Source organism: Streptomyces panaciradicis, from assembly GCF_023516615.1.
In the GTDB taxonomy this organism is placed as follows: domain Bacteria; phylum Actinomycetota; class Actinomycetes; order Streptomycetales; family Streptomycetaceae; genus Streptomyces; species Streptomyces panaciradicis.
The window spans coordinates 1-56638 of sequence record NZ_JAMGBF010000087.1 but is presented as its reverse complement, the minus strand read 5'-3'; the positions used below and the strand labels follow the sequence as shown (position 1 = coordinate 56638).

Sequence of the window (56638 nt, the reverse complement as noted above, 5' to 3'; positions counted from 1 at the left end):
TACGCCGCAGCACCTGACGGACCGGGCGCGGGCCCGGCGCGGTCAGCGCGCTGCCGCCGTCCGTCGTGGTCCGCTCCACCAGGTACGGCTGCCGCAGCTCCCCGTCGTTCGCCACGGCCGCCGCGACCATCGCCATCTGCAGCGGCGTGGCCCGCGTGTTGTACTGGCCGATCGAGGACAGCGCCAGCTGCGCCCGGTCCACCGTCGTGTCGAAGGTGCTCGGCGCCACCGAGAACGGCACGCGCAAGGCCGGGTCGTTGAAGCCGAACGCCCGCGCCGTGGCCGCCATGCCGGCCACCCCGACGTCCACCCCGAGCTTCGCGAACACCGTGTTGCACGACCACTCGAACGCGTCCCGCAGCGGCGCGTCCTCGCAGCCGTCGCCCTCGTTCGCCAGCAGCGTCCGGGTCCCCGGCAGCCGGTAGGGGTCGGGCGAGTCCGTCGGCCGGTCGACGTCCCGGACGACCCCCGCGTCCAGCGCCGCCGCCGCGGTGACCACCTTGAACGTCGAGCCCGGCGGATACGTCTGCCGCACCGCCCGGTTCAGCATCGGCTTGTCCGGATCGGCGTTCAGCCGCGCCCAGGACCGCTCGGTGGCCGCGGAGTTCCCCGACAGCACGCCCGGGTCGTACGACGGCGACGACACCAGCGCCAGCACCTTCCCGGTGACCGGGTCGAGGGCCGCCACCGCGCCCTTGCGCCCGTCCAGACCCGCGTAAGCCGCTTCCTGCGCCGCCCTGTTGAGCGTGGTGACGACGTGCCCGCCCGGGGTGTGGGCGCGCGTGAGGTCGTTCCACAGCGGCAGGGGGGTGAGGACCGGGTCGGCGCCGGAGAGGATCGCGTCGTGCGTGTGCTCCAGCAGCGTGGTGCCGTAGAGCTGCGAGGCGAAGCCGGTGACGGGCGCGTACAACGGCCCGTCCGTGTAGGTCCGTTCGTAGCGGAGCTGCTCGCGGGAGTCCCGGGAGCCGGTGACGGACCGTCCGTCGACCAGGATGTCGCCACGCGGCCGGTCGTAACGGGCGATCGTGACGCGACGGTTGGCCGGATCGCGGTCGTAGGGGCCGGCCAGGACGATCTGGATGCGGGCGGCGTTGACGAGCAGCGCGACCAGCAGGAGGGCGCAGAAGACGGCCGCGTGCCGGATGTGGCGGGTCATGGGGCGCTCTCGCCGTCGTACTGCCGGCGGGCGCGGTCGCTGATCCGGATCAGCAGGGCGACGATCGCCCAGTTGGTGACGACCGAGGAGCCGCCCTGTGCCAGGAAGGGCATCGCCATGCCGGTGAGCGGGATGAGGCCGGTGACCCCGCCCGCGATCACGAAGACCTGCAGCGCGACGATCGACGCCAGCCCGACCGCCAGGAGGCGGCCGAACGGGTCACGCAGGGCGAGCCCGGCCCGGTAGCCGCGCTCCACCAGCAGGCCGTAGAGCAGGAAGACGGCGCACAGGCCCGCCAGGCCCAGCTCCTCGCCCGCGGTGGCCAGGATGAAGTCCGACTTGGCCGCGAAGCCGATGAGGACCGAGTGGCCGAGGCCCAGGCCCGTGCCGAGGACGCCGCCCGCCGCGAAGGCGAACAGGGACTGGGCGAGCTGGTTCGGTCCCAGTCCCGCCTCGATCGTCCCGAGCGGGTGCAGCCAGTCCTCCACGCGGCCGTGCACGTGCGGCTCCAGCCAGCCGACGGCCACGGCGCCCAGGGACGCCAGCAGCAGGCCGACGGCGATCCAGCCGGTGCGGCCGGTGGCGACGTACAGCAGCACGACGAACAGGCCGAAGAAGAGCAGGGAGGTGCCCAGGTCGCGCTCCAGGACCAGGACGCCGACGCTCAGCAGCCAGATCGCGAGGATCGGGCCGAGGACGCGGCCGGTGGGCAGCTGCACGAACCACACGCGCCGGCCCGTGTACGCGAGCGCGCTGCGGTTCGCGGCCAGGTACGCGGCGAAGAAGACCGCCAGCAGCACCTTCGCGAACTCGCCCGGCTGGATGGAGAATCCGGCGATCCGGATCCAGATGCGGGCGCCGTTGACGGCCGGGAAGAGGATCGGCAGCGCCAGCAGGACGAGGGCGGCGGCGACGCACACGTAGGAGTAGCGCTGCAGCCACCGGTGGTCGCGCAGCATCAGCACGACCACGATGAACAGGGCCACCCCCAGCGTGGACCACACCAGTTGGGTGGGGGCGGCGCGGTCGCCGGGCGTCTCCAGGTCGAGGCGGTAGATCAGGACCAGGCCGAGACCGTTGAGCAGCACGCCGATCGGCAGCAGCAGCGGGTCGGCGTACGGGGCCCGCAGCCGCACCGCCCAGTGGGCGACCAGCGCGAGCACGCCGAGCCCGGCGCCGTAACCGGCGGCGCCGGGCGGGACGGTGCCGTTGCGGGCGAGGCCGACGTCGCAGTAGCCGTACACGCAGAGCAGGACGGCGAGGACGATCAGGGACAGCTCGATGCCGCGGCGCCGGGGGAGGCGGACGGCGCGAGCGGGGGCGTCCGCCTCGGCCACGGCGGTTCCGGCAGGGGTCATGTCCGGAACCTACCCAAATAGTGCATCTTGTGACCTCAGGGTCTCAGCACCAGCGTGGCGTGGCCCCGATGGTGTCGATGTAACGGGCCGCTCCCCAGGCCCAGGTGCCGTCCGTGAGGAGGTACCAGAGGCGGTTGCCCTGGATGTTCTGGCCGGTGGTCTTGCAGAAGATCGAGACATGCTCACCGCGGTGGGCCACGCGGATCACCTGGCTGCCTCGGTTGGGCGCGCTGCGCAGGAACAGTTCGCTCGCGGTGACGACGCCCCGGTACAGCCGCTCGTCGTGCCGGCCGTCCTGGTCGCCGCCGCCGTTCCAGTTCCCGGTGTCGCTCGATGTCTGGTCGCCGCCTCCTCCTCCGCTCCAGCCGTCGTCACGGGCGGCCGTCTGGTCGCCGCCCGTGCCGCCCCCGTCGTCGGCGAGCGCCGGGGTGGCGGCGGAGGCGAGGAGGGCAGCGGCGGCGGCGGTTATGGCGAGGCGGGTGAGGGCGCCGCGGGGAGAGCGCAAAGACATGGATACCTCCACGAAAGGGGCGAACCTGACTATCCGCCACGTTAGGAGGAGTGCCGCGGGGACGCCCGTCACATTGGGCCGTCGGGGACGGCCGGGTCGTGAGGGAGCGTCAGGACCGCCACCGCTCCGCCGTCCGCCGCGTTGGAGAACTCCAGCCGCGCCCCGAGCACCTCCGCCTGCCCCACGGCGATGGTCAGCCCCAGCCCGTGCCCCGTGGCCCCGCCCTCGGTCCGGAACCGCTGCGGGCCGTGCTCCACGAGGTACTCCGGGAACCCCTCCCCGTGGTCCCGCACGGTCACCACGGGCCCGTCCACCGTCACCGACACCGGACCCCGCCCGTGCCGGTGCGCGTTGGCGACCAGGTTGCCCAGCACCCGCTCCAGCCGCCGCCGGTCGGTCTCCACCCGCACGTCCCGGACGACGGCGATCTCGGTGTCCGTACCCGAGGCCCGCACCACCCGGACCGCCAGCGCCCCCAGCTCCTCGGTGTCCACCTCGAGCTTCTCCCGGCCCGCGTCCAGCCGGGAGATCTCCAGCAGGTCCTCGGTCAGCGTCCGCAGCGCCGCCACCCGGTCCCGGACCAGTTCCGTGGGCCGCCCGGGCGGCAGCAGCTCGGCCGCCGCGTGCAGCCCGGTCAGCGGGGTGCGCAGCTCGTGCGCCACGTCCGCGGTGAACCGCTGCTCGCTCAGCAGCTTCCCCTGCAGCGAGGCCGCCATGGAGTCCAGCGCGGCGGCCACCGCGCCCACCTCGTCCTGCGGCCGCGTCCCGTCCTTCGTCCGCGGATCACCGACCCGCGCGTCCAGGTCACCGGCGCTGATCCGGCGCGCCACCGTCGCCGTCGCGTGCAGCCGCCGCGTCACCCGCGTCACCGCGAAGGCCCCCACCAGCAGCGTCACCCCGATCGCCAGCCCCGAGGACCACAGGATCGCCCGGTCGAGCCCCGCGATCGTGCGCGACTGCTGCGAGTAGTCGACCTCGACGGCCAGCGCCCGGTTCCGGTCGGCGGGACCGGCCGCCCACATCGTGGGATGCCCCAGGTGCCGGGAGACCATCGTGCCGCGCTTGCCGTCCACCGCCAGCTCGCGCAGCTTCGGCGGCAGCCCCGGCGGATCGACGCCCGCGCCCGGCAGCAGCGTGTCCCCGGCCTGGTAGGCCCGCGTCGCGTCCGTCAGGCGCGACAGCGCCAGGTCGCGGGCCTGGCCGACGGTCTGATTCGTCACCGAGACGTGTACGAGGACGCCCAGCAGCGCGGCCAGCGCACAGCACATCACCGCGATGAACACCGCGGCCTTCACGGCGAGCGTGCCGGACCACTGGGGCAGCGCGAGCCTGCTCACGGGGTCACCGAGGGGGTCGGCCGTCCGGTGTGCCCGCGGTCGTGCTCTCTCCTGCCGATGTGCAGCATCTCGTCGTGGGTGAGCAGCATCACCTTCTGCTCGGGGTCCCAGGTCCACTGGAAGCGGTACTCGTAGTCCGCGAGGTCGGACGGCGCGTGGATGATCACCGACCGCCCGGCCAGCTCGACCCCGCTGACGGCGTCGTTGTTGGACATCACCTGCACCACCCGGCCGGCCTCGACGGTGTACACGCGTACGGCCGTCTGGTTGCCGGGCAGCAGCCGGAAGCCCAGCGTCAGCTCCGGCTTCCCGTCCCCCGTCAGATCCCGGTAGTAGGCCTTGAGCAGCGGGCACCCGCTGCCGGCGGGCTTCCTGCCGCAGTCGGCCATCCGGCGGGCCGTCACGCGGTACGGCGCCTTCGACCCGGCGTAGTCGCCCGGATGCTGGGCGATCTCCCGCCGTACGAGATCCACCGGCGGCACCTCACGGATGTCGCCGCCGGGCGCGGTGAGGTGCATCGCCTCGGCCTCGCCGTTGTCGTAGTCCCAGGCCGGACTGGACGCGGGGGCGAGGTTCGGCCACAGCTTCGCCGGGCTGGTCGCGGTCGGCGTCGACCCGGCCCCCTCCAGCCCGCCCGCGTCACCGCAGCCGGCCGCCGTCGCCGCCAGCAGCGTGACGGCGACCGCGGCGAGGACGGTGCGGAGGGGGCGGGGCACGGGACTCCTGTGACTGATCCGGCGGCTGATCCTGTGGCTGAGAACGATCGGTGGCCCAGTACACCCTATGGCGCCGGAGAAACGATTACCTCGCTACTCGGCCAGCTCCTCCAGCAGCCGGGCCGTCGGCAGCCCGGCCCGCAGATAGTCGACGAACAGCTCGTTGTGCAGCGCCCACGGCGAGCGCCGGGCCCGGATCAGCCGGATCGCCTCCTCCGTCGTGTGCCCGCGCCGCACCAGCGCGTGCGCGACCACCAGACCCGAGCGGTTGTACCCGTGGTAACAGCGGACGAGGACCGTGCGGCCCTCCTCCAGCGCCTCGCTCGCGGCCCGCGCCAGGCGGATCACCCCCGCGAGCTGCGTCCCGTCCAGCGGCCCGTCCGGAATGGGCCACACATGGTGCTCGACGCCCTGACCGGGACCGTATCCGGGCAGTCGCAACAGGGTCTGCACGAGATCGAACTCATCCCGTACGACGGCGGTCTCCAGTAGTCCGGTCCGGCTCCGGAACTCGTGCCCGCCCATCCACAGGCCGGGCACGATCTCGTTCCAGGGGCTTTCCGGAGCCGGTACGTCGGGTTGTTTTCTGCGGGTACGCAATCACGCCTCCCCAACTCCCCTCCAGCGGGGCCCAACTGTTCTCAAAGGTAGCCGGGTTCTTGCCGATGGAGCACCCCGCCTGTTCCCATGGTCGAGGGGTGATGGTGCATGAACGGACTGCGCGTCATACCGACCTGGCGACATGGTCAGGAACGGCTCTACGTGAGCCGTACGGACGGCCGGAACATCGCCTGGTACGACCGTGAGGCGGCCAGGATCAACCTGCTCAGCGAGGAGGAGAGGGACGAGGTACTGGAAGTGCTCGGCCCCTTCCTCACCGGACCGGTGGCGGTGGGCCCGCCCCCGGTGCCCACACCGGCCGAGCTGGCCAGGCTCTCCCTCCACCCGGACGACGACCTGGCCCCCAACCGGCCCGGCGAGGCCCTGATCGTCTCCCTGGACCGCGATCCCGGCCCGCCCCACCGCCTGCGACCGGACCCACGGCGCCGGGCCCTGGCGGCGGAACAGACGGTCGGCGACGCCCTGGACCGCCTCGACGGCGCGGGCTGGCACGCCCTGCACTCCGTCCCGCTCCCGGGCGGCGACCGCATCCACCACCTGGCGATCGGCCCCGGCGGCCTGCTCGCCCTGCACACCCTGCCCGCCCGCAAACAGCGGGTGACGATCGCCGACCCCATGGTCACCCTGGGCCGGCGCGACCCCCAGCCCCTGCTGCGCCGCGTCCGCGCCGACGCCGACCGCGCGTCCTACGCCCTGACCGCCGAGGTCCGTCCGGTCCTGGTGCTGGTCGCCCCGGCGGACGTCGCGGTCCCCGCCCCGCCCCGCGAGGTCCGCGTCCTGCGCGACACGGAGATCGAGGGCCTGTCCCGCACGGGCGGCGTCCTGAAGCCGGCCGACGTGGAGGCGCTGCACGCGATGGCCAGGGACCGGGGGACGTGGGGGAGGGTGTGAGGGGCCGGTGGTGCCGGTGGTGCCGGTGGTGCCGGTGGTGCCGGTGGTGCCGCTCAGGGAAGTGAGCCGGCGTTGGCCCGGTCGAGGAGCGGTGCCAGCAGGTCGCCGTAGTCCTGGACGCGAGGGGCGATGTCCGGCGCGAGGAAGGTGAGCTGCCCCGGCGCCTCGCACATCTCGATCTCGGTCCACGTCACCGGCGCGGAGACGGTGGGCTCGGGGCGGGCGCGCAGGGTGTAGGGCGTGGCGGTGGTCTTGCGTGCCGCGTTCTGGCTCCAGTCGACGAAGACCTTGCCCGGCCGCAGGCTGCGGGTCATCCGGTGCAGGGCGAGCCGGGGCATGGCCCGCTCGGCCTCGACGGCCAGCTGCTTGGCGTAGTCGCTGACCTGCTCGGAGGGCGTCGGCCGTACGGCGGCCAGCAGGTGCAGCCCCTTGGAGCCGGAGGTCTTGACGCAGGTGTCGATCCCGTCGGCGGCCAGCCGCTCGCGCAGCCACAGGGCCACCTCGCAGCAGTCGACCACGGTGGCGGGCGCGCCGGGATCGAGGTCGAAGACGATCCGGTCGGCGACGCCGGGCTCCTGGACGAGCCACTGGTGCGTATGGAACTCGGTGACGAGATTGGCGGCCCACATCAGGGACGCAAGATCCTGCACGAGCACCATGCGTGCCGGGCCCTCGGACCGCGGCACCTCAGCGGTGGTGACCCAGTCGGGCGTACCGGGCGGAACGTTCTTGGCGAAGAAGACCTGCCCGTCCGGCCCGTCGGGGTAGCGGAGGAAGGAGACGGGCCGATCCCGCAGGTGGGGGAGCAGCACCTCGGCGTTGCCCGCGTAGTAGTGCAGCACCTCGGCCTTGGTGAACCCGGACCGCGGATACAGCACCTTCTCCAGGTTGCTGAGGGCGAGCCGTCTCCCCTCCACCTCCGTGATGGGCGTCATACGATGAGAATCTCACGCAAAATATGACAGAAGACCAAAAAACGACCGAAAGGGTGCCGCAGGTGAGATCCATTTGGAACGGCGCCATCTCCTTCGGCCTGGTCAGCATCCCGATCAAGCTGGTCAACGCCACGGAGCACCACTCGATCTCCTTCCGCCAGATCCACACCGAGGACGGCGGCCGCATCCGCTACCGCAAGTTCTGCGAGGCGGAGGACAAGGAGGTCAGCGGGGCGGAGATCGGCAAGGGGTACGAGGACGCGGACGGCTCGATCATCCCGATCACGGACGAGGACCTGGCCCACCTGCCGCTCCCGACGGCGAAGACGATCGAGATCGTGGCGTTCGTGCCGGCGGACCGGATCGACCCGTTGCAGATGGACGCGGCGTACTACCTGGCGGCGGGCGGCGCCCCGGCCGCCAAGCCGTACACGCTCCTGCGTGAGGCGCTCAAGCGCAGCAACAAGGTGGCGATCGCCAAGTTCGCGCTGCGCGGCAAGGAACGGCTGGGCATGCTCCGGGTGGTCGGTGACGCCATCGCGATGCACGGCCTGCTCTGGCCGGACGAGGTACGGGCCCCCGAAGGCGTCGCCCCCGACACCAAGGTCACGGTCAACGACAAGGAGCTCGACCTCGCGGACGCCCTGATGGACACGCTGGGCGAGATCGACCTGACCGAACTGCACGACGAGTACCGCGAGGCACTGGAGGAGGTGGTCGCCGCGAAGGCGGCCGGCGAGGCCCCACCGGAGACCCCGGAACCGGCGCGGGGCGGCAAGGTGCTGGACCTGATGGCGGCCCTGGAGAAGAGCGTGAAGGCGGCGAGGGAGTCCCGGGGCGAGGGCGCGGAGGAGGAAGGGGCGGAAGGAGCGGCGGAGGGAGCGGCGGAGAAGGCGGAGGTCACGCGCCTTTCGGCCCGCAAGAGCTCCCGCTCGACCCCCAAGCAGACCGACGGGAAGAAGTCGACGTCGACGGCGAAGAAGACGGCGGCGCCGGCGAAGAAGGCCACGGCCTCCACCCGGAAGTCGACGTCCAAGTCGACGTCGACGGCGAAGAAGACGGCGGCGCCGGCGAAGAAGGCCACGGCCTCCACCCGGAAGTCGACGTCCAAGTCGACGTCGACGGCGAAGAAGACGGCGGCGCCGGCGAAGAAGGCCACGGCCTCCACCCGGAAGTCGACGTCCAAGTCGACGTCGACGGCGAAGAAGACGGCATCCGCCAAGAAGACGGCGAGTTCCTCGACGACGAAGAAGACGGCGACCAAGAAGACGGCGCCGCGCAAGCGGTCGGCGTGAGCGAGAAACCTGGCCCGACGCGAAGGCATGCTCCCGCCCGACGACCACGCACGCGGGTGCAACCAGACACTCTGCTCCGCCGGAACTGCCGGCAGTCCCGCGGCTCCGGTCAGGGTGGCGGGCTCGAGAAGGCCGGCCACGACGGCCTGGATGATGACGTAGTTGGCGATCCGCTCGCTCCCCACGCCCGCGGGCCCGACGAGGGCGTAGGAGTTGCTCTTGCGGAACTCCGCCTCACCCACGGCCCGGTCGTACTCGTTGAACAAGTCGTAGTTGGCGATCAGAAGTTTGATCCGAAGCTGCCAGGTCTCGCCCAGAACATCACGCGCAACGAGGTTAACCAGACCACGTTCACCCTGCTCACGGGCACGCGGCCTGAGCATCATCTGGATGTTCCGGAGCTTCGCCGTCTTCCGTGCCTCGTGCACATTCACGGTGGCGAGGCGGACACCATCGCGCCGACGAGGTACGTGGCGAAGGCAGCCGACGCCAGTAGAGCGGCGGGCCCCATCAGCCCGCCGAGGCGATAGAACATGCCCACACGCCACGAGCCTGCTCCCGCGTAGGAACCCGATCCTCCACGATCAGCCAGAGGGTCAGGAACCATATGCACCCCGCGGCAAGGGGCGCCCGGACATCAGCTGTTCTTCCCGACCCCTCACTTCACTGGATAGCCGATTTCCGCAATGTCCCCGGCGAGGTCCGCCAGGGCGATGCCCGAGTTCAATGAGCGGACCACTTCCTCAGTCAGAGGACGCGAAGAGAAGACGTGCCGAACGGCCTCCAGGTCGACCGGAACCTCGTAGTAGTCCTCGGCCCACTCCCGAAACGCCTCCGGTGAGCGGTCCACCAACAGTTGGAAGAGATAGTCGGCACCGTCAGGGTCGTCCGTCTGCGCGTCGGGAAAGACGATCGTCCCCGTTCTCCAACTACTGTCTCCAGCCTCCCGCCACAGGCACGCGGTGACGCGCGGCATGCCGTCATCGGAGAACGCGGGCTCCTCAACGCACGACCGAAAGACGTCGGGCACCTCATCGAGCACTCCAGGCCACGGCCCGTCATCTACATAGGGACTCATGGGTGATTCATGATCGAACCCACGAACATAGGCGCCGGCAGCCGAGAAAACGATGGAGTACTCATCGCCGCCCCCGTTCCGCATGGAGGCCATCGACTCCCCCTCGGACCAGTGGTCGTCGAAGGAGTGGTAACGGTCGGCCCATTCAGGACTCAGACAAGCTTCCAGCATGGCCAGGGACCGGCAGTGCTCACGAAGGACGACTATCTCAGGCAACTGCCGAGCAACATCTTGAACGGTCACCCCGTCATCCAACCGCACATCTCTGACACCCCAGCTTCCTGCCTGACCGGGCGACTGCGCCGGCAACTCCGAGAACCACTGAGAGGACCTCTTGAGGTCCTTTCCACTGCCTCATCCGCAGACCCCGACTTACGGCCGTCCCGAGGGCGCATACGCCTGCACATACGCGAAGACCCCGGCCTCAGCGTTTCCGCTGGTGACGGGGTCTTTGGGCACCTCATACAGGGTGCCCCCGGCAGGATTCGAACCTGCGCACACGGCTCCGGAGGCCGTTGCTCTATCCCCTGAGCTACGGGGGCGTATCGGCGCCTGCTTGGCGGCGACGGGTAGAACCCTACCAGCTCCCTCGGGGTGTTCATGAACAGGTTTACTGAGGTCCGGCCGGGCGTCGGTCCTACGAGTTACGGGTTTCCAGTTCAGGGTGTGGGCTTGGGGCCCCGGGCGGCCGGTGTCGGTGTCGACGGTGCGTGAACGCGGCCCGCGCAGGCGTGTGGCGATGCCCTGGAAGGTTTCTCTCGGGGCGGGTTCGGCCGTCCGCCGTCCCGTTCCCCCGCGCGGGGCGGAAGTGTGGAAAACCCGGACGCGGTGGCCTGTCTCGACCTACTCTCGAGTTGTGCCAGGCACTTCGGGCCGGGTTCTTGTTGTGGACGACAACAAGGTCATCCGGCAGTTGATCAGGGTCAATCTCGAGCTGGAGGGGCTCGAGGTCGTGACCGCGGCCGATGGTGCCGAGTGTCTGGATGTCGTTCATCAGGTGCGGCCGGATGTCGTGACCCTCGACGTGGTCATGCCTCGCCTGGACGGGCTGCGCACCGCCGCCCGGCTGCGTTCCGACCCGCGTACCTGTGACCTTCCCCTCGCCATCGTCAGCGCCTGCACCTCCTACGAGGTCGAGACCGGCCTCGACGTCGGTGTCGACGCGTTCCTCGCCAAGCCCTTCGAGCCCGCCGAACTCGTCCGCCTCGTGCAGCAGTTGATCGAGCAGGGGCGAACCGGAGGTGGCGCGGGGGGAGACGACTCCTCCCTCCGATCCCGGGAGGACCTGGGAGATCAGGGCTCCTTGGGGGCGCTCGGGAGCGTCCTCGGCGAGGCCGAGCGTGGCGAGCGTGCAGGGCGGGCCGCCGGCGCCTGAAGAGGGCCCGGGCCGCCGTACACCCCAGCAGGTGCGTGTTCGCCTCGCGGACCCGACCCGCGCAGCCCCCTCCGTCCCACATCCCGGAACCCTCCCCAAACCGGCTCGCCTACCCACCCCCCTCCTCCCCTACGCTGGTCCCGTGACCCCCGTCGAGCTCTCCCGTACCGTGCTGCGCGCGGTGCGTCGTGCTGTCGACGAGGGGGAGCTCAGCGTCCCCGTGCCGGCCCGGGCCCTCGTCACGCCCCCCGGTCCCGGCGGCTGCGGTGACTACGCCACCAACATCGCCCTCCAGCTCGCCCGCCCCGCCGGCCAGCCGCCCCTCCGTGTCGCCGAGATCCTCCGGCAGCATCTGGCCGGCACCGCCGGCGTCGCCGACGTCACCGTCACCGAGCCCGGCTTCCTCAACATCAGCCTGAGCGACGCCGCACCGGCCGCCGTCGCCCTCGCCCGCCAGATCCTCGACGAGGGCATGGAGTACGGCCACGGGGACGCCCTCGCCGCACGGATCGTCGAGTTGCGCATCCCGTACGACGTCCGTGCCGAGGTCGTCGCCGACGCGCTCACCCGGCTCGTCGCCGCCCAGGGCGGCCGTGCCGAGGTCGACCACCGCGAACCCGTCAATCTCCGGCCCGTCCCGGCGCCCGAGGACCCCGCGCCGCTCGGTCCCGACGCCGCCCGCTGGGCGCTGCTGTACCCCGCCGCCCACGACCGGCCCCGGATCACCGCCGATCATCTGGTCCAGCGTGAGAGCAACCCTCTCTTCCGCGTCCGTTACGCCCACGCCCGCACCCGGGCCCTCGGCCGTAACGCCGCCTCCCTGGGCTTCGCCGCCGAGCCCGGAGACCCGGCCCTCGGGGACCGTGCCCTCGGCACCCGCCCCCACCCGGCCACCGAGCCCGGCGACCGCGCCCTCGGCACCCACCCCCACCCCGCCGCCGCACACCTCAGCCCCCTCCTCACCGCCCTCGCCGACCACCCCCGTGTCCTGGCCCGGGCGGCGGCCGACCGGGCGCCCGACCGTCTCGCCCGGCACCTCGTCACCGTCGCCGATGCCCTGCTGCCCTTTCTTCCCGCCGTGCTGCCGCTCGGCGAGGAGAAACCCTCGGCCGCCCACCGTGCCCGGCTCGCCCTTGCCGAAGCCGCCGGGACGGTGCTGGCCGGCGGCCTGTCCCTGCTCGGCATCGACGCCCCCGACCACCTCTAGAGGCAGCCGGAGGAGTCGCCTGGAGTCGTACGCCGCCACACCGCCGGACCGCCACACCCCCAGACCGTTGGACAGCTCGACAGCCGTCGGACCGACCTGACTCACCCGACCTGCCCGACGCGCCCGACCGGCCCGCACGGTTCACCGCCTCCGCCCCGCGACCCCCACCCGCCCCCAGAGCCACCCCAGAAAGCCACTGAGATGAGCCGTTCCGCACACCCCGCCGGGCCCCGTCACGCCGATGTCCTTCCCGAGGGGCACTACTCCGCGCCGCCCACCGACCTCAACGCCCTCGACCCGAAGGTGTGGGCCCAGACGGTCGGCCGGGGCGAGGACGGTGTCGTGACCGTCGGCGGTATCGACGTCAAGCGGATCGCCGAGGAGTTCGGCACCCCCGCCTACGTCCTCGACGAGACCGACTTCCGGGCCCGGGCGCGCGCCTGGCGCACCGCCTTCGGGCAGGACGCCGACGTCTTCTACGCGGGCAAGGCGTTCCTGTCCCGGGCCGTCGTGCGGTGGCTGCACGAGGAGGGGCTGAACCTCGACGTCTGCTCCGGCGGGGAGCTGGCCACCGCCCTCTCCGCCGGGATGCCCGCCGAGCGGATTGCCTTCCACGGCAACAACAAGTCCGCGGACGAGATCCACCGGGCCGTCGAGGCCGGTGTCGGGCGGATCGTGCTCGACTCCTTCCAGGAGATCGTGCGGGTCGCCCACATCGCGCAGTCGCTGGGCAAGCGGCAGCGCGTGCAGATCCGTATCACCGTCGGCGTCGAGGCGCACACGCACGAGTTCATCGCGACCGCGCACGAGGACCAGAAGTTCGGCATCCCGCTGGCCGGCGGGCAGGCCGCGGAGGCGGTGCGGCGGGCGCTGCAGCTGGACGGGCTGGAGCTCATCGGGATCCACAGCCACATCGGCTCGCAGATCTTCGACATGTCCGGGTTCGAGGTCGCCGCGCACCGGGTGGTCGGGCTGCTCAGGGACATCCGGGACGAGCACGGCATCGAGCTGCCGGAGATCGACCTCGGCGGCGGGCTCGGGATCGCGTACACCAGTGACGACGACCCCCGTGAGCCGCACGAGATCGCCAAGGCCCTCACCGAGATCGTGACGCGCGAGTGCGAGGGCGCCAGGCTGCGCACGCCCCGCATCTCGGTCGAGCCCGGGCGCGCCATCGTCGGCCCGACCGCGTTCACGCTCTACGAGGTCGGGACGATCAAGCCCCTCGACAACCTCCGCACCTACGTCTCTGTCGACGGCGGCATGTCCGACAACATCCGCACCGCGCTCTACGACGCCGAGTACAGCGTGGCCCTCGTCTCCCGCACCTCCGGCGCCGAGCCCATGCTCGCCCGTGTCGTCGGCAAGCACTGCGAGAGCGGGGACATCGTGGTCAAGGACGCGTTCCTGCCGGGCGACCTGGCACCGGGCGACCTGATCGCCGTACCGGCGACGGGTGCTTACTGCCGGTCGATGGCCAGCAACTACAACCACGTGCTGCGGCCGCCCGTGGTCGCCGTGAGCGACGGCGAGGCGCGGGTCATCGTCCGCCGCGAGACGGAGGAGGACCTCCTGCGGCTCGACGTCGGGTGAGCCGTACCCCGGGCGGCGGGGTGGAAGATCTGCGGTTCTCCACCCTCCGACAAATGAAATAGATGTCTCACGATCCGGACAATCGACAGAAAGTCCCGTCCGGTGAGTGAGACTGGACCCACCGTAGACGGTATGAGGAAACGAGGTCGGATGATGCGTACGCGTCCGCTGAAGGTGGCGCTGCTGGGCTGTGGGGTCGTCGGCTCAGAGGTGGCGCGCATCATGACGACGCACGCCGACGACCTCGCCGCGAGGATCGGCGCCCCCGTCGAACTCGCGGGCGTCGCCGTCCGGCGCCCGAGCAAGGTGCGCGAGGGCATCGACCCGGGCCTGGTCACCACCGACGCCACCGCCCTGGTCAAACGCGGCGACATCGACGTGGTGGTCGAGGTGATCGGCGGGATCGAGCCCGCGCGGTCCCTCATCGCCACCGCCTTCGAGCACGGCGCGTCCGTCGTCTCCGCCAACAAGGCGCTGCTCGCCCAGGACGGGGCCGCCCTGCACGCGGCCGCCGAGGAGCACGGCCGGGACCTGTACTACGAGGCCGCCGTGGCCGGCGCCATCCCGCTGATCCGGCCCCTGCGCGAGTCCCTCGCCGGCGACAAGGTCAACCGGGTGCTCGGGATCGTCAACGGCACGACCAACTTCATCCTCGACAAGATGGACTCCACGGGCGCCGGCTACCAGGAGGCCCTCGACGAGGCCACCGCCCTGGGATACGCCGAGGCCGACCCCACCGCCGACGTCGAGGGCTTCGACGCCGCCGCCAAGGCCGCCATCCTCGCCGGCATCGCCTTCCACTCCCGCGTGCGCCTCGACGACGTCTACCGCGAGGGCATGACCGAGGTCACCGCCGCCGACTTCCGTTCGGCGAAGGAGATGGGCTGCACCATCAAGCTGCTCGCCATCTGCGAGCGGGCCGGGGACGGCGGCTCGATCACCGCGCGCGTGCACCCCGCGATGATCCCGCTGACCCATCCGCTCGCCTCCGTGCGCGGCGCGTACAACGCCGTGTTCGTCGAGTCCGACGCGAGCGGACAGCTGATGTTCTACGGCCCCGGGGCGGGCGGTTCGCCGACCGCCTCCGCCGTTCTCGGCGACCTCGTCGCCGTCTGCCGCAACCGGCTCAGCGGGGCGACGGGGCCCGGCGAGTCGGCGTACGCCGCGCTGCCGGTGTCGGGGATGGGTGAGGTCGTCACCCGCTATCACATCAGCCTCGACGTCGCGGACAAACCGGGTGTTCTCGCCCAGGTGGCCACCGTGTTCGCCGAGCACGGCGTGTCCATCGATACCGTTCGGCAGCAGGGCAAGGACGGCGAGGCCTCTCTCGTCGTCGTCACCCACCGCGCGTCCGACGCCTCCCTGTCCGGGACCGTCGAGTCGCTGCGCAAGCTCGACACCGTGCGGGGTGTCGCCAGCATCATGCGGGTTGAAGGAGAGTAACCAGCAATGACCCACCAGTGGCGCGGAATCATCGAGGAGTACCGGGACCGGCTGCCCGTCTCCGACAGCACGCCGGTCGTGACGCTCCGCGAGGGCGGCACGCCCCTCGTGCCCGCGCAGGTGCTCTCCGAGCGCACGGGCTGCGAGGTCCACCTGAAGGTGGAGGGCGCGAACCCCACCGGGTCCTTCAAGGACCGCGGCATGACCATGGCCATCAGCAAGGCCAAGGAGGAGGGCGCGAAGGCCGTCATCTGCGCCTCCACCGGCAACACCTCCGCCTCCGCCGCCGCCTACGCCGTGCGCGCGGGCATGGTGTCGGCCGTCCTCGTGCCGCAGGGCAAGATCGCGCTGGGCAAGATGGGCCAGGCGCTCGTGCACGGCGCCAAGATCCTCCAGGTCGACGGCAACTTCGACGACTGCCTCACCCTGGCCCGCGCGCTGAGCGACAACTACCCGGTCGCGCTGGTCAATTCGGTCAATCCGGTGCGTATCGAGGGGCAGAAGACGGCCGCCTTCGAGATCGTGGACATGCTGGGCGACGCCCCCGACATCCACGTCCTGCCGGTGGGCAACGCGGGCAACATCACGGCCTACTGGAAGGGCTACAAGGAGTACGCCGCCGACGGCGTCTCCACCGCCACCCCCCGCATGTGGGGCTTCCAGGCCTCCGGTTCCGCCCCCATCGTGCGCGGCGAGATCGTCAAGGACCCCTCGACGATCGCCACGGCCATCCGCATCGGCAACCCGGCCTCCTGGCAGTACGCGCTGGCGGCCCGGGACGAATCCGGCGGCCTCATCGACGAGGTGACGGACCGTGAGATCCTGCGCGCCTACCGGCTGTTGGCCGCGCAGGAGGGCGTCTTCGTGGAGCCCGCCTCGGCCGCGTCCGTGGCCGGTCTGCTGAAGGCCGCCGAACAGGGCAAGGTCGACCCGGGGCAGACCATCGTCTGCACGGTCACCGGAAACGGCCTGAAGGACCCGGACTGGGCCGTCGCCGGCGCCCCGCAGCCGGTCACCGTCCCGGTCGACGCGGCGACGGCGGCCGAGCGCCTCGGGCTGGCGTAACACCACGCCGGGGAGCATCCCGGCGGGGGTGCACAGGGGGCTTACGACACGCATCGTGCGCCTCCTGTGCGCCCTATGTCGCCACAGAACCTTCCTTCGATAGGCTGTACCGAACCCGCCCGCTGCATATGCCCCGCATCCAGCCGGGTGCCGCGCCGTCTCCGCGGCCCGGAAGCGGTTCCCCAGGACCTCCAGGGTCCTCACGCACGTAGCGAAAGTCCTCGAAGGTTTTCGACAATCACGCAGCTCAAGGAGAGTCGTCGAGCGATGGCCGGTCCAGCCTTCCGCGCCGCCGCCGTAAGGGTGCGCGTTCCCGCCACCAGCGCCAACCTCGGCCCGGGCTTCGACGCCCTCGGCCTGTCGCTGGGGCTCTACGACGACGTGGTCGTCCGGGTCGCCGACTCCGGGCTGCACATCGACATCGCCGGCGAGGGCAGCGAGACGCTGCCGCGCGACGAGAGCCACCTTCTCGTACGGTCCCTGCGCACCGCCTTCGACCTGCTCGGCGGGCAGCCGCGGGGCCTGGAGATCGTGTGCGCCAACCGCATCCCGCACGGCCGCGGCCTGGGCTCCTCCTCGGCCGCCATCTGCGCCGGCATCGTCGCCGCGCGCGCCGTGACGATAGGCGGCGAGGCCCGCCTGGACGACACGGCGCTGCTGGAGCTGGCGACCGAGATCGAGGGCCACCCCGACAACGTGGCCCCGTGTCTGCTCGGCGGATTCACCATCGCCTGGATGGAGGCCGGAGCCGCCCGCGCGATCCGGCTGGATCCCGCCGATTCCATCGTTCCGGTGGTTTTCGTGCCCGGTAAGCCGGTCCTCACCGAGACCGCGCGCGGACTGCTCCCGCGTACCGTGCCGCACGTCGACGCCGCCGCCAACGCGGGCCGGGCGGCCCTGCTCGTCGAGGCCCTGACCAGGAGCCCCGAGCTGCTGCTGCCCGCCACCGAGGACCGTCTCCACCAGGAGTACCGCGCGCCGGCCATGCCGGAGAGCGCCGCGCTGGTGGAGCGGCTGCGGGCCGACGGGGTGCCCGCGGTCATCTCAGGAGCGGGACCCACCGTGCTGGCGCTGGTCGACGCCGACAGCGCCGACAAGGTGGCCCATCTGGCAGGCGAGGGCTGGGCCGCGAACCGGCTCGACCTCGACGCGCAGGGAGCGAGCGTGTTGCCGCTTGCGACCTGACACGCGGTTGCCGGATTTCGAGAGGGGGAATGTTTGTTGGATCCGGTAGTGTTAATCTCAAGTCTGCACCCGACCCCACCATGGCGAGGTGCTTCGTGTCCCCGTCCGGGACAGACATTCTTCCGGGAGCCTCCCAAGCCGCACGGTGTTCCGTACGACGTACGCGGGCAGTACCTCGTACACGAGCACTGAGCGACTCGCCGGGCACGCTCCGGAATCGGTGCTACCGAGCCACGTGACACTGACACCAGGTGCCACGGCCAGGCTCCGGGCAGCGCCATCCCAGATATTCCCTCCGCCTGCATTGGCGGACCACCGCCCCGGCACGGTCCACACAGCAAGGACCACTGCCGGACAGCACAACCGGTCGCCGAGCCAGAAGGCCGACGTCCGCTCCAGGGAAGGACCCTTCGTGAGCGACACCACCGATCTGATGGGCGCACGTGTCGAGGAGACCGCTGCCGCGCCCGCCACGGACGCCTCCGCGCCTGCCACCGGTGCCGGCTCCCGGCGGCGCCGCGGTACCGGCCTCGACGGCATGGTGCTGGCCGAGCTGCAGCAGGTCGCCTCGGGCCTCGGTATCAGGGGCACGGCGCGGATGCGCAAGAGCCAGCTGATCGAGGTCATCAAGGAGGCGCAGGCCGGTGGCGGTGGAGCGGCCCCCAAGGCCGACGCCGCCGCCGAGACCAAGCCGAAGCGCCGGGCCACCTCCAAGGCCCGTACCGGCGATGACGGCGCTGCCGCCGCCGAGAAGAAGGCGACCGAGGCCCCCGCCGAGAAGGCCGTGGCCCAGCAGCAGATCGAGATCCCCGGCCAGCCCGCCGCCGGTGACGACGCCCCCACCGAGCGCCGCCGTCGCCGCGCCACCGCCGAGGCCGGTGCCCCGACGGGTTCCGGCGCCGAGACGATCGTCGCCGAGGCCAAGGGCGAGGCCAAGACCGACAACTCCGCCCCGCAGGCGCAGAACGACGCCCGGGGCGACGCCGGTGACGGCGAGGGCCGGGGCCGCCGCGACCGCCGCGACCGCGGCCGTGACCGCGGCGAGCGTCAGGAGCGCGGGGACCGCCAGGACCGCGGCGAGCGTCAGGAGCGCGGAGACCGTCAGGACCGCGGGGACCGCCGCAAGGGCGACGACCAGCAGGGCCAGGGCGGCCAGCGCGGCCAGCAGCAGAGCCAGCAGGGCGGCGGCCGTCAGGACAACCGCCAGCAGCAGGACGACGACGACTTCGACGGCGGCCGCCGGGGCCGTCGCGGGCGCTACCGCGACCGTCGTGGCCGTCGTGGCCGCGACGAGATGGCCACCGAGCCGCAGATCGCCGAGGACGACGTCCTGATCCCGGTCGCGGGCATCCTCGACATCCTCGACAACTACGCCTTCATCCGTACCTCGGGCTACCTCCCCGGGCCGAACGACGTGTACGTCTCCCTCGCCCAGGTCCGCAAGAACGGCCTGCGCAAGGGCGACCACATCACCGGCGCGGTCCGCCAGCCCAAGGAAGGCGAGCGGCGCGAGAAGTTCAACGCGCTGGTGCGGCTGGACTCCGTCAACGGCATGGCGCCCGAACACGGCCGCGGCCGCCCGGAGTTCAACAAGCTCACCCCGCTCTACCCGCAGGACCGCCTCCGGCTGGAGACGGACCCGGGCGTGCTCACCACCCGCATCATCGACCTCGTGTCGCCGATCGGTAAGGGCCAGCGCGGTCTGATCGTGGCCCCGCCGAAGACCGGCAAGACCATGATCATGCAGGCGATCGCCAACGCGATCACGCACAACAACCCCGAGTGCCACCTGATGGTCGTCCTCGTCGACGAGCGTCCGGAAGAGGTCACCGACATGCAGCGGTCGGTCAAGGGCGAGGTCATCTCCTCGACCTTCGACCGTCCGGCCGAGGACCACACCACGGTCGCCGAGCTCGCCATCGAGCGCGCCAAGCGCCTGGTGGAGCTGGGTCACGACGTCGTCGTCCTGCTCGACTCGATCACCCGTCTGGGCCGTGCGTACAACCTCGCCGCCCCGGCCTCCGGCCGCATCCTGTCCGGTGGTGTCGACTCGACCGCCCTGTACCCGCCGAAGCGCTTCTTCGGTGCGGCCCGCAACATCGAGGACGGCGGCTCGCTGACCATCCTCGCCACCGCCCTGGTGGACACCGGGTCCCGCATGGACGAGGTGATCTTCGAGGAGTTCAAGGGCACCGGCAACATGGAGCTCAAGCTCGACCGGAAGCTCGCCGACAAGCGCATCTTCCCGGCTGTCGACGTGGACGCGTCCGGCACCCGTAAGGAAGAGATCCTGCTCGGCAACGAGGAGCTGTCCGTCGTCTGGAAGCTGCGCCGGGTGCTGCACGCGCTCGACCAGCAGCAGGCGATCGAGCTGCTCCTGGACAAGATGAAGCAGACGAAGTCGAACATCGAGTTCCTGATGCAGATCCAGAAGACGACGCCGACCCCCGGCAACGGCGACTGATCTCATCCGCCTCGAAAGGCGCCCTCCGTCACCTGTGTGACGGAGGGCGCCTTTTTGGCGCTGATAGGAACGGGCGTGCTATCCCGCCCCTCCCATCACCTGTGCCCCCGGGGGGAAACACCCTTGTCCACATCCCTGTCCGGCAGCGGTCGTCACAGACGCCGGATGCGTCTCGTGCTGCCCCTCGCCGCCGCCGGTGTCGCCGCCGCCGTCGGCGCCGCCGTGCTGACCTCCTCGGCCAGCGCCGCGACCTCCGTGCCGACGCCGACCGGCAAGCCCGACACCGTCTCGGTCTCGACGGCCGCGCTCACCGAGCGGATCGCGGGCGCCCTCGCGACCGACGGCACCGCCGGGGAGGCCGCTCCCAGCAAGTCGTCGTACAGCGCGAGCACCACCACCTCCGGCTCCACGGTCAGCCCGTACGTCATCGGCGGCACCGACACCGCCATCACCACGGCGCCCTGGATGGCGCAGCTGTGGTACTACGACGACAACGGCACGTCCTCCGACACCAGCGACGACATCGGCTTCTTCTGCGGCGGCACGGTCGTGTCGCCGACGAAGATCCTCACCGCCGCGCACTGCGTCAAGGACGAGAACGGCAAGAGCTACAACTGGAAGGCCTACGGCGCCGTCCTGACCGGCACCAGCCAGCTGCCGACCACCGACAGCTACGGCAACACCGACCTGCACGGCGGCACCGTCTCGCTGCCCCTGCGGCAGTGGAACCACCCGTCGTACAGCCCGACGACGATCAACAACGACATCGCCGTCCTCACCCTGGCCTCCCCGGTCAAGGCGACGCCGATCCGCATGACGACGTCCGGTGACACCGCCTCGTACGCCGGCGGCACCAGCGCCACCGTCTACGGCTGGGGGCGCACCAGCTCCACCAGCCAGGACATCTCCGACACGCTGAAGTCGGCGACGCTGACCATCCACGCCGACTCGACCTGCTCGAACGTCTACGGCTCCGACTACGTCGCCGGGCACATGATCTGCGCCGGCGTGCAGAGCGGCAGCGACACGGGCACGAAGGCAGCCTGCAACGGCGACTCCGGCGGACCGCTCGTCGTGAACAACCGGATCGTCGGCGTCGTCTCCTGGGGCGTGACGGACTGCGTCGCGAAGGGCTACTACAGCGTCTTCTCGAAGGTCAGCACCTACATCGGCGCCGCCTACGCGAACGTCGACGACACCAACCTGAGCTACACGGACGGCAAGGCCGACCTGTTCGTGCGCAACTCCTCGACGAAGGAGGCGTACGAGAAGGACTCCACCGGCTCGGCGTTCGCCGCCCGGCAGTCGCTGGGGTCGTACAGCGGAGTGAACCTGGTCCTGCAGACCGACCTGAACCGCGACGGCTACCAGGACCTCGTGCTGCGCCAGAGCTCCACCGGCGACATGTACTGGCTGCACTACGTGCCGTCGAGCGACTCCTGGTCCAAGACGAAGATCTTCAGCGGCTGGACCACCCGGACCCGGATCATCGCCCCCGGCGACGTGACCGGCGACTACCTGCCCGACCTGCTCTCGGTCGACTCCGGCGGCACCCTGTGGATCTACCCCGGCAAGGGCAACGGCACCTTCGCCTCCCGCGTCCAGGTCGGCACCGGCTGGAACCAGTACAACATGGTGCGCGGCAAGGGCGACTTCACCGGCGACGGCAAGGCCGACCTGCTCGCCCGCAACAAGTCCACCGGCGACCTGTACCTGTACAAGGGCACCGGCAAGTCCGGCACGGGCGCCTTCTCGTCCCGGATCAAGGTGCGCAGCGCCTGGACGGGCTACAACGCCTTCGACGCGATCGGCGACGTGAACGGCGACGGCAAGGCGGACTTCCTGGCCCGTACGTCCGGCGGCACCCTTTACCTGTACAAGGGCACCGGTAAGGCGACGAGCGAGATCTTTGCCACAAGAGTGTCGGTCGGTACCGGTTTCCAGCAGTACGACATCTTCGGCTGACCTCGCAGGTGAGCCGGGGTTCCCCGGTGCGCATGCTCACGCTCTGTGTCCAATCCTCTCCGGATTGGGCACAGAGCGTTGTGCAACCCTTTCCCGAGTTTCGCCGTCTGACCCGACGGGGCGACGATGGAGCGGTAACCAGCCGCGCCTCTTGAGGCCTGTCCCCGGAAGCAGGGGGTATCCGACCGGACGAGATTCGAGGAGCACATGTCTGCCGAGAGCACGCCGGAGCCCGGCATACCGGGCGGAACCGGCACCGAGGGCCGGCGCGACCGCGCCAAGGGCCGCCGCCGCGCGCCGCGCAGCGAACACCGCAAGGCCCTGATCCTGATGGCCTGGACCGCCGCGGGCATCGTCGTGCTGGGCGGCACCGGCGCCGGCTACCTGTACTTCAAGCTCAACGGCAACATCAAGAGCATCGACATCAACGGCGCCCTCGGCACCGACCGGCCGGCGAAGGCCGACAACGGCTCCGAGAACATCCTGGTCCTCGGCTCCGACAGCCGCTCCGGCAGCAACAAGAAGCTCGGCGGCGGCGCCGACGACGGCAGCGCCCGCTCGGACACGGCGATGATCGTGCACGTCTACAAGGGCCACAAGAAGGCGAGCGTGGTCTCCATGCCGCGCGACACCCTCATCGACCGGCCCGAGTGCACCGACTCCAAGGGCGACAAGCACGACGCCGCCTCCGGCGTGATGTTCAACAGCGCCTACTCCACCGGCGGCGCGACCTGCGCGGTGAAGACGGTCGAGTCGCTCACCGGCCTGCGCATGGACCACTACCTCGAGGTCGACTTCAGCGGCTTCCAGAAGCTCATCGACGAACTCGGCGGTGTCCCGGTCACCACGACCAAGAACATCGACGACAAGCAGAGCCACCTCGACCTCAAGGCCGGCACGCACCGGCTCGACGGCAAGCAGGCCCTCGGCCTGGTCCGCACCCGGCACGGCGTCGGCGACGGCTCCGACCTCGGCCGCATCCAGCTCCAGCAGGCCTTCGTCAAGGCCCTGGTCGACCAGGTCAAGCACGTCGGCATCTTCACCAGCCCGAAGAAGCTCTACGACCTCGCCGACACCGCCACCAGCACCGTCACCACCGACTCCGACCTCGGCTCCGTGAACTCGCTCATGTCGTTCGCACGCGGCCTGAAGGGCATCGGCTCCGGCGACCTGCGCATGGTGACCATGCCGGTCCGCTACGACCCGGCCGACCCCAACCGCGTCATCGTCGAGAAGGCCAAGGCCCGGCAGGTCTGGGACGCCCTGAAGAACGACCGGTCCATCCCCGCGAGCGCCGTCAAGGACACCGCCGCGGGCAACGCCAAGGGCGTCGTGGAATAGATCGCCCGGGCCCCCGGTTTGGGGGGATGGCCCCAGTCCTGGCAGACTGGTACGTCGGCTCCGGTTCACGCGTGTCGCATCCCGCGGCGGCGACCCGGCGCCCTCCCGAAACTAGGAGACACCTTGAAGCGCGACATCCACCCCGAGTACGTCGAGACGCAGGTCAGCTGCACCTGTGGCGCGTCGTTCACCACCCGCAGCACGATCTCCAGCGGCACCATCCGCGCCGAGGTCTGCTCCGAGTGCCACCCGTTCTACACGGGCAAGCAGAAGATCCTCGACACCGGTGGCCGTGTGGCCCGCTTCGAGGCCCGCTTCGGCAAGGCTGCGGCCGGCTCCAAGAAGTAGCGAGCTCCAATCCGCCGGTCCACGGCCGCGCCCCCTCACAGGCGCGCCGGGACCGGCGTTTTTGGTCGCCCGCCTTCCCTTCCGCATCGCAGTACAGGAGCCCAAGATGTTCGAGGCCGTCGAGGAACTCGTCGGTGAGCACGCCGACCTGGAGAAGAAGCTCGCCGACCCGTCGGTCCACTCCGACCAGGCCAACGCGCGCAAGCTCAACAAGCGCTACGCCGAGCTGACTCCGATCGTCGCCACGTACCGCTCCTGGAAGCAGACCGGCGACGACATCGAGACGGCGAAGGAATTCGCCGCCGCCGACCCGGACTTCGCGGCCGAGGTCAAGGAGCTGGAGAAGCAGCGCGAGGAACTCACCGAGAAGCTGCGCCTGCTGCTCGTCCCGCGCGACCCCAGCGACGACAAGGACGTCATCCTGGAGATCAAGGCGGGCGCCGGCGGCGACGAGTCGGCCCTCTTCGCCGGCGACCTGCTGCGCATGTACCTGCGCTACGCCGAGCGCGTCGGCTGGAAGACCGAGATCATCGACGCCACCGAGTCCGAGCTGGGCGGCTACAAGGACGTCCAGGTCGCCGTGAAGACCAAGGGCGGCCAGGGCGCCACCGAACCGGGCCAGGGCGTCTGGGCGCGACTGAAGTACGAGGGCGGCGTGCACCGTGTGCAGCGCGTGCCGGCGACCGAGTCCCAGGGCCGCATCCACACCTCCGCGGCCGGTGTCCTCGTCACCCCCGAGGCCGAGGAGGTCGACGTCGAGATCAACCCCAACGACCTGCGCATCGACGTCTACCGCTCCTCCGGGCCGGGCGGCCAGTCGGTCAACACCACCGACTCCGCCGTGCGCATCACGCACCTGCCCACCGGAGTCGTCGCCTCCTGCCAGAACGAGAAGAGCCAGCTGCAGAACAAGGAGCAGGCGATGCGTATCCTGCGCTCCAGGCTGCTCGCCGCGGCGCAGGAGGAGGCCGAGAAGGAGGCCGCCGACGCCCGCCGCAGCCAGGTCCGCACCGTCGACCGATCCGAGAAGATCCGCACGTACAACTTCCCGGAGAACCGCATCTCGGACCACCGCGTCGGCTTCAAGGCCTACAACCTGGACCAGGTCCTGGACGGCGACCTCGACGCGGTGATCCAGGCCTGCGTCGACGCCGACTCGGCGGCGAAGCTGGCGGCCGCGTAACAGGCACGTACGCACGACCCAGTACGACACGGAGGACTTGCGTGAACCTGCTGCTCGCAGAGGTGGCACAGGCCACCCAGCGGCTGGCCGACGCCGGCGTGCCCTCGCCGCGCAACGACGCGGAGGAGCTCGCCGCGTTCGTGCACGGCGTGAAGCGGGGCGAGCTGCACTCCGTGAAGGACGCGGACTTCGACGCCCGCTACTGGGAGGTCATCGCCCGGCGCGAGCAGCGCGAGCCGCTGCAGCACATCACCGGGCGCGCCTACTTCCGCTACCTCGAACTCCACGTCGGGCCGGGCGTGTTCGTGCCGCGGCCGGAGACCGAGTCCGTCGTCGGGTGGGCCATAGACGCCGTGCGCGCCATGGACGTGGTCGAGCCGACCATCGTCGACCTGTGCACCGGCTCCGGCGCCATCGCGCTCGCCCTGGCCCAGGAGGTCCCGCGCTCCAAGGTGCACGCCGTGGAGCTGTCGGAGGACGCCCTGGTGTGGACCCGCAAGAACGTCGAGGGCTCACGGGTCGACCTGCGGCAGGGCAACGCCCTGGACGCCTTCCCCGACCTCGACGGCCAGGTCGACCTCGTCATCTCCAACCCGCCCTACATCCCGCTCACCGAGTGGGAGTACGTCGCCCCCGAGGCGCGGGACTACGATCCCGAACTCGCCCTGTTCTCCGGGGAGGACGGCCTCACCCTGATCCGCGGTCTGGAGCGGACCGCGCACCGGCTGCTGCGGCCGGGCGGCGTCGTCGTCATCGAGCACGCCGACACCCAGGGCGGCCAGGTGCCGTGGATCTTCACCGAGGAACGCGGCTGGGCGGACGCGGCCGACCACCCCGACCTCAACAACCGCCCCCGGTTCGCCACGGCCCGCAAGGCGCTGCCGTGAGCACCGCACGGATCCTTTGCCCGAAGCACGTGTACGAGGAGGCCCGCTAGAGATGGCACGGCGATACGACACCAACGACGCGACCGACCGCATCACCGGTCTGCGCGAGGCCGCGTCCGCCGTCCGCCGTGGCGAGCTGGTCGTCCTGCCGACCGACACGGTGTACGGCATCGGCGCGGACGCGTTCTCCTCGGAGGCCGTCACCGACCTGCTGGCGGCCAAGGGCCGGGGCCGCGCCATGCCCACGCCCGTCCTCATCGGCTCCCCGAACACCCTGCACGGCCTGGTCACGGACTTCTCCGAGATGGCCTGGGAGCTGGTCGACGCCTTCTGGCCCGGCGCGCTGACGCTGATCGCCAAGCACCAGCCGTCCCTGCAGTGGGACCTGGGGGACACCCGGGGCACGGTGGCCGTCCGCATGCCGCTGCACCCCGTCGCCATCGAGCTGCTGACCGAGGTCGGCCCCATGGCGGTCTCCTCCGCCAACATCAGCGGCCACCCGGCGCCGGAGGACTGCGACGCCGCCCAGGAGATGCTCGGCGACTCCGTCTCCGTCTACCTCGACGGCGGCCCCACCCCCGGCAACGTGCCGTCCTCCATCGTCGACGTCAGCGGACCGGTGCCGGTGCTGCTGCGGGAGGGCGCGCTGTCGCCAGAGGAGCTGCGCAAGGTCGTACCGGACCTCGAGGTGGCCAATTGACGGCCCCTGACGCGGGGCGTGGCATAGGCAACGGGGAAGGCATGGCGGAGATCACGACGACGTTCGTGGGGCTTCCGCGCGACTGCTTCCGCATCCTCCACGTCAGCACCGGCAACGTCTGCCGCTCGCCCATCACCGAGCGGCTGACCCGGCATTACGTGAAACAGCGACTCGGCGTCCTGGGCGCCGCGCTGATCGTGGAGAGCGCGGGCACCTGGGGCCACGAGGGCGCGCCCATGGAGGCCAACGCGGAGGCCGTGCTGGCCGACTTCGGCGCCGACGCCTCCGGGTTCACCGGGCGGGAGCTGCTGGACGAGCACGTCATCATGGCCGACCTCGTCCTGACGGCCACCCGCGACCACCGCGCCCAGGTCATCTCCATGGGCCACTCGGCGGGCCTGCGCACCTTCACGCTGAAGGAGTTCACCCGGCTGGTCCGCGCGATCGACCCGGCGACCCTGCCCCCGCTGGAGGAGGGCATAGTCGTCCGCGCGCGGGCCCTGGTGCGCGCGGCGGCGGCTCTACGCGGGTGGCTGCTGGCGCCCACCCTGGAAGCGGACGAGGTGTACGACCCGTACGGGGCGCCGCTGAGCTTCTTCCGGTCCATCGGCGACGAGATACACCAGGCGCTCGATCCGGTGGTGACGGCGCTGACCGGAGTGCCCGCGCGCAGGTGACCGCGGTGGCGGACGGACCGTCAAGGGGCTCACCGGGTCACCGGAAGAGACCTCACGACCGGGCGCCCCACCAGTACCGGGCCTACATTGGTCCTACGTCACCGTCGACGTACGGAGCCCACCATGCCGGTCACCCATGCCCCCGCACCCGCCGACGTCCTGCGGCGGCAGGACCCCGAGCTGGCCGACATCCTGCTCGGGGAGCTCGACCGGCAGTCGACGACCCTGCAGCTGATCGCCGCCGAGAACTTCACCTCGCCGGCCGTGCTGGCCGCCCTCGGATCGGTGCTGGCCAACAAGTACGCGGAGGGCTATCCGGGCGCCCGGCACCACGGCGGCTGCGAGATCGTCGACGTCGCCGAGCGGCTGGCCGTCGAGCGCGCCAAGGCCCTGTTCGGCGCCGAGCACGCCAACGTCCAGTCGCACTCGGGGTCCTCAGCCGTCCTCGCCGCCTACGCCGCCCTGCTGCGGCCCGGCGACACCGTCCTCGCCCTCGGCCTGCCCTACGGCGGCCACCTCACCCACGGCTCGCCCGCGAACTTCTCCGGCCGCTGGTTCGACTTCGTCGGCTACGGGGTGGACGCGGAGACCGGGCTCATCGACTACGACCAGGTCAGAACCCTGGCCCGCAGCCACCGGCCGAAGGCGATCGTGTGCGGCTCCATCGCCTACCCCCGGCACATCGACTACGCCCTCTTCCGTGAGGTCGCCGACGAGGTGGGCGCCTATCTGATCGCCGACGCCGCGCATCCCATCGGGCTCGTCGCCGGGGGAGCGGCGCCCAGCCCGGTGCCGTACGCGGACATCGTCTGCGCGACCACCCACAAGGTGCTGCGCGGGCCGCGCGGCGGCATGCTGCTGTGCGGTGGCGAGCTGGCCGAGCGGGTCGACCGGGCGGTCTTCCCGTTCACCCAGGGCGGGGCGCAGATGCACACCATCGCCGCGAAGGCCGTCGCGTTCGGGGAGGCGGCAACACCGGCGTTCGCCGCGTACGCCCATCAGGTGGTCGCCAACGCGAAGGTCCTCGCGGCCGGGCTGGCCGCGGAGGGGCTGGTCGTGACGACGGGCGGCACGGACACGCACCTCATCACCGCCGACCCCGCGCCCCTCGGCGTCGACGGGCGCACCGCGCGCGGGCGGCTCGCGGCGGCCGGGATGGTGCTGGACTGCTGCGCCCTGCCGCACGCGGACGCGCGCGGGCTGCGGCTCGGCACGGCCGCGGTGACCACCCAGGGGATGGGGGAGAAGGAGATGTCTCACATCGCCGCATTGTTCGCACAGGTGCTGCGCGGTGAGGTGGAGACTCAGAAGGCGCGTGATCAAGTCCGTGAGCTGGCCGGTAGATTTCAGCCGTATCCCGGCTGAGCGGGGGTAGGCGCACCTGCGTCGACGTGCGTGCACCGGCACGCACAGCCACGCGTGCAACCATCGTCGCTACCCGGAAGTCCCCACTGGTATGCGTCCGTCGCTAGGGTGTGGGGCTGAGATGGCCAGCGAGACCTGTGGGGAAGCCCGTGCGTGAATACCTGCTGACGCTCTGCATCACGGCCGCGGTGACGTATCTGCTGACAGGGCCGGTACGGAAGTTCGCGATCGTGGCCGGAGCCATGCCGGAGATCAGGGCCCGTGACGTGCACCGGGAGCCCACTCCGCGCCTCGGCGGTATCGCGATGTTCTTCGGTCTGTGCGCCGGACTGCTGGTCGCGGACCATCTGACCAACCTCAACGAGGTGTTCACCAAGTCCAACGAGCCGCGGGCGCTGCTGTCCGGGGCCGCGCTGATCTGGCTGATCGGCGTGCTGGACGACAAGTTCGAGATCGACGCCCTGATCAAGCTCGGCGGCCAGATGATCGCGGCCGGCGTGATGGTCATGCAGGGTCTGACGATCCTGTGGCTGCCCATCCCCAAGGTCGGCACGGTGGCGCTGACCCAGTGGCAGGGCACGCTGCTGACGGTGGCGCTCGTCGTGATCACCATCAACGCGGTGAACTTCGTGGACGGCCTCGACGGCCTGGCCTCCGGCATGGTGTGCATCGCGGCCGCCGCGTTCTTCATGTACTCGTACCGCATCTGGTACTCGTACGGCATCGAGTCGGCCGCCCCCGCGACGCTGTTCGCGGCCGTGCTGATGGGCATGTGCCTGGGCTTCCTGCCGCACAACATGCACCCGGCGCGGATCTTCATGGGCGACTCGGGCTCGATGCTGATCGGGCTGGTGCTGGCCGCGGGCGCGATCTCCATCACCGGGCAGGTCGACCCGGACAGCCTGTTCGGCGGGTCCGAGCGGCAGGCGGTGCACCAGATGGTGCCGGTCTACATCCCGCTGCTGCTGCCGCTGACGATCATCGCGATCCCGGCCGCCGACCTGGTGCTGGCCATCGTGCGCCGCACCTGGCGCGGTCAGTCGCCGTTCGCCGCGGACCGCGGCCACCTGCACCACCGGCTGCTGGAGATCGGTCACTCGCACAGCCGGGCCGTGCTGATCATGTACTTCTGGTCGGCGCTGATCGCGTTCGGCGCGCTCGCCTACTCGGTCAACTCCGCGTCGATGTGGATCGTGCTCGGCATCGTGATCCTCAGCGCGATCGGCCTCGTCCTGCTCCTGCTGCCGCGCTTCACGCCGCGTGCCCCGCGCTGGGCCGAGGCCTTCGTGCCGCCGCGCTACCGGCGCCGTCGCGCGGCCTCAGCGGCCTTGGCGCAGGCGGCAGTTGAGGCTTCGGAGGAGGAGCCGTGCGATGCGGAGGAGCGCACCCCGGTCGTGGCCGGTGTGGCGGGAGTCAACGGAGCGACCGCTCTCAGCGCCCGTTCGCGCTTCCTGGACAGGCGAAAGGCCGGAACGTCCCGCTGACGTTCACAAGGTAAGAATCTGACTAGAGCATTGCCAAGTCGTGGGGTTGCAAAGCGACCCAATACCAGACAACTTGGCCCTGTTTTTGCACAGACGGGCACTGTCACTCTCATGTGTGACAGCGAGCACACCTTCTTGGTAAAGACCGCATCAAATAGTTTGTGATACGGTTCACGAGAACCCAGGACAGAGCCGAAGGACCGCAGTGCGACGGTCCATTGGCCGTGAGTTCCCCTCTCACCCCGGGACTACGCTCGTCCATGACGACACCCTGCCCCCCCTGCGAAAGCGGAGTTGCCGCCATGCCGTCCAACGACGTCCGGAACCTACTGCCGATCGCTGTGCCCACAGCGGCCGCCGGCGTGGTCGCCGTCGCCGTCAGCGCTGCGGTCGCCGGCGGCAAGGGCGCGATCGGGGCGGCTGTCGGTGTCGTACTGGCGATGCTGTTCATGGGCCTCGGTCTCTACGTCCTTCAGTGGACGGCAAAAACGCTCCCGCAGTTGTTCCAGGCCATGGGGCTGATGCTCTACGTCGCCCAACTCCTGCTGCTCATGATCTTCGTGGCCGTCTTCAAGGGCACGTCTCTCTTCAACGGCAAGGCGTTCGCGCTCTCCCTGGTGATCGCGACCGTCGTGTGGATGGCCACGCAGGCCCGTGCACACATGAAGTCCAAGATCTTCTACGTCGATCCGGACTCCGAGAAGAGCGACAGGCCCGAGAAGACAGGGTCGTCGTCGTGAGAGGTAGGGGCGGGATAAGGGCGTGCGAGATCTCCTGCTATCGTCCGGTGCCAACTGCGGCATCGCGGGCGCGGGCATCTGAGCTGACGCCTGTTCGATCGCGAGGCTCGAAGCCCCCCAGCCGCTCTCACATCCGTAACACCAGTCCGGTGCCGACCCGCGGCCGTGCGCCGCGCCGACACAACGAGGTTGCCGAACCCATGCGTCACGCCGAAGGAGCCCGCGGTGAGTGCTGACCCGACCCAGCTCGCCTTTGAGTGGGATTGCCGCATCCTGTCCGACAACGGCTGTGGCTTCCCGGCTCCGGGCCTGCACTCGTTCCTCTTCAAGCCGATCGTCACCGTCGGCGGGTTCGAGTTCAACAAGGTGATGCTGCTCGCGCTCATCACCACCCTGATCGTCACCGTCTTCTTCTCGGCCGCCTTCGGCAAGGCCAAGGTCGTCCCGGGCAAGCTGCAGATGGTCGGCGAGGCGGGCTACGACTTCGTCCGCCGGGGCATCGTCTACGAGACGCTGGGCAAGCGCGAGGGCGAGAAGTACGTCCCGCTCATGGTCTCGCTGTTCTTCTTCATCTGGATCATGAACGTCTGGTCCGTGATCCCGCTGGCGCAGTTCCCGGTGTCGTCGATCATCGCCTTCCCGGCGGTGCTCGCCGCGATCGTCTACATCACCTGGCTGTCGCTGACCTTCAAGAAGCACGGTTTCGTCGGCGGCTTCAAGAACCTCACCGGCTACGACAAGTCGCTCGGCGCGGTCCTCCCGCTCGTCGTGATCATCGAGTTCTTCTCGAACGTGCTGGTCCGCCCGTTCACGCACGCGGTCCGACTCTTCGCCAACATGTTCGCCGGCCACCTGCTCCTCGCGATGTTCACCGTCGCCAGCTGGTACCTGCTGAACAGCTACATGATCCCGGCGGCGGGCGTCTCGTTCGTCATGACGGTGATCATGATCCTCTTCGAGCTCTTCGTCCAGGCCGTTCAGGCGTACGTCTTCGTCCTCCTGGCCTGCTCCTACGTTCAGGGCGCTCTCGCCGAGCACCACTGAGCACCGTCCGCCCCACCCCCACCAGTCGTCCGGTGGCCAACCCCCACCGGTCCGTAAAAGAGAAGGAAGAAACGGCATGTCCGCTGCCATCGACCTCGCCGCCGGCGTCTCGGGTTCCCTCGGTTCCATCGGTTACGGCCTCGCGGCCATCGGCCCCGGCATCGGTATCGGCATCATCTTCGGTAACGGCACCCAGGCCCTCGCCCGTCAGCCCGAGGCGGCCGGTCTGATCCGCGCCAACCAGATCCTGGGCTTCGCGTTCTGTGAGGCGCTCGCCCTCATCGGCATCGTTATGCCGTTCGTGTTCGGTCAGTAAGACCTACTGACCCGACACGTATCGACGAAAGGCACTGATGTGATCGCCAACCTGGTTCAGCTGGCGGCCGAGGAGAAGCAGAACCCCCTCGTCCCGCCCGGCCCCGAACTGCTCGTCGGCACCATCGCCTTCGCCATCGTGTTCTTCTTCTTCTGGAAGAAGCTGCTCCCGAACATCAACAAGGTTCTGGAGGAGCGCCGCGAGGCGATCGAGGGTGGCATCGAGAAGGCCGAGGCCGCTCAGGTCGAGGCCCAGAGCGTTCTCGAGCAGTACAAGGCCCAGCTCGCCGAGGCCCGGCACGAGGCCGCGCGTCTGCGCCAGGAGGCGCAGGAGCAGGGTGCCGCGCTCATCGCCGAGATGCGCGCCGAGGGCCAGCGGCAGCGCGAGGAGATCGTCGCCGCGGGTCACGCGCAGATCGAGGCCGACCGCAAGGCCGCCGCGTCCGCGCTGCGGCAGGACGTCGGTCACCTCGCGACCGAGCTGGCCGGCAAGCTCGTCGGCGAGTCCCTCGAGGACCACGCCCGGCAGAGCCGTGTCATCGACCGCTTCCTCGACGAGCTCGAGGAGAAGGCCGAGGCCACCCGATGAACGGAGCGAGCCGCGAGGCACTGGCCGCCGCACGCGAGCGTCTCGACGCGCTGACGGACTCCACGTCCGCCGACGCGGCGAAGCTCGCCGACGAGCTGGCCGCCGTCACCGCGCTGCTCGACCGCGAGGTCAGCTTGCGTCGGGTCCTGACCGACCCGGCGCAGGCCGGTGAGGCCAAGGCCGCGCTCGCCGAGCGTCTGCTCGGCGGCCAGGTCGGCGGCCAGGCCGTGGACCTGGTGTCCGGCATGGTGCGTTCCCGCTGGTCGCAGTCGCGCGACCTGGTGGACGCGCTGGAGGAGCTGGCGAACACCGCCGACCTCACCGCCGCGCAGAAGCGGGGCGCGCTCGACGACGTCGAGGACGAGCTGTTCCGGTTCGGCCGGATCGTCTCCTCCAGCACCGAGCTGCGTGCCGCGCTGACCGACCGCGCCGCCACCGGCTCGGCCAAGGTCGAGCTGCTGCACCGGCTGCTGGACCGCCGGACCGTCCCGACGACCGAGCGTCTGGTGACGCGCCTTGTGACCGCGCCGCGGGGACGTAGCCTGGAGTCGGGACTGGAGTCCCTGTCCAAGCTCGCCGCCGAGCGCCGGGAGCGCCTGGTCGCCGTCGTCACCTCGGCGGTGCCGCTGAGCGACGGGCAGAAGCAGCGCCTGGGCGCCGCCCTGGCCAAGCTCTACGGCCGCCAGATGCACCTGAACATCGACGTGGACCCCGAGGTCCTCGGCGGGATCCGGGTGCAGGTCGGCGACGAGGTCATCAACGGCTCGATCGCGGACCGCATCGAGGACGCCGGCCGCCGACTGGCGAGCTAGCAGCAACTCAATACGACGTAGTAAGACGGCCCGAGTTGGGCCGTGCAGAGGATTCCTGGGGGTCGCCCCCAGACCCCCAAGTTGAAACTTCGGGCCCAACAAGGAGAGCAGGGAACCCAGATGGCGGAGCTCACGATCCGGCCGGAGGAGATCCGGGACGCGCTGGAGAACTTCGTCCAGTCGTACAAGCCGGACGCGGCCTCGCGCGAGGAGGTCGGTACGGTCACCCTTGCCGGCGACGGCATCGCGAAGGTCGAGGGCCTGCCCTCGGCCATGGCCAACGAACTGCTGAAGTTCGAGGACGGCACCCTCGGTCTCGCCCTCAACCTCGAGGAGCGCGAGATCGGCTGCGTCGTCCTCGGTGAGTTCAGCGGCATCGAGGAGGGTCAGCCGGTCACCCGTACCGGCGAGGTGCTCTCCGTGGCCGTCGGCGAGGGCTACCTCGGCCGCGTCGTCGACCCGCTCGGCAACCCGATCGACGGCCTCGGCGAGATCGAGACCAGCGGTCGTCGTGCCCTCGAGCTGCAGGCCCCCACGGTCATGCAGCGCAAGTCGGTGCACGAGCCGATGGAGACCGGCTACAAGGCCGTCGACGCGATGACCCCGGTCGGCCGCGGCCAGCGCCAGCTGATCATCGGTGACCGCCAGACCGGCAAGACCGCCCTGGCCGTCGACACGATCATCAACCAGCGTGACAACTGGCGCACCGGCGACCCGAAGAAGCAGGTCCGCTGCATCTACGTCGCCATCGGCCAGAAGGGCTCCACCATCGCGTCGGTCCGCCGCGCGCTGGAGGAGAACGGCGCGCTGGAGTACACGACCATCGTCGCCGCCCCCGCGTCCGACCCGGCCGGCTTCAAGTACCTGGCGCCGTACACCGGTTCGGCCATCGGTCAGCAGTGGATGTACGAGGGCAAGCACGTCCTCATCATCTTCGACGACCTGTCGAAGCAGGCCGACGCCTACCGCGCCGTGTCGCTGCTGCTGCGCCGCCCGCCGGGCCGCGAGGCCTACCCGGGTGACGTCTTCTACCTGCACTCCCGTCTGCTGGAGCGCTGCGCGAAGCTCTCCGACGACATGGGCGCCGGCTCGATGACCGGTCTGCCGATCGTCGAGACCAAGGCCAACGACGTCTCGGCGTTCATCCCGACCAACGTCATCTCCATCACCGACGGCCAGTGCTTCCTGGAGTCGGACCTGTTCAACGCCGGTCAGCGCCCCGCGCTGAACGTCGGTATCTCCGTCTCCCGAGTCGGTGGTTCCGCGCAGCACAAGGCGATGAAGCAGGTCTCCGGCCGTCTGCGCGTCGACCTCGCCCAGTTCCGTGAGCTGGAGGCCTTCGCCGCCTTCGGTTCCGACCTGGACGCCGCGTCGAAGGCTCAGCTGGAGCGCGGCCAGCGCATGGTCGAGCTGCTGAAGCAGGCCCAGTACCAGCCGATGTCGACCGAGGACCAGGTCGTCTCGGTGTGGGCCGGCACCACCGGCAAGATGGACGACGTCCCGGTGGCCGACATCCGCCGCTTCGAGCGCGAGCTCCTCGAGTACCTGCACCGCAAGGAGCAGGGCCTCATGACCTCCATCAAGGAGGGCGGCAAGATGTCGGACGACACCCTCACCGCCGTCGCCGACGCGATCGCCGAGTTCAAGAAGCAGTTCGAGACCTCGGACGGAAAGCTTCTCGGCGAGGACGCTCCGGCCGCCGCCAAGTGACGTAAGGAAGGGACCTGACTCATGGGAGCCCAGCTCCGGGTCTACAAGCGTCGCATCCGATCCGTCACCGCGACCAAGAAGATCACCAAGGCGATGGAGATGATCGCCGCCTCGCGCGTCGTCAAGGCGCAGCGCAAGGTGGCGGCCTCCACGCCGTACGCGCGGGAACTGACGCGCGCGGTCACGGCGGTCGGTACCGGCTCGAACACCAAGCACCCGCTGACCACGCAGGCCGAGACGGTCACGCGGTCCGCGGTGCTGCTCCTGACGAGCGACCGCGGCCTCGCCGGTGCCTTCAACTCCAACGCCATCAAGAAGGCGGAGCAGCTCACCGAGCGGCTGGAGCGCGAGGGCCAGGAGGTCGTGACCTACATCGTCGGCCGCCGTGGTGTCGCCCACTACAACTTCCGTGAGCGCACGGTCGCGGAGTCGTGGACGGGCTTCACCGACGAGCCCACGTACGCGGACGCCAAGAAGGTCGCGGCTCCGCTGATCGAGGCCATCGAGAAGGAGACGGCCGAGGGCGGCGTGGACGAGCTCCACATCGTCTTCACCGAGTTCGTCTCGATGATGACGCAGACGGCCCTCGACGACCGTCTGCTGCCGCTCAGCCTCGAAGAGGTCGCCAAGGAGGCCGCGCCCAAGGGCGAGATCCTCCCTCTGTACGACTTCGAGCCCTCGGCGGAGGACGTCCTCGACGCCCTGCTGCCGCGCTACGTGGAGAGCCGTATCTACAACGCGCTCCTCCAGTCGGCCGCTTCCAAGCACGCCGCCACCCGGCGCGCGATGAAGTCGGCGACCGACAACGCGGGTGAGCTCATCGAGACGCTCTCCCGGCTTGCCAACGCGGCCCGCCAGGCCGAAATCACCCAGGAAATCAGCGAGATCGTCGGTGGCGCCAGCGCCCTGGCCGACGCGACCGCGGGGAGTGACCGCTAATGACCACCACTGTTGAGACCGCGACGGCCACGGGCCGCGTCGCCCGGGTCATCGGCCCGGTCGTCGACGTGGAGTTCCCCGTCGACGCGATGCCGGAGATCTACAACGCGCTGCACGTCGAGGTGGCCGACCCGGCCAACGCCGGCGAGAAGAAGATCCTGACCCTGGAGGTCGCCCAGCACCTGGGTGACGGCCTGGTCCGCACGATCTCCATGCAGCCCACCGACGGTCTGGTCCGCCAGGCCGCGGTGACCGACACGGGCACGGGCATCACCGTCCCGGTCGGCGACTTCACCAAGGGCAAGGTGTTCAACACCCTCGGTGAGGTGCTGAACGTCGACGAGTCCTACGACGGCGAGCGCTGGTCCATCCACCGCAAGGCGCCGAACTTCGACGAGCTCGAGTCGAAGACCGAGATGTTCGAGACCGGCGTCAAGGTCATCGACCTGCTGACCCCGTACGTCAAGGGCGGCAAGATCGGTCTGTTCGGCGGTGCCGGCGTCGGCAAGACGGTGCTCATCCAGGAGATGATCTACCGCGTCGCCAACAACCACGACGGTGTCTCCGTGTTCGCCGGTGTCGGTGAGCGCACCCGTGAGGGCAACGACCTCATCGAGGAGATGTCGGACTCGGGCGTCATCGACAAGACCGCGCTGGTCTTCGGTCAGATGGACGAGCCCCCGGGCACCCGTCTGCGCGTGGCCCTCGCGGGTCTGACCATGGCGGAGTACTTCCGCGATGTGCAGAAGCAGGACGTGCTGTTCTTCATCGACAACATCTTCCGCTTCACCCAGGCCGGTTCCGAGGTGTCGACCCTGCTCGGCCGTATGCCCTCCGCGGTGGGTTACCAGCCGAACCTGGCCGACGAGATGGGTCTCCTCCAGGAGCGCATCACCTCGACCCGTGGTCACTCGATCACCTCGATGCAGGCGATCTACGTCCCCGCGGACGACCTGACCGACCCGGCCCCGGCCACCACCTTCGCCCACCTCGACGCGACGACGGTTCTCTCCCGTCCGATCTCCGAGAAGGGCATCTACCCGGCCGTGGACCCGCTGGACTCCACGTCCCGCATCCTGGACCCCCGCTACATCGCGCAGGACCACTACGACGCCGCCATGCGCGTCAAGACGATCCTGCAGAAGTACAAGGACCTCCAGGACATCATCGCGATCCTCGGTATCGACGAGCTCGGCGAGGAGGACAAGCTCGTCGTCCACCGTGCCCGTCGCGTGGAGCGCTTCCTGTCCCAGAACACCCACGTCGCCAAGCAGTTCACCGGCGTCGACGGGTCGGACGTCCCGCTGGACGAGTCGATCGCGGCCTTCAACGCGATCTGCGACGGCGAGTACGACCACTTCCCGGAGCAGGCGTTCTTCATGTGCGGTGGCCTCGAGGACCTCAAGGCCAACGCCAAGGAGCTCGGCGTCTCCTGAACTCCCTGAGTTCGACTGAGGGGGCGGGTGCGTCCCGCCCCCTCTTTCACGCCTACTAGACTTGTAACCAACACCCGGCCGAACCGCCGGGTGGTGACCCGAGGAGCCACCTTGGCTGCTGAGCTGCACGTCGCGCTGGTCGCGGCCGACCGAGAGGTCTGGTCCGGCGAGGCCACCCTGGTCGTCGCGCGCACCACGTCCGGCGACATCGGCGTCATGCCCGGTCACCAGCCGCTGCTCGGTGTGCTGGAGTCGGGCCCGGTGACCATCCGTACGAGTGATGGTGGGACGGTCGTCGCCGCGGTGCACGGCGGTTTCATCTCGTTCGCCGACGACAAGCTGTCGCTGCTGGCCGAGATCGCCGAGCTGTCGGACGAGATCGACGTCCAGCGCGTGGAACGCGAGCTGGAGCGGGCGAAGGCGGAGGGCGACGCCGCCGCCGAGCGCCGCGCGGATGTACGACTGCGTGCGGCGGCCACGCGCTGAGGCCGCGCGGAGTCGCATGACGTCACTCAGCCGCGGTCGGCACCGGAGCAATCCGGCGCCGACCGCGGCTGAGGCAGATATGGATGTTTTTTCCGTTCCGTTACCTGTATTCGGTACCTAGGAGACGAGGAGGTCGGTGTCGATGGTCCTCGCTCTGACTGTGTGCGGAATCGTCGTGGCACTCGTGGTGCTGGCGCTGTTCGTCTTCGGTCTCCGCCGCAGACTCATCCAGCGCTCCGGGGGCACCTTCGATTGTTCCCTGCGCTGGGACGTCCCCGAGAAGGCCGACACCAGCGGAAAAGGCTGGAGCTACGGCGTCGCCCGCTACAACGGCGACCGCATCGAGTGGTACCGCGTCTTCTCCTACGCCTACCGGCCGCGCCGCGTCCTGGAGCGCGCCGCGATCGAGGTGGCCGGCCGCCGCCTCCCCGAGGGAGAGGAGGAGCTGGCCCTCCTCTCCGACGCCGTCGTCCTGACCTGCCTGCACCGCGGCACGCGCCTCGAACTCGCCATGAGCGAGGACGCGTTGACCGGTTTCCTCGCGTGGCTGGAGGCGGCGCCTCCCGGTCAGCGTGTCAACGTGGCCTGACACACCGGGTTCGGTACGTCCGCCTGCGAGGTGACCACGGACCGCGTCTCGTGGCCGAACGTCACCGTTATGTTGACCGGCGAGGCGGCCAGCAGAGCCGCGGCCGCGGCCCCGGCGAACCCCCCGTAGGACACCGCCCGGGAGGCGGTGGGCCGTGCGTTTCCATGCGACTTGCGGGACCTGCGTTTCATTCTTCCCCCATGAATACGTTCTTCCGCTTATTGCCTGAGATAAAGGATGTGCCCGGTCAGGGGTCCCTCGCACCTGCCGACCTTCCCGCCCAAGGGGCCGGATGACCCCACGCCGCGCACGCCTGGGGCGCGCGGCATGTGCCGCGCGCCCCAGGTGGTGGATTCAGGCCGTCAGCTCATTCCGCTGCTGATGGCGCTCACCAGCTCTCCGTTGCTCGTGTCGCCGCTGAACTCCCAGAAGAACGCGCCGCCGAGTCCCTGGGACTTGGCCCAGCTCATCTTTCCGGCGATGGTCGACGGGGTGTCGTAGGACCACCAGTTGCTGCCGCAGTGCGCGTAGGCCGTGCCCGCGACCGTGCCGGTTGCCGGGCAGGACGTCTTGAGGACCTTGTAGTCCTCGATGCCCTGCTCGTAGGTGCCGGCCGCCGGGCCCGTGGCGGTGCCGCCGGGTGCGTCCTGGGTCACGCCCGTCCAGCCGCGGCCGTAGAAGCCGATGCCGATGAGCAGCTTCTTCGCGGGGACGCCGATCGCCTTGAACTTGGCCATCGCGTCGGCCGTGGTGAAGCCGGCCTTCGGGATGCCGGAGTACGAGGTGAGCGGGGAGTGCGGGGCGGTGGGGCCCTTCGCGTCCCAGGCGCCGAAGAAGTCGTACGTCATCACGTTGTACCAGTCGACGTACTGCGCGGCGCCCGCGTAGTCGGCGGCCTCGATCTTGCCGCCGGCCGAGCCGTCGGCCGTGGTGGCCGCCGTGACCAGGTTGTTCGAGCCGAACTTGGCGCGCAGCGCGGCCATCACGTTCTTGAAGGCCGCCGCCCCGCTGGTGTCGCAGCTCAGGCCGCAGGCGTTCGGGTACTCCCAGTCGATGTCGATGCCGTCGAAGACGTCGGCCCAGCGCGGGTCCTCGACCAGGTTGTAGCAGGACTGCGCGAATGCCGCCGGGTTGGCCGCGGCCTGGGCGAAGCCACCGGACCAGGTCCAGCCGCCGAAGGACCACAGCACCTTGATGTTCGGGTACTTGGCCTTCAGCTCGCGCAGCTGGTTGAAGTTGCCGCGCAGCGGCTGGTCCCAGGTGTCGGCGACGCCGCTGACCGACTGGTCGGCGGTGAACGCCTTGTCGTAGTCGGCGTAGGAGTCGCCGATCGCGCACTGGCCGTTGGTGACGTTGCCGAAGGCGTAGTTGATGTGCGTGATCTTCGCCGCCGAGCCGGACGTCACCAGGTTCTTGACGTTGTAGTTGCGGCCGTAGATGCCCCACTCGGTGAAGTAGCCGAGCTTGACCTTGTCGCCGGTGGTCGGCGGCGGGTCGGTGGTGCCGCCGGTGGTGTGCACCGCGACCGCGCCGCTGACGGGACCGGTCTGGTCGGCGGTGTCACGGGCCTGGACGGTGTAGGAGTAGTCGGTGCCGGCGGTGAGGCCGCTGTCCGTCCAGCTCGTGCCGGTGACGGTCGAGACGACCTTGCCGTCGCGCAGGACGTCGTAGTTCTTGACGCCCTTGTCGTCGGTGGCGGCGCTCCAGGACAGCTTCACCGAGGTGTCGGTGACGGAGGAGGCGGTGGGCGTGCCCGGCGCGGACGGAGCCGCGTCGCCGGGGACCGTGGTGCCGTCGCAACTGTCGCCGTTCAGCTTGCAGTTGGACGGCGAGCCGGAGCCCGCGCCGTTGAAGCCGAAGGAGACCGAGGCGCCGGGGGCCAGGGTGCCGTTGTACGACTTGTTCTTGGCGGTCCAGTGGGTGCCGGAGTTCGTGACGTCCGCGTCCCACGCGGAGGTGACGGACGTGCCGGAGGGGAAGTCCCACTCGACGGTCCAGGAACTGATGCTGCTGGAGCCGGTGTTCTTGATGGTCCACTGACCGCCGAAGCCGGTTCCCCAGTCCTGGGTCTTGGTGTACGTGGCGGTCGCGTTCGTCGCGGCCTGGGCGGGGCTCGCGAGGCCGACCAGTCCGGCCAGGGGGAGCAACAGGGTCGCGAACCCTGCCGCGGCTCTGTGTCTGAAGCGCATGCTGCGCCTCCCTCTTCGTCAAGGGGGTGGGGGCGCGACTGAGCCTTCACGCCCACGGTGTCGCGAGAATAGAAAGGTCTGGACCACGGGTCAATAGGTCTGGACCACTTGACTTCGGGGCCCGCTCAGACACCCAACTCCTGCGCGAGCACCGCCGCTTGCACCCGGCTGCGCAGCTCCAGCTTGCCCAGCAGGCGGCTGACGTGCGTCTTCACCGTCGCCTCGGCCATGTCGAGCCGCTCGGCGATACCCGCGTTGGACAGACCCTCGCCCAGACAGGACAGCACCTCCCGCTCGCGCCGGGTGAGGGCGTCGAGGACCGCCGGGTCCCTCGGCTCCCGTACCGGCCCGGCGGCGAACTCGGCGATCAGGCGGCGGGTGACGGCCGGCGCGATCAGGCCCTCGCCGCGGGCGACCGTGCGCACCGCCTCCAGCAGGTCCTGCGCGTCGGTGTTCTTCAGCAGGAACCCGGCCGCCCCCGCGCGCAGCGCCCCGAACACGTACTCGTCCAGATCGAAGGTGGTCAGCACCAGCACGTCGGCGAGCCGCTCCCCGGTGATGCGCCGGGTCGCCGACACCCCGTCCAGCAACGGCATCTGAACATCCATCAGCACCACGTCCGGCCGCACCTGGCGGGCCAGCGCCACCGCCTGCTCCCCGTCCGCCGCCTCGCCGGCCACCTCGATGTCGGGGGCGCTGCGCAGGATCAGGACGAGCCCGGCGCGCACGGCGGCCTGGTCCTCGGCGACCAGCACTCGGATCACGGTCGGTCTCCTTCGGCGTCTCGGTGTGCCCCGGCGGCGCGGTCCGCCGTGGCGGGGCGGTGCGCTTCGGCGCCCCGGTCCGGCTCGGTGAGCGGCAGCGTGGCGCGCACGGTCCACAGCGTGCCCTCGACTCCCGCCGTGAACGTGCCGCCGAGCAGCGCGGCCCGTTCCCGCATGCCGACCAGCCCGGCCCCGGAACCGGGCGCGCGCGGCCCGTCCCGGTCGCCGTACGGGCTGCTCACCCGCACGTCGAGCACCCCGTCCCGCCGGGCCAGCCGCACGGTCACGCGACCGGGGCAGGCGTGCTTGAGGGCGTTGGTCAAGGACTCCTGGACGATGCGGTACGCGGCCAGTTCCACGGGCGCGGGGACCGGACCGTGCCCGGCGTCGAGGGTGACGTCCAGGCCGTTGGCGCGGGCGCCGTCGACCAGCGCGGGCAGGCCGTCCAGGGTCGGGACCGCGCTGGGCGCGCCCGGCCCGTCGCGCAGGATGCCGATCAGCCGGCGCATCTCGGCAAGCCCCTCGACGCTGTTCTCCCGGATGACGGCGAGGGCCTCCCGGGAGGTCCCGGGATCGTCGATGGACAGCGCGGCCGTCGAGTGGATGGCGATGGCGGACAGGTGGTTGGCCACCATGTCGTGCAACTCCCGCGCCATCCGCGCCCGTTCCGCGATGACCGCCTGACTGCGGTCCATCTCGGCGAGCAGCGCGGTCTGTTCGGCGCGCAGCCGGGCCGCCTCGGCCGCGTCCCGGTGGTCGCGCACGATCCAGCCGGTCGAGGCCGGCGCGTACGCCACGACCCCGACGACCACACCGATCAGCAGCGCCTGCGGGACCCGCCACACCGCGAACGGCACCAGCGTCGCGGCCACCGTGAGCAGCCCGGTGATCCACTGGATGCGGCGGGCCGAGGCGAGCGGTCCGTACAGCACGGCCGCGTAGAGGACGTCGGTGAACATCAGGACCGTGGCCAGGTTCCCCTGGGTCACGACGTCCGCGCAGACCGCGGCCGTCCCGGTCAGCAGGGCTGCGCGGGGTGCCGTGCGGCGCAGCAGCTCGCAGCCGGCCATGACGACGAGCGGCGGCAGGATCGGCCAGGGCCCGTCGAACAGGGCGATCGGGTCGTCGGCGGGCCGGGTGACCAGACCGACGGCCACCAGGAGCAGACCGCCGAGCAGCCCGCCGACGGCGACGAACACGTCGAAGCGGTGCGGGCGGGGGAGCGGCATGACTCCATCCAACACGGTGGCGGCGACCCGCGCCTGATGCCGCGGGAGGGTCCTGGACTGCATCTTTCGATGTACGGCGGGTTCGTCACCGCCGACGACGAGAACGGCCGGGGGCGCCGCCAGCCTGGAGGGGTGACCGAGAGGAGCGTGCCGTGGTCGTCGCGTTGATCATCGCCTGCGAGGTGGCCTTCTGGGTGCTGCTGGCCCTGGGCCTCGCCGTCCGCTATCTGCTGGGGTGGCGCCGCACCGGCGTGGTGATCCTGCTGTGCGAGCCCGTGCTGGAGCTGGTCCTGTTCGCGGTGACGGCGGTCGACCTCGAAAACGGCGCCGAACCGGGGTGGGAACACGGCCTGGCCGCCCTCTACCTCGGCTGGACCGTCGCCTACGGCCACCTGACGATCCGCCTGCTCGACGGCCACGCCGCCCACCGTCTCGCGGGCGGCCCGCGCCCGCCGAAGCCCCCGCGGTACGGCCTGGCCCGCGCCCGCCACGAGGGCGGCCTGTGGCTGCGCACCCTGCTGGCGGCCGCGGTCGCCTGCGCCCTGCTGCAGGCCGCGATCTGGTACGTCGGCGACGGGGACACCTCGTCCCTGCGGTCCTGCCAGCTGCTGGCGCTGCGGGCCCTGGGCGTCCACGGGCTGATCGCCCTCACCTACCTGGTCCGGCCCAAGAAGCGCCCGGCGACCGCTGCCGCCCGCCCCACCGAGGACCGTACGCTGACCGGGCGGTGAGCGAGGAGGGGTGCATGAGCGAGGCGGAACGTTCCGGGGCCGTCCTGGTCGTGGACGACGACGCGGCCATCCGCCGGTCGCTGGAGCGCGGCCTGCGGCTGAGCGGCTTCGCGGTGCGCACGGCCGGCAGCGGGCCCGACGCGCTGGCCGCCGTCCGGGACGCCCCGCCGGACGTGCTCGTCCTGGACGTGTCGATGCCCGGCATGAGCGGCATCGAGGTCTGCGAGCGGCTCCGCGGCGACGGCCAGGACCTGCCCGTCCTCATGCTCTCCGCGCTGGACGAGACCGCCGACCGCATCGCCGGTCTCCAGGCGGGCGGCGACGACTACCTGGTCAAGCCGTTCGCCTTGCAGGAACTGGTGCTGCGGCTGCGGGCCCTGCTGCGCCGCCGCCCGCCCGCCGGCGAGGTGCTGCGGGTGGCGGGCCTGGTCATCGACCCCGCCGCCCGCACCGCCGAGCGCGACGGCCGCCCGCTGGAACTGACCCGGCGGGAGTTCGAACTGCTTCAGGTGCTCGCCCGCAACGCCGGGATCGTGCTCACCCGCGACCAGTTGCTCGACCGGGTGTGGGGCTACGACTTCGACGTGCGCACCGACGCCGTCGACACGTTCGTCAGCTATCTGCGGCGCAAGCTGGAGGCGGACGGCCGGCCCCGGCTCGTGCACACCGTGCGCGGCGTGGGCTTCGTCCTGAGGCGGGAGCCGTGAGGCTCTCCACCCGGATCGGGCTCGCCGTCGGCGTCACCGTGCCGCTGCTCGTCCTGGCCTCCGGCTGGCTGCTGCTCCGGCTCGTCGGCCACGACCTGCACAGCGCCGAGGACGACCACCTCCGCACCCGGGCCGCCGCCCTGACCGCCGACGCCCGCGCCCTGCTGCGGGCCAGCGCCGCCGACCGCCCCAAGGCCGCCGACACCCGTGAACGCCGCCTCTTCAGCGCGGCCCTCGACGTCGGCGTCCGCGTCGTCGGCCCGGACGCAGGCTTCAGCGGCGGCCCCCAGCCGGACGCCTCCGTCCCGCTGCCCGCGCACGCGGTCACCCCGGTCACCGTCCGCGACGGCGGCACCAGCTGGCGTGCCCTGTCGAGGACGATCACCACCGCGCGCGGCTCCGGCACCCTCTGGGTCTTCTCGCCCAACGCCGCCGACCAGGCCCAACTCCGGCTGGTCAGGCGCCGGGTGGCGGTGACCACGCTGACCGCCGTGCCGCTGTCCGGCCTGCTCGCCTTCGCCGTGGCCACCGGCGCCACCGGCCCGCTGCGCCGGCTCGGCCGCCGTACCGCGGGACTCGACCCGCGCACCAGCAGCACCCGGCTGCCCGACGAGCCCAGCGGGGTCACCGAGGTCGACGAACTGGCGGCCACCCTGCGCACGGTCCTCGCCCGCTACGACGAGCAGGCCGCCCGCACCGCCGAGGCCCTGGACACCGCCCGCTCCTTCTCCTCCGCCGCCGCCCACGAACTGCGCACCCCGCTGATGAGCATGGGCACCAACCTCGACATCCTCGCCGCCCACCCCGACCTCCCCGACCCGGACCGCACGGAGGTCCTGGCCGACCTGCGCGCCGAGCACGCCCGGCTGCTGAACCTGCTGGTGATGCTGCGCGAACTGGGCCGCGGCGACCTGGTGGAGGCGGAGGCCCTGGGCAGCGTGGACGTGTCGGAGACGGCGGACGCGGCGGTCGCGGAGGCCCGGCGGCGCGCGCCGGACGCCCGGATCACGCTGCGGGCCGAGCCCGGTGCGACGGTGCCCGGCTGGGAGCCCGGTCTGCGGCTGCTCCTGGACAACCTGCTGGCCAACGCCCTCACGCACGGCAGGGACGGCGACGGCCGGGCCACGGTGACAGTCGGGGTGCGGCGCACGGGCGGGCAGGTCGTCGTCACCGTCGACGACGCCGGGCCCGGGGTGCCCGCCGACGCCCGCGCCCGGATCTTCGCGCGCTTCGCACGCGGGCCCGCGAGCAACGGCTCCGGCCTCGGCCTGACCCTGGTGGCCCAGCAGGCGGCCCTGCACCGGGGGAGCGTCACCGTCACCGACGGCCCGTCCGGGACGGGTGCCCGCTTCGAGGTGCGGCTGCCGTCGACCGGCGGCCCGCTGCCCGCGCGCCGCGACTGGCTGATCGACACAGCCGGGACGAACCGGTCACAGAGTTTCCCCAAAGACGCTTCCTAGCCTCCCTCGCGAGCGGACGGACGCAGGGGGCCGTCCGCGGGAAACGGAGGAAGAGATGAACGTACGACGACCCCGGCGCGCCCTCCTGGTGGGCGCGGCCGTGGCGGCGGTCCTGGCCGGCACCACCGGAGCGGCCGTCGCCGAGAGCGGCCCGTCACCGGCTGCGGCCCCGACGGGCGACGGCGCGCAGGCGCTGTGCAAGCGGGCGCCGAAGATCGACCACCGTATCGACCGCGCCCTCGCCCGGCTGAACGCGGGCGCGGACAAGCGCGGCTCCATCGCCCGCCTGCAGCAGCGCGTGGACAACGCCAAGGCCGCCGGGCACACCGAGATCGCCACGTATCTCCAGGACCGGCTGACCTTCCGCAAGTCCCTGCTGACCACCCTGGGGCAGCGGCAGAAGGACCTGGCCGACGTCCGGACCTGGTGCAAGGACCACCACGAGGGCGCGAGCTGATGCGAGCGGGACTCGGGGCCGCCGCGGTCGTCCTGCTCGCCGGGCTCACCACGGCTTGCGCCCACGACGGCGGTCCGGCGGCCACGCCGGACAAGACCGCCGCCACGCCGTCCGGCTACTCGGAGATGCAGAAGAAGGTGGCCGACGCCGAGTCCGCGCTCGCCAAGTCGGACGAGGACGCGGCCCGGGACGGCAACTGAGAGGAAGGGCGCCGGGCGGGGGGCCTCAGCGCTCCCCGCCCGGCACCCACAGCACGTCCCCGACGTCCTTGTTGGCCGTGCGGGCCAGGATGAACAGCAGGTCCGACAGGCGGTTCAGGTAGGTCGCGGTGAGCGGGTTCATCGCCTCGCCGTGCACCTCCAGCGCCGCCCACGTCGAGCGCTCGGCCCGCCGTACGACCGTGCAGGCCTGGTGCAGCAGGGCCGCGCCCGGGGTGCCGCCCGGCAGGATGAAGGAGCGCAGCTTCTCCAGCCGCTCGTTGAAGCGGTCGCAGTCCGCCTCCAGCTTGTCGACGTAGAACTGCTCGACCCTCAGCGGCGGGTACTGGGGGTTCTCCACGACCGGCGTCGACAGGTCCGCGCCCACGTCGAACAGGTCGTTCTGCACGCGGGTGAGGACCTCGACGACCTCCTCGTCGAGACCGCCCAGCGCGATCGCCGTCCCGATCACCGCGTTCGCCTCGTTGGCGTCGGCGTACGCGGAGATCCTGAGGTCGGTCTTGGCGACCCGGCTCATGTCGCCGAGGGCGGTCGTGCCCTGGTCGCCGGTCCTGGTGTAGATACGTGTCAGATTGACCATGCGGCCAGCGTAATTACGCCCCGGCCGTACGGAAGACGCGTGTGCCCACTGTCACGGCGAGCAGGGCGAATCCGAGGGCGACGAGGACGCCGTACGCCATGTGCCATGTCACATACGACCCGACGTACGCGTCCCGCACCACGTCCACCGGATAGCGGAACGGCACGAAGTGGGACAGCACAGCAGCGCGAGCCGGTTGACCGGGGTCACCCGCATCCGTTCCACCAAGCCCCGGCCGTTCTCCATGATGATCGTGAATCCGGCGAACGCGGCCCCGAACAGGCCCAGTTGGAGCAGCAGCCCGGGGACGAGGGGTAGCGGCCGTAGATCAGGCCGGTGTCGTGGAGCAGCATCTCTTCCGGATTCCTGTACGGCTACGGGGGCGGGGTCGGCCTCGGCCGGGCCCCGGCCGGTGATGGCGAGGACGGTGTTCTGCAGGCTGGCGTCGATGGAGCCGGCGTGGCGCAGCTTCAGGGCGCTCGGCGTGCCCTGGGCGGCGACCACGCCCCGGTCGACGACGACCAGGCGGTCGGCGAGGGCGTCCGCCTCGTCCGGGTAGTGGGTCGTCAGGAACACCGTGGTGCCGTGCTCGTCGCGCAGCCGGCGCACCAGGTCCCACAGGTCGGCGCGGTCGGCGGGGTTCAGGCCGGTCGTGGGTTCGTCGATTCCCCGCCAAGGAAGACCTCTTCTTCGACCGCTCCGGCGACGTGGGCGATCGCTTGGCCCGGTGGGTGCGCGGGCGGCGCGACGGGGAGTCGGCCGCCGACGCCGTCCTGCGGGAACCGCGCGAGGAGGCCGAGGCGGTCTCGCCGCGGCTCGGCCTGATGCCGGGCTGCGCTCCCGGCTGTGGGCCATCGGCCAGGAGGACCAGGACAACCTGGAGGCGGCGCTGCGCGAGGAGGCGGGCGCGGCCGACGACGACCCGCTGCCCCACCTGATCGCCGGTCAGCTGGGCCGGGCGCACAGTGCCGTCATGGCGGTCATTCGGCGCGAGATGGTCAAGGGGCGCGATCCACGCGAAGTGTCACGAGAGGTGCTGGGCCTCCTCGACGACATCGAGGAGCCGTTGGGCGAGAAGGCGCTCAACTACGCCGTCCGTGGCGTCGTATGACCCCTGCCGGTGTGATGTCCGTCAGATGAGACGTGACGCGCATTACTTACCGGACACACGGCACCTCACGAACGCTAAGGTCCGCCGAAGAGACATACATCGACATGGTGCAAGGCGTTTCAAAGGGGAGTCGCAAACGTGGCACGGAAGCTTGCCGTCATCGGCGCCGGCCTGATGGGTTCCGGTATCGCCCAGGTCTCGGCCCAGGCCGGCTGGGACGTCGTCCTGCGGGACGTCACGGACGAGGCCCTCCGGCGCGGCACCGACGGCATCAAGGCCTCGTACGACAAGTTCGTGAGCAAGGGGAAGATGGAGGCGCACGACGCCGACGCCGCCCTCGCCCGCATCACCGCGACCACCGATCTGGACGCGGCCGCCGACGCCGACATCGTCGTCGAGGCCGTGTTCGAGAAGCTGGAGGTCAAGCACGAGATCTTCCGCACGCTCGACAAGATCGTGCGCGAGGACACCGTGCTGGCGTCCAACACCTCCGCGATCCCGATCACCAAGATCGCGGCGGCCACCGAGCACCCCGAGCGGGTCGTCGGCGTCCACTTCTTCTCGCCGGTGCCGATGATGCAGCTCGTCGAACTGGTCCGCGGCTACAAGACCAGCGACGAAACCCTCGCCACCGCGCGGGAGTTCGCCGAGTCCGTCGGCAAGACCTGCATCGTCGTCAACCGCGACGTGGCCGGCTTCGTCACCACCCGGCTCATCTCCGCCCTCGTCGTGGAGGCCACCAAGCTCTACGAGTCGGGCGTCGCCACCGCCGAGGACATCGACCTCGCCTGCAAGCTGGGCTTCGGCCACGCGATGGGCCCGCTGGCGACGGCGGACCTGACCGGCGTCGACATCCTGCTGCACGCCACCAGCAACATCTACACCGAGTCGCAGGACGAGAAGTTCGCGCCGCCGGAGCTGATGCGCCGGATGGTTGACGCCGGTGACATCGGGCGCAAGAGCGGGCAGGGCTTCTACACGTACTGACCACATCGGTACGTCCAGCCACTGAAACCGCACAAACCCCGGGAGCATCACTCGCGGGGGTGAATTCGGTATCGGTTCGCTCACAGACGGCAACCTCGTCGCCGCTGGAGCAGTCAGACGATGCACAGCCACCGTCACGGAGTACGACCACGCACTCACGGGGAGCGCTTATGTTCATCAGGGGCGACCACGCCGAGCTGGTCGTCGGGGGCCGCCTCGACGTGCGCAGCGCGGCGGACGCCCGCACGGTCCTGCACTCCGCCGTCGACGACGGAGTCGGCGACCTCGTGCTCGACCTGTCCGAACTGGACTCCTGGGACGCCACCGGACTCGGGGTGATCATGGGCGTCCACCGGCGGGCCGGCCGCTGCGGCCGGCGCCTGGTGCTGCGCGACGTACCGCCGCAGATGCAGCGCCTGCTGGTGGCCACCCGGCTGCACCGGATCCTGGCGATCGAGGGGGGCATCGGGGCGGAGTCGCTGCCCCGCGTGTGACATCTGGCACGCGTGGGGCGCACGGGGCCGGACATTCCGGCCGGGAGACGCAGGTCAGCGCGATCCACACGACACTGTGACGTCTCGGGCGGCGCCGTACCCCGGGCTGTCGTAGATACTGAGCGAAGGTTTAGGGTTCGGCTGCCCGCCGCCAGCGAAACCCTCGAGCGGGCACCGAGCCAGAAGCGACAGCGGAGTGTGCGACAAGGCCGGGAGGGGCTGTATCGGCACACGATCGCTTTTGGGGGGCTTGACCTATGGACCCGAACAACCGGGGACCCGAGGGCTACGGCCATGACGGCGACACCGGCGCGTCGCGCCAGCGCCCGCCCAGGGACCCCCTCACACCCGACTTCGGACAGCACACGCCCGCGCTCGCCCGCACGGTGCAACTCGTCACGGGCGACCACCTGCTCACCGTCAATCCCGTCGACGGCAGCGAGATAGAGCCCTGTCCGCCCGGCGAGCGACCGGCCCGGCCCGGGAAGCTCACCGCTGCCGAGCGCGCCGAGGCGGCCCGCGCCGCCCGGGCACCCGTCCCGCCGGGACCGGCCCCGGCCGCCCTGCCGCTCCTGGAACGCCAGGACGAGCGCGAGACGCTGGTCCGCCTGCTCGCCCGCGGCCGCTCCGTACGCCTCACCGGACCCGCCGGCTCCGGCCGCACCGCCCTGCTCGACCTGGTCGCGGAGGACTGCGCGGACCTCGCCCCCGACGGCGTCGTCCGCCTCAACGGCTTCCACCGCAGCGCCGGGGAACTGCTCCACGACCTCTTCTACGCCGTCTACGCCGCGCCCCTGTACCGCCCGGAGCGGGAGGAACTGCTCGCCCTCGTCCGGGAGATCGGCGCGGTCGTCGTCCTGGACGACATCGAGTTCGGCGGCGCCGCCCTCGACGAGCTGCTCGACGCCACGCCCGAGTGCGCCTTCGTGATCGGCGCCACGCCCGACGTGCCCGCGCCCTCCGCCGACTCCGCCGTCGAGGAGGTCGTCCTCGGCGGCCTGGAACGGGCGGGCGGCGTCGACATCATCGAGCGCGTCGCCGGCCGGGCGCTCACCGAGGAGGAGGCCAACTGGGCCGGCGACCTCTGGTTCGAGTCCGAGGGCCTGCCGCTGCGGTTCGTCCAGGCCGGCGCCCTGCTGCGCCAGCGGGACCAGCAGCGGGCCGGGGTCGGCGCCGTCGACGAGTTCGGAGTCTTCGCCGACTCCCTGCCCGTGGACGCGCCCTTCGACGCCCCGTTCGACGCCGAGGACGACGCCGTACCGCTGCCCTCGCTCGGCGAGGCCGCCGCGCCCGCCCCGCTGCTCGCCGCCCGGCTGAGCCCGTCGGCCCGCGCGACCCTGCGCTTCGCGGTCGCCCTCGGCGGCGAGGTGCCCCACCAGGCCCACCTGCCGGCGCTCGTCGGCGACACCCACGCCGACGCCGCCCTCGGCGAACTGGCCTCCTGCGGGCTGGTCTCCCCGGTCGGCTCCCGCTACCGCCTCGCCGCCGGCGTGCTCCAGCAGTTGGAGGCCGCCGGCTACAACGACGACATCGAGGCCCGCGCCCGGACCGCCGCCCAGCACTACGCCTGGTGGGCCGGGCATCCGTCGGTCACCCCGGAGCGGGTGTGCGCCGAGGCCGACGCCCTGCTCGCCGCTCTCGGCGCCCTGGTGCCGGGCACCACCCCGCCCGCGGAGGGCGAGGAGGCCGTCACCGTCCAGCTGGCCCGCACGGCCGCGCCCGCCTTCGCCGCGGGGCTGGACTTCAGCGCCTGGGAACGCGCCCTGCGCTCCGGCGCCGAGGCGTCCCGGCTGGCGGAAGAGGTGTCCGAACAGGCCTACTTCCACCACGAGCTGGGCGTCCTCGCCCTCTGCGACGGACAGTTCGACCGGGCCCGCACCGAGCTGGAGACCTCCCTCGCTCTGCGCGGCGCCATATCCGACAAGCGCGGCACGGTCGCCGCCCGGCGCGCCCTCGCCCTGGTCGCCGACCGCACCGGCACGGCACCGGGTCTCGTCTCGGCGGCCGGCGAGGAGGTGCCGGACGCCCGCTACGAGGAGTCCCAGTCGCCGCCGGGCGGTGTCCCGGCGGTCCTCGCGGGTTTCCCGCCCGCGCGGCCCGCGGCCCCTTCCACGGGCGAGGGCGCGACGATCGTCGTCAACCGGTCGGCGTCGTCCGGGCACCCGCCCAAGGCCCACCGCGTGGGCATCCGCGGCCTCGCCCGCCGCAACCTGGTGGCGGCCGGCGCGGGCGCGCTGCTCGTCGCCGTGCTGGGCACGGTGGTGACGCTCGGCGCGACCTCCAACAACGACGCCAACAACCCCTCCGACAAGGTCGGGGTGAACCCGTCCGCCAGCCAGGGCGTCGACGACGGCTCCCTCGGCGCGGACAAGCCGAAGACCGACAAGGGCGGCGACACCGGCACGGCCACGAGCCGGCCGACCGATCCGGGCCCCGACGGCACCTACGGCACCTCGGACGACCCGACGCCGCCGTCCGACAACGGTGCCACCCCGTCGGCGAGGCCGAGCGGCACGAAGGGTTCCGGCGGCGGCGGTTCGTCGAGTTCGCCGTCGAAGTCGCCGTCCAAGCCGCCCACGTCGTCGTCCCCCTCGTCGCCGAAGCCGAGCACGTCGTCTTCGAGCCCGTCGACGTCACCGAGCACCCCGGCCTCGCCTTCGCCTTCAGCATCGTCGACGGCGGCGCCCCCCTCCACGTCCACGACGGCCAGCGGCCCGGCCTCCGGCGCCCCGGCGTCGTCGAGCGCCCCGGCGCAGACGACCGCTTCGGTCAGCGCGCCCGCGAGCGACGGCTCGGGCGGGGTGATCTGAGCCGGGCACACCGAAGGGGCCGCGTTCCCCGTGGAACGCGGCCCCTTCGCCGTACCGCCGTCGCTCAGAACAGCCGCAGCTTGTCGTCCTCGATGCCGCGCAGCGCGTCGTAGTCCAGCACCGCGCAGCCGATCCCGCGGTCGGTGGCCAGGACGCGGGCCTGCGGTTTGATCTCCTGTGCCGCGAAGATGCCGCGGACCGGGGCCAGATGCGGGTCGCGGTTCAACAGCTCCAGATAACGGGTGAGTTGCTCGACGCCGTCGATCTCGCCGCGTCGCTTGATCTCCACCGCCACGGTCTGCCCCTCGGCGTCCCGGCACAGGATGTCGACGGGCCCGATGGCGGTCATGTACTCGCGCCGGATGAGGGAGTAGCCCTCGCCGAGGGTCTCTATGCGGTCGGCGAGGAGCTCCTGAAGGTGTGCTTCCACGCCGTCCTTGATCAGGCCCGGGTCTACGCCGAGTTCGTGCGAGGAGTCGTGGAGGACCTCCTCCATCGTGATGATGAGTTTCTCGCCCGTTTTGTTGATGACGGTCCAGACGCCCTCGTCGTCGCCCGCGCCCTCCTTCAGCGTGCAGGGCGGGGACATCCAGTTCAGGGGCTTGTAGGCACGGTCGTCCGCGTGGATCGACACACTGCCGTCCGCCTTCACCAGGATCAGGCGGGGCGCGGAGGGGAGATGGGCGGTGAGCCGGCCCGCGTAGTCGACGGAGCATCGGGCGATGACGAGACGCATGGTCGGCAACGCTACTCGACGGGCAGGTGTCGACGCGATTCGCCCCAGAAGACGACTGACCGCCCCTGTTCGGTTGTGGCCGATTGTGTGCCTAAAGGGGACCCCCTATGTACGCAATCTCCTGGTGCCGTCACGGTCCGTTGCCTACCGTATAAACGGGAGGTCGCGAGGCGTGTACACAGCGTGTCGGTATCGCGAACTCCCTTATCTGTCCGGCAACCCCTGTCGATCACAGGGGTGCGAGAGGAGAACCCATGTCGCTCGACGTCTCACCGGCCCTACTCGAGAAGGCCGAGCGAGGCGAGGTCGACGAAGCAGAATTCGTCGACTGCGTCCGGACCTCCCTGCCCTACGCGTGGGAGATGATCAGCTCCCTGGTGGCCCAGCTGAAGGTCGACGGCGGACAGTTCGCCGACAACCAGACGCCTCCGCCGGACGAGCAGGCACGCGGTCAGCTGCTGCGTGCGCTCGCGAGTGACGCGATACGCGGCGCGCTCCAGCGGCACTTCGGTGTCCGGCTGGCTTTCCAGAACTGCCACCGGGTGGCGGTGTTCCCGTTGGACTCGTCCGTCGACGGGACGCTGGCGCGCTTCACCTCGGTCCGCAGTCAGCTGCTCAACCAGTCTCCGGAGTTCAGGGACTGCTGAGCGGCATGCCGCTCGCTTGCCGCTCCGTACGCGGGAGGTGCATCAAGTACCGGAGCGGCAAGCCCCCTGCCGGACCACGCGGTCAGCCGAGGTGGGGGAGGACCTCGGCGCCCAGCCGCCGTACGTTCTCCTCGGTGGCCGCGAGGTCTCCGGAGCCCTCGACCAGCAGGGCGAAGCGGGAGATGCCCGTCCGCTCGCTGGTCGCCGTGAGCCGGTCGACGCACAGCCGCGGGGTGCCCACCGGGTGCAGTCCGCAGAGCAGTTCGGTGTACGCGAGCGGGTCGCGCATCTGCCGGAGCCGGCCGTCCACCGTGACATGCGCGTCCAGCCCCTGCCGGAGCCAGCCCGGCATCGCCTTCGTCAGCGCCTCCACCGCGTCCGTGCGCCGGTCCGCGATCTGGCAGACGCCGGCCGAGACATGGCCGGCGCCCATGACGCGCTCCGGGGGGTGCCCGGCGTCGCGCGCCGACTGCCGCCACAGGGCGACCATTTCCGCCTTCTCCTCGTCGCCCACATGCATGCCGAGCAGCATCGGCAGCGCCCGCTCGGCGGCCAGCCGCACGCTCTTGGCGGACGTGCAGGCGACGACGACCTCGGGGCCGTCGGGACCCGACAGCGACTCCGACGGCCTGGGCACGACCGGGACCTCACGGAACCGGAACCGGTCCCCGGCCGCCCCGACGGACGGCTCGCGCAGCCAGCGCACCAGCAGATCGAGTGATTCAGGGAACCCCTCGTCGTAGGCGGCCAGACCCGAGCCGAACACCTCCAGGTCCACCCACGGTCCGCCGCGCCCCACGCCCAGCGAGAACCGCCCGCCGGAGGTGAGGTGCAGCAGCGCGGCCTGCTCGCCGAGGGCCACCGGGTGGGTGGTGGGCAGCACACTGACCGCCGTGCCCACCCGCAGCCGGCGGGTGCGGCCCAGCAGGAACCCCGCCAGGGTGATCGCCGACGGGCAGGTCCCGTACGGCACGAAGTGGTGTTCGGCCAGCCAGACCGAGTCCAGACCGGCCTCCTCGGCGACCTCCGCCGACCGGACCGCGCGGTGCAGCGCCTCCCCATGACCCTGTCCCGGGAACTGGGCGGACAACACGAAACTTCCAACGCGCATTGCTTTTCCTGCTTCCTTGGCTCCGACATGGAGCTCCCCCACCCGGCATAACCGTGTGACACGTGCTGGGGTCACGGCCTGGCGAAGAGATTTGCGGATTGTCTGCAGAACGGGCCGTCGCGGAGGGGCCCCGGGGGGTCGGTGCCCTCCGCGTACCCGGGTTCCGGGACCGTAGGCTGGACACGAACCGTGCTTCCTGTATAGCCCCGTGAGGTGTTCCGTGTCCCCGCGTCGCAACCGACCCAAGGGCTCCGATCCGTCGGGCTCGTCCGGCCGCAGCGCCGAGGACGACCGCCCCGGCCGCTACGGCGGCTGGCAGTCCACGGAGAGCTGGCAGGGCGAGGAGTGGAGCGTGCGGCACGTGGCGGGCGCGAGTGCGCAGGGCAAGACCTACCGCTGCCCCGGCTGCGACCAGATGATCGCCTCCGGGGTGCCGCACGTGGTGGCCTGGCCGGAGCACTCGGGCGTCGACGAGCGCCGGCACTGGCACAAGGCGTGCTGGAACGCGAAGGACCGCCGCACCACGCGGGTGCAGCGGTCCCGTAACGCGCCGAAGTTCTGACGGGGCTCCCGCCAGGCTCACACGTCCCGGCTGTTGAGCAGGGCGACCGCGCCGGCGAACGCGGCGGCCGTGACGCCGAGGGCGATCCACAGCGGGTCCCAGCCGCTCGGGCCGCCGGTGTCGCTGAGGGAGTTGGAGTAGAACACGGCCAGCTGGTTCGGGATCGAGTACTCGAACAGCGCCTGGCGCAGGTCCTCCAGCGCCTGGGAGAACATGAACAGCGCGATCACCAGCGGCGCCAGCACCAGGCCGATCATGATCGTGATGGCGCCCGCCGAGTGCCGGATGACCGAGCCGATGACGAGCGAGAGCAGTCCGAGCAGGGCGATGTAGAACGAGATGCCGAGGGTGCCCTTCAGCCATTCCTCGCCGGACGGGGTCCGGGCCGAGCTCAGCATGGCCACATCGGCGAGCGCGACGAGCAGCACCGACACGAACGTCACGGTGAACGCGACCGCGAAGAACACGATCGCCTTCGCCGCGAGCACGCGGGCGCGGGACGGGCACGCGGTCATCGTGGTGCGGATCATCCCGGTGCCGTACTCGGAGGCCGTGGTCAGCACGCCGAGCGTGATGATGCAGATGCTGCCCAGCAGCAGGCCGAAGACGCCGAAGGACAGCGGGTTCTCGCCCGACAGGCTGCCGTCCGACTCGTTGGCGCTCACCAGCGCGGCGACCAGCAGGCCGATGCCCACCACGAGCAGTACGAACACGCCGAGCGTCCACATGGTCGACCGGACCGACCTGATCTTCGTCCACTCCGAGGCGAGCGCGTGCCCGAGATGGGTGCGCACCACGGGGATCGGCGAGGTGTAGCCGGGATACGGCGAACCGGGCGCCGGCGCCTGCCAGTCGGGTGCGGCGGCCTGCGGCATCGGGGGCTGCGGGGTGCTCATCGGGCGTCCTCGGGCTTGGTCAGGTCGGCGGGGGCGGCGGAGGTGGCGGAACCTTCCGGCGCCGGCTGCGGGGGGCTCGGCGGCTGCGCCGGAGCGGCGGGCTGCGGGG

General features: G+C 71.0%; 53 protein-coding genes, 1 tRNA gene and 3 pseudogenes (1 of these 57 cut by a window edge). 39 read left to right on the top strand and 18 right to left on the bottom strand.

What is annotated here, in order from left to right; genetic code table 11:
• From M8J74_RS27005 to M8J74_RS26980, 6 genes are all read right to left on the bottom strand, one after another.
• Nucleotides 1-1156, bottom strand: partial view of a penicillin-binding transpeptidase domain-containing protein gene (locus M8J74_RS27005; protein WP_249838944.1) — the 5' portion only. The gene continues 302 nt to the left of window position 1, outside the view; only the first 1156 of its 1458 coding nucleotides appear in the window; it begins with the start codon at nucleotides 1154-1156; its stop codon lies beyond the left edge, outside the window.
• Entirely contained in the window at nucleotides 1153-2514 is a 1362-nt protein-coding gene (locus tag M8J74_RS27000; protein WP_249838943.1) for an FtsW/RodA/SpoVE family cell cycle protein, read from the bottom strand. Before M8J74_RS27000 ends, M8J74_RS27005 begins: the two co-directional genes overlap by 4 nt.
• Before the next feature lie 43 nt (nucleotides 2515-2557).
• A complete protein-coding gene (locus tag M8J74_RS26995; protein WP_249838942.1) occupies nucleotides 2558-3025 on the bottom strand; it encodes an SH3 domain-containing protein in 468 nt (155 codons plus the stop codon).
• Between the two features lie 68 nt (nucleotides 3026-3093).
• On the bottom strand, nucleotides 3094-4362 hold the full coding sequence (locus M8J74_RS26990) for an ATP-binding protein (RefSeq protein ID WP_249838941.1): 1269 nt from the start codon (nucleotides 4360-4362) through the stop codon (nucleotides 3094-3096).
• Nucleotides 4359-5078, bottom strand: coding sequence for a hypothetical protein (locus tag M8J74_RS26985; RefSeq protein WP_249838940.1), 720 nt, complete (start codon nucleotides 5076-5078; stop codon nucleotides 4359-4361). Before M8J74_RS26985 ends, M8J74_RS26990 begins: the two co-directional genes overlap by 4 nt.
• A gap of 93 nt (nucleotides 5079-5171) precedes the next feature.
• Nucleotides 5172-5678 carry a protein-tyrosine phosphatase family protein gene (locus M8J74_RS26980; RefSeq protein WP_079077972.1) on the bottom strand — a complete coding sequence of 169 codons (507 nt, stop codon included), beginning with the start codon at nucleotides 5676-5678 and terminating at the stop codon, nucleotides 5172-5174.
• Nucleotides 5679-5786: 108 nt separating this feature from the next.
• Between M8J74_RS26980 and M8J74_RS26975 the strand changes: the two genes are divergently transcribed.
• Entirely contained in the window at nucleotides 5787-6590 is an 804-nt protein-coding gene (locus tag M8J74_RS26975; RefSeq protein WP_249838939.1) for a nuclease-related domain-containing protein, read from the top strand.
• 53 nt (nucleotides 6591-6643) lie between these two features.
• Here M8J74_RS26975 and ligD read toward each other — a convergent pair whose 3' ends face one another.
• Nucleotides 6644-7525, bottom strand: coding sequence for a non-homologous end-joining DNA ligase (gene ligD / locus M8J74_RS26970; RefSeq protein WP_249838938.1), 882 nt, complete (start codon nucleotides 7523-7525; stop codon nucleotides 6644-6646).
• A gap of 62 nt (nucleotides 7526-7587) precedes the next feature.
• Here ligD and ku point away from each other — a divergent pair, with 62 nt between their 5' ends.
• A complete protein-coding gene (gene ku, locus M8J74_RS26965; RefSeq protein ID WP_249838937.1) occupies nucleotides 7588-8820 on the top strand; it encodes a non-homologous end joining protein Ku in 1233 nt (410 codons plus the stop codon).
• 658 nt (nucleotides 8821-9478) lie between these two features.
• Here ku and M8J74_RS26960 read toward each other — a convergent pair.
• Nucleotides 9479-10141 (bottom strand): hypothetical protein, encoded by a 663-nt coding sequence (locus tag M8J74_RS26960; RefSeq protein WP_249838936.1) that lies wholly within the window; start codon nucleotides 10139-10141, stop codon nucleotides 9479-9481.
• Nucleotides 10142-10368: 227 nt separating this feature from the next.
• Nucleotides 10369-10440 (bottom strand) — tRNA-Arg (locus tag M8J74_RS26955).
• A gap of 344 nt (nucleotides 10441-10784) precedes the next feature.
• Between M8J74_RS26955 and M8J74_RS26950 the strand changes: the two genes are divergently transcribed.
• The 26 genes from M8J74_RS26950 to M8J74_RS26825 all read left to right on the top strand — a co-directional run bounded on the left by M8J74_RS26950 (nucleotide 10785) and on the right by M8J74_RS26825 (nucleotide 38840).
• Nucleotides 10785-11273 (top strand): response regulator, encoded by a 489-nt coding sequence (locus tag M8J74_RS26950; RefSeq protein WP_249838935.1) that lies wholly within the window; start codon nucleotides 10785-10787, stop codon nucleotides 11271-11273.
• 142 nt (nucleotides 11274-11415) lie between these two features.
• Complete coding sequence (nrtL, locus tag M8J74_RS26945) at nucleotides 11416-12480, top strand: ArgS-related anticodon-binding protein NrtL (protein WP_249838934.1); 1065 nt, start codon at nucleotides 11416-11418, stop codon at nucleotides 12478-12480.
• A 201-nt stretch (nucleotides 12481-12681) separates the two neighbouring features.
• On the top strand, nucleotides 12682-14073 hold the full coding sequence (lysA, locus tag M8J74_RS26940; protein WP_249838933.1) for a diaminopimelate decarboxylase: 1392 nt from the start codon (nucleotides 12682-12684) through the stop codon (nucleotides 14071-14073).
• A gap of 150 nt (nucleotides 14074-14223) precedes the next feature.
• Entirely contained in the window at nucleotides 14224-15516 is a 1293-nt protein-coding gene (locus M8J74_RS26935; protein WP_058923163.1) for a homoserine dehydrogenase, read from the top strand.
• A 6-nt stretch (nucleotides 15517-15522) separates the two neighbouring features.
• Nucleotides 15523-16581: a threonine synthase gene (gene thrC, locus M8J74_RS26930; RefSeq protein ID WP_249838932.1), complete on the top strand. Its 1059-nt coding sequence runs from the start codon at nucleotides 15523-15525 to the stop codon at nucleotides 16579-16581.
• Between the two features lie 267 nt (nucleotides 16582-16848).
• Nucleotides 16849-17766 (top strand): homoserine kinase, encoded by a 918-nt coding sequence (gene thrB, locus M8J74_RS26925; RefSeq protein WP_058923161.1) that lies wholly within the window; start codon nucleotides 16849-16851, stop codon nucleotides 17764-17766.
• 412 nt (nucleotides 17767-18178) lie between these two features.
• Nucleotides 18179-20230, top strand: coding sequence for a transcription termination factor Rho (rho, locus tag M8J74_RS26920; RefSeq protein ID WP_249838931.1), 2052 nt, complete (start codon nucleotides 18179-18181; stop codon nucleotides 20228-20230).
• A 165-nt stretch (nucleotides 20231-20395) separates the two neighbouring features.
• Nucleotides 20396-22195, top strand: coding sequence for a trypsin-like serine protease (locus M8J74_RS26915; protein WP_249838930.1), 1800 nt, complete (start codon nucleotides 20396-20398; stop codon nucleotides 22193-22195).
• 207 nt (nucleotides 22196-22402) lie between these two features.
• Nucleotides 22403-23536 (top strand): LCP family protein, encoded by a 1134-nt coding sequence (locus tag M8J74_RS26910; protein ID WP_249838929.1) that lies wholly within the window; start codon nucleotides 22403-22405, stop codon nucleotides 23534-23536.
• A 123-nt stretch (nucleotides 23537-23659) separates the two neighbouring features.
• Complete coding sequence (rpmE, locus tag M8J74_RS26905; RefSeq protein ID WP_019753312.1) at nucleotides 23660-23884, top strand: 50S ribosomal protein L31; 225 nt, start codon at nucleotides 23660-23662, stop codon at nucleotides 23882-23884.
• A gap of 106 nt (nucleotides 23885-23990) precedes the next feature.
• A complete protein-coding gene (prfA, locus tag M8J74_RS26900; protein WP_142142510.1) occupies nucleotides 23991-25067 on the top strand; it encodes a peptide chain release factor 1 in 1077 nt (358 codons plus the stop codon).
• 41 nt (nucleotides 25068-25108) lie between these two features.
• Nucleotides 25109-25954, top strand: coding sequence for a peptide chain release factor N(5)-glutamine methyltransferase (gene prmC / locus M8J74_RS26895; RefSeq protein WP_249838928.1), 846 nt, complete (start codon nucleotides 25109-25111; stop codon nucleotides 25952-25954).
• Nucleotides 25955-26006: 52 nt separating this feature from the next.
• On the top strand, nucleotides 26007-26654 hold the full coding sequence (locus M8J74_RS26890) for an L-threonylcarbamoyladenylate synthase (protein ID WP_058923155.1): 648 nt from the start codon (nucleotides 26007-26009) through the stop codon (nucleotides 26652-26654).
• A complete protein-coding gene (locus M8J74_RS26885; RefSeq protein WP_249838927.1) occupies nucleotides 26651-27331 on the top strand; it encodes an arsenate reductase/protein-tyrosine-phosphatase family protein in 681 nt (226 codons plus the stop codon). Before M8J74_RS26890 ends, M8J74_RS26885 begins: the two co-directional genes overlap by 4 nt.
• A 123-nt stretch (nucleotides 27332-27454) precedes the next feature.
• Nucleotides 27455-28696 carry a serine hydroxymethyltransferase gene (gene glyA, locus M8J74_RS26880; RefSeq protein ID WP_249838926.1) on the top strand — a complete coding sequence of 414 codons (1242 nt, stop codon included), beginning with the start codon at nucleotides 27455-27457 and terminating at the stop codon, nucleotides 28694-28696.
• Between the two features lie 149 nt (nucleotides 28697-28845).
• A complete protein-coding gene (locus tag M8J74_RS26875) occupies nucleotides 28846-30180 on the top strand; it encodes an MraY family glycosyltransferase (RefSeq protein ID WP_249838925.1) in 1335 nt (444 codons plus the stop codon).
• A 302-nt stretch (nucleotides 30181-30482) separates the two neighbouring features.
• Complete coding sequence (locus tag M8J74_RS26870) at nucleotides 30483-30920, top strand: Cg1360 family ATP-synthase-associated protein (protein WP_058923151.1); 438 nt, start codon at nucleotides 30483-30485, stop codon at nucleotides 30918-30920.
• A gap of 225 nt (nucleotides 30921-31145) precedes the next feature.
• Nucleotides 31146-31964 (top strand): F0F1 ATP synthase subunit A, encoded by an 819-nt coding sequence (gene atpB, locus M8J74_RS26865; protein ID WP_503005391.1) that lies wholly within the window; start codon nucleotides 31146-31148, stop codon nucleotides 31962-31964.
• Between the two features lie 76 nt (nucleotides 31965-32040).
• Nucleotides 32041-32280, top strand: a complete 240-nt coding sequence (atpE, locus tag M8J74_RS26860) for an ATP synthase F0 subunit C (protein ID WP_046591560.1) — start codon at nucleotides 32041-32043, stop codon at nucleotides 32278-32280.
• Nucleotides 32281-32319: 39 nt separating this feature from the next.
• Nucleotides 32320-32868 (top strand): F0F1 ATP synthase subunit B, encoded by a 549-nt coding sequence (locus M8J74_RS26855; protein WP_058923150.1) that lies wholly within the window; start codon nucleotides 32320-32322, stop codon nucleotides 32866-32868.
• A complete protein-coding gene (locus M8J74_RS26850) occupies nucleotides 32865-33680 on the top strand; it encodes a F0F1 ATP synthase subunit delta (RefSeq protein WP_249838924.1) in 816 nt (271 codons plus the stop codon). The genes M8J74_RS26855 and M8J74_RS26850 overlap by 4 nt, the downstream gene beginning before the upstream one ends.
• 120 nt (nucleotides 33681-33800) lie before the next feature.
• Entirely contained in the window at nucleotides 33801-35390 is a 1590-nt protein-coding gene (gene atpA / locus M8J74_RS26845) for a F0F1 ATP synthase subunit alpha (protein WP_249838923.1), read from the top strand.
• 21 nt (nucleotides 35391-35411) lie between these two features.
• On the top strand, nucleotides 35412-36329 hold the full coding sequence (locus M8J74_RS26840; protein ID WP_058923147.1) for a F0F1 ATP synthase subunit gamma: 918 nt from the start codon (nucleotides 35412-35414) through the stop codon (nucleotides 36327-36329).
• Nucleotides 36329-37765, top strand: coding sequence for a F0F1 ATP synthase subunit beta (gene atpD, locus M8J74_RS26835; RefSeq protein ID WP_058923146.1), 1437 nt, complete (start codon nucleotides 36329-36331; stop codon nucleotides 37763-37765). The genes M8J74_RS26840 and atpD overlap by 1 nt, the downstream gene beginning before the upstream one ends.
• A gap of 111 nt (nucleotides 37766-37876) precedes the next feature.
• Complete coding sequence (locus M8J74_RS26830; RefSeq protein ID WP_058923145.1) at nucleotides 37877-38251, top strand: F0F1 ATP synthase subunit epsilon; 375 nt, start codon at nucleotides 37877-37879, stop codon at nucleotides 38249-38251.
• Nucleotides 38252-38393: 142 nt separating this feature from the next.
• Nucleotides 38394-38840, top strand: coding sequence for a DUF2550 domain-containing protein (locus tag M8J74_RS26825; RefSeq protein ID WP_249838922.1), 447 nt, complete (start codon nucleotides 38394-38396; stop codon nucleotides 38838-38840).
• 362 nt (nucleotides 38841-39202) lie between these two features.
• Here M8J74_RS26825 and M8J74_RS26820 read toward each other — a convergent pair whose 3' ends face one another.
• The 3 genes from M8J74_RS26820 to M8J74_RS26810 form a co-directional block, all read right to left on the bottom strand.
• Complete coding sequence (locus M8J74_RS26820; RefSeq protein WP_249838921.1) at nucleotides 39203-41029, bottom strand: glycoside hydrolase family 18 chitinase; 1827 nt, start codon at nucleotides 41027-41029, stop codon at nucleotides 39203-39205.
• Between the two features lie 125 nt (nucleotides 41030-41154).
• Nucleotides 41155-41793, bottom strand: coding sequence for a response regulator (locus tag M8J74_RS26815; protein ID WP_249838920.1), 639 nt, complete (start codon nucleotides 41791-41793; stop codon nucleotides 41155-41157).
• Nucleotides 41790-43022, bottom strand: coding sequence for a sensor histidine kinase (locus tag M8J74_RS26810; RefSeq protein ID WP_249838919.1), 1233 nt, complete (start codon nucleotides 43020-43022; stop codon nucleotides 41790-41792). Before M8J74_RS26810 ends, M8J74_RS26815 begins: the two co-directional genes overlap by 4 nt.
• A 152-nt stretch (nucleotides 43023-43174) precedes the next feature.
• Between M8J74_RS26810 and M8J74_RS26805 the strand changes: the two genes are divergently transcribed.
• From M8J74_RS26805 to M8J74_RS26785, 5 genes are read left to right on the top strand one after another with little or no spacing between them, the layout of a single operon-like run.
• Entirely contained in the window at nucleotides 43175-43753 is a 579-nt protein-coding gene (locus M8J74_RS26805; RefSeq protein WP_249838918.1) for a hypothetical protein, read from the top strand.
• Between the two features lie 14 nt (nucleotides 43754-43767).
• The gene (locus M8J74_RS26800) at nucleotides 43768-44460 is read left to right on the top strand and encodes a response regulator transcription factor (protein ID WP_249838917.1); all 693 of its coding nucleotides are present in this window, start codon (nucleotides 43768-43770) and stop codon (nucleotides 44458-44460) included.
• Nucleotides 44457-45920 (top strand): sensor histidine kinase, encoded by a 1464-nt coding sequence (locus tag M8J74_RS26795; RefSeq protein ID WP_249838916.1) that lies wholly within the window; start codon nucleotides 44457-44459, stop codon nucleotides 45918-45920. Before M8J74_RS26800 ends, M8J74_RS26795 begins: the two co-directional genes overlap by 4 nt.
• Before the next feature lie 55 nt (nucleotides 45921-45975).
• Nucleotides 45976-46377, top strand: coding sequence for a hypothetical protein (locus M8J74_RS26790; RefSeq protein WP_249838915.1), 402 nt, complete (start codon nucleotides 45976-45978; stop codon nucleotides 46375-46377).
• Nucleotides 46377-46577, top strand: a complete 201-nt coding sequence (locus M8J74_RS26785; protein ID WP_249838914.1) for a hypothetical protein — start codon at nucleotides 46377-46379, stop codon at nucleotides 46575-46577. The genes M8J74_RS26790 and M8J74_RS26785 overlap by 1 nt, the downstream gene beginning before the upstream one ends.
• A 25-nt stretch (nucleotides 46578-46602) precedes the next feature.
• Here M8J74_RS26785 and M8J74_RS26780 read toward each other — a convergent pair whose 3' ends face one another.
• The 3 genes and pseudogenes from M8J74_RS26780 to M8J74_RS26770 form a co-directional block, all read right to left on the bottom strand.
• Nucleotides 46603-47175: a cob(I)yrinic acid a,c-diamide adenosyltransferase gene (locus M8J74_RS26780; RefSeq protein WP_249838913.1), complete on the bottom strand. Its 573-nt coding sequence runs from the start codon at nucleotides 47173-47175 to the stop codon at nucleotides 46603-46605.
• Nucleotides 47176-47188: 13 nt separating this feature from the next.
• Nucleotides 47189-47487, bottom strand: a pseudogene (locus M8J74_RS26775) (hypothetical protein); the annotation flags it as partial.
• Between the two features lie 57 nt (nucleotides 47488-47544).
• Nucleotides 47545-47841: pseudogene (locus tag M8J74_RS26770) on the bottom strand (ABC transporter ATP-binding protein); the annotation flags it as partial.
• Between M8J74_RS26770 and M8J74_RS26765 the strand changes: the two are divergent.
• The 4 genes and pseudogenes from M8J74_RS26765 to M8J74_RS26750 form a co-directional block, all read left to right on the top strand.
• Nucleotides 47841-48286 (top strand): annotated as a pseudogene (locus tag M8J74_RS26765) (TetR/AcrR family transcriptional regulator); the annotation flags it as partial. The pseudogenes M8J74_RS26770 and M8J74_RS26765 sit on opposite strands and share 1 nt — an antisense overlap.
• Nucleotides 48287-48424: 138 nt before the next feature.
• Nucleotides 48425-49273, top strand: a complete 849-nt coding sequence (locus tag M8J74_RS26760; protein WP_249838912.1) for a 3-hydroxyacyl-CoA dehydrogenase family protein — start codon at nucleotides 48425-48427, stop codon at nucleotides 49271-49273.
• Nucleotides 49274-49443: 170 nt separating this feature from the next.
• Entirely contained in the window at nucleotides 49444-49767 is a 324-nt protein-coding gene (locus tag M8J74_RS26755; RefSeq protein ID WP_058923131.1) for an STAS domain-containing protein, read from the top strand.
• Between the two features lie 257 nt (nucleotides 49768-50024).
• Entirely contained in the window at nucleotides 50025-52577 is a 2553-nt protein-coding gene (locus M8J74_RS26750) for an ATP-binding protein (protein WP_249838911.1), read from the top strand.
• 64 nt (nucleotides 52578-52641) lie between these two features.
• Here M8J74_RS26750 and nucS read toward each other — a convergent pair whose 3' ends face one another.
• On the bottom strand, nucleotides 52642-53313 hold the full coding sequence (nucS, locus tag M8J74_RS26745) for an endonuclease NucS (RefSeq protein WP_249838910.1): 672 nt from the start codon (nucleotides 53311-53313) through the stop codon (nucleotides 52642-52644).
• A gap of 254 nt (nucleotides 53314-53567) precedes the next feature.
• Here nucS and M8J74_RS26740 point away from each other — a divergent pair, with 254 nt between their 5' ends.
• The gene (locus tag M8J74_RS26740; protein WP_058923129.1) at nucleotides 53568-53960 is read left to right on the top strand and encodes an SCO5389 family protein; all 393 of its coding nucleotides are present in this window, start codon (nucleotides 53568-53570) and stop codon (nucleotides 53958-53960) included.
• Between the two features lie 82 nt (nucleotides 53961-54042).
• Here M8J74_RS26740 and M8J74_RS26735 read toward each other — a convergent pair whose 3' ends face one another.
• The gene (locus M8J74_RS26735) at nucleotides 54043-55071 is read right to left on the bottom strand and encodes an LLM class flavin-dependent oxidoreductase (RefSeq protein WP_249838909.1); all 1029 of its coding nucleotides are present in this window, start codon (nucleotides 55069-55071) and stop codon (nucleotides 54043-54045) included.
• Between the two features lie 220 nt (nucleotides 55072-55291).
• Here M8J74_RS26735 and M8J74_RS26730 point away from each other — a divergent pair, with 220 nt between their 5' ends.
• The gene (locus tag M8J74_RS26730) at nucleotides 55292-55633 is read left to right on the top strand and encodes an Rv1322 family protein (RefSeq protein WP_058923127.1); all 342 of its coding nucleotides are present in this window, start codon (nucleotides 55292-55294) and stop codon (nucleotides 55631-55633) included.
• 17 nt (nucleotides 55634-55650) lie between these two features.
• Here M8J74_RS26730 and M8J74_RS26725 read toward each other — a convergent pair whose 3' ends face one another.
• The gene (locus M8J74_RS26725) at nucleotides 55651-56529 is read right to left on the bottom strand and encodes an ABC transporter permease (protein WP_249838908.1); all 879 of its coding nucleotides are present in this window, start codon (nucleotides 56527-56529) and stop codon (nucleotides 55651-55653) included.
• Nucleotides 56530-56638 lie beyond the last annotated feature (109 nt).

What these genes read in the sequence shown, in the direction of transcription:
- M8J74_RS27000 (WP_249838943.1), bottom strand. Translation starts at nt 2,514, where the DNA reads ATGACCCCTGCCGGAACCGCCGTGGCCGAGGCGGACGCCCCCGCTCGC.
- M8J74_RS26995 (WP_249838942.1), bottom strand. Translation starts at nt 3,025, where the DNA reads ATGTCTTTGCGCTCTCCCCGCGGCGCCCTCACCCGCCTCGCCATAACC.
- M8J74_RS26975 (WP_249838939.1), top strand. Translation starts at nt 5,787, where the DNA reads ATGAACGGACTGCGCGTCATACCGACCTGGCGACATGGTCAGGAACGG.
- ligD (WP_249838938.1), bottom strand. Translation starts at nt 7,525, where the DNA reads ATGACGCCCATCACGGAGGTGGAGGGGAGACGGCTCGCCCTCAGCAAC.
- lysA (WP_249838933.1), top strand. Translation starts at nt 12,682, where the DNA reads ATGAGCCGTTCCGCACACCCCGCCGGGCCCCGTCACGCCGATGTCCTT.
- M8J74_RS26935 (WP_058923163.1), top strand. Translation starts at nt 14,224, where the DNA reads ATGATGCGTACGCGTCCGCTGAAGGTGGCGCTGCTGGGCTGTGGGGTC.
- thrC (WP_249838932.1), top strand. Translation starts at nt 15,523, where the DNA reads ATGACCCACCAGTGGCGCGGAATCATCGAGGAGTACCGGGACCGGCTG.
- thrB (WP_058923161.1), top strand. Translation starts at nt 16,849, where the DNA reads ATGGCCGGTCCAGCCTTCCGCGCCGCCGCCGTAAGGGTGCGCGTTCCC.
- M8J74_RS26915 (WP_249838930.1), top strand. Translation starts at nt 20,396, where the DNA reads ATGCGTCTCGTGCTGCCCCTCGCCGCCGCCGGTGTCGCCGCCGCCGTC.
- M8J74_RS26910 (WP_249838929.1), top strand. Translation starts at nt 22,403, where the DNA reads ATGTCTGCCGAGAGCACGCCGGAGCCCGGCATACCGGGCGGAACCGGC.
- prfA (WP_142142510.1), top strand. Translation starts at nt 23,991, where the DNA reads ATGTTCGAGGCCGTCGAGGAACTCGTCGGTGAGCACGCCGACCTGGAG.
- M8J74_RS26890 (WP_058923155.1), top strand. Translation starts at nt 26,007, where the DNA reads ATGGCACGGCGATACGACACCAACGACGCGACCGACCGCATCACCGGT.
- glyA (WP_249838926.1), top strand. Translation starts at nt 27,455, where the DNA reads ATGCCGGTCACCCATGCCCCCGCACCCGCCGACGTCCTGCGGCGGCAG.
- M8J74_RS26870 (WP_058923151.1), top strand. Translation starts at nt 30,483, where the DNA reads ATGCCGTCCAACGACGTCCGGAACCTACTGCCGATCGCTGTGCCCACA.
- atpE (WP_046591560.1), top strand. Translation starts at nt 32,041, where the DNA reads ATGTCCGCTGCCATCGACCTCGCCGCCGGCGTCTCGGGTTCCCTCGGT.
- M8J74_RS26850 (WP_249838924.1), top strand. Translation starts at nt 32,865, where the DNA reads ATGAACGGAGCGAGCCGCGAGGCACTGGCCGCCGCACGCGAGCGTCTC.
- atpA (WP_249838923.1), top strand. Translation starts at nt 33,801, where the DNA reads ATGGCGGAGCTCACGATCCGGCCGGAGGAGATCCGGGACGCGCTGGAG.
- M8J74_RS26840 (WP_058923147.1), top strand. Translation starts at nt 35,412, where the DNA reads ATGGGAGCCCAGCTCCGGGTCTACAAGCGTCGCATCCGATCCGTCACC.
- atpD (WP_058923146.1), top strand. Translation starts at nt 36,329, where the DNA reads ATGACCACCACTGTTGAGACCGCGACGGCCACGGGCCGCGTCGCCCGG.
- M8J74_RS26825 (WP_249838922.1), top strand. Translation starts at nt 38,394, where the DNA reads ATGGTCCTCGCTCTGACTGTGTGCGGAATCGTCGTGGCACTCGTGGTG.
- M8J74_RS26820 (WP_249838921.1), bottom strand. Translation starts at nt 41,029, where the DNA reads ATGCGCTTCAGACACAGAGCCGCGGCAGGGTTCGCGACCCTGTTGCTC.
- M8J74_RS26810 (WP_249838919.1), bottom strand. Translation starts at nt 43,022, where the DNA reads ATGCCGCTCCCCCGCCCGCACCGCTTCGACGTGTTCGTCGCCGTCGGC.
- M8J74_RS26800 (WP_249838917.1), top strand. Translation starts at nt 43,768, where the DNA reads ATGAGCGAGGCGGAACGTTCCGGGGCCGTCCTGGTCGTGGACGACGAC.
- M8J74_RS26790 (WP_249838915.1), top strand. Translation starts at nt 45,976, where the DNA reads ATGAACGTACGACGACCCCGGCGCGCCCTCCTGGTGGGCGCGGCCGTG.
- M8J74_RS26785 (WP_249838914.1), top strand. Translation starts at nt 46,377, where the DNA reads ATGCGAGCGGGACTCGGGGCCGCCGCGGTCGTCCTGCTCGCCGGGCTC.
- M8J74_RS26780 (WP_249838913.1), bottom strand. Translation starts at nt 47,175, where the DNA reads ATGGTCAATCTGACACGTATCTACACCAGGACCGGCGACCAGGGCACG.
- M8J74_RS26755 (WP_058923131.1), top strand. Translation starts at nt 49,444, where the DNA reads ATGTTCATCAGGGGCGACCACGCCGAGCTGGTCGTCGGGGGCCGCCTC.
- M8J74_RS26750 (WP_249838911.1), top strand. Translation starts at nt 50,025, where the DNA reads ATGGACCCGAACAACCGGGGACCCGAGGGCTACGGCCATGACGGCGAC.
- nucS (WP_249838910.1), bottom strand. Translation starts at nt 53,313, where the DNA reads ATGCGTCTCGTCATCGCCCGATGCTCCGTCGACTACGCGGGCCGGCTC.
- M8J74_RS26740 (WP_058923129.1), top strand. Translation starts at nt 53,568, where the DNA reads ATGTCGCTCGACGTCTCACCGGCCCTACTCGAGAAGGCCGAGCGAGGC.
- M8J74_RS26735 (WP_249838909.1), bottom strand. Translation starts at nt 55,071, where the DNA reads ATGCGCGTTGGAAGTTTCGTGTTGTCCGCCCAGTTCCCGGGACAGGGT.
- M8J74_RS26725 (WP_249838908.1), bottom strand. Translation starts at nt 56,529, where the DNA reads ATGAGCACCCCGCAGCCCCCGATGCCGCAGGCCGCCGCACCCGACTGG.